Below are 55389 nucleotides of genomic sequence, written 5' to 3'. Positions count from 1 at the left end.
CTGAAAGCCGACGACGGACAGGTGTACACCCTGCCCGTCCGCATGTCCGCCAACCTGACCAACCAGATCATGATTCCCGCCGACCTGCTCGTCCGCACCACCCTGCGCGCCGGGGACAGCGTCCTGGCCAAACCCGTCTGACGGACAGGCCCGGCGTCAGCTCCGCCCCGCCCGCTGCTCCTGCACGAACGCCAGGAACGCCTCGCGTTCCAGGGTGTTGATCACGTGCGCCGGGGTCAGGCCGGCCTTCCGGGCGACCATCACGCCGTATTTCGCGTCTTTCAGGCCGCCCGGCACGTGGGCGTCGGTGTTGATGGCGAACTTCACGCGGTCACGCCACGTCAGGGCGACACGCCAGTCGAGGTCCAGGCGGTAGGCGTTCGCGTTGATCTCGACGACCGTGCCGCGCTCGGCGCAGGCGACCATGACGGCGTCCAGGTCGAGGGCGTAGCCGGGGCGGCGCAGCAGCAGGCGGCCCGTGGGGTGCCCCAGGATCGTGACCAGCGGGTGGCTGGCGGCGCGGATCAGGCGTTCGGTCTGCCGTTCGGGGCTCAGCGTGAAGAGGCTGTGGACGCTGGCGACCACGTAATCCAGCTGCGCCAGCACGTCGTCCGGGTAGTCCAGGGTGCCGTCGTCGAGGATGTCCACCTCGGCGCCCGCCACCAGGGGCACGCCCGCCCCCTGCAACTCGCGGATTTCCTTCAGTTGCGCCTGGAGGCGTTCGATGCTCAGGCCGTTCGCGTAGTGCGCGGCGCGCGAGTGGTCGCCGGTGCCCAGGAAGCCGTGGCCCAGGCGGACGGTTTCGGCGGCCATGTCGGCAATGGACGCCGCGCCGTCCGACCACGTGGAGTGCGTGTGCAGCATGCCGCGCAGGTCCGCGACCGTCACCAGTTCATCCGGGTGGGGGAGGGCCTCCCACACCCCGTCATGTTCGGGTTCGCGGTACTCGGCGGGCCGCAGGGGCAGACCCAGGGTCTTCATCACGTCCGCCTCGGTGGGCGTGTCCAGCACTTCACCCGCCCGGATCAGGCCGTGCCCGCTCAGGTCGAAGCCCCGCACCTTCGCCTCCTCGCGCAGCGACTCGCGGTACGCCGTGCCGCCGCCCATCATCAGGTCCAGCGCCCCCCGGACGCCCGGCGTGGGCGCGAACGCCACCTCGACCGGCACGCCGTCCACCCGGCCCGCGAACAGGGGTTTCTTCCCGACCGGTTCCAGGCCCTCCACCACCCCAGCCAGCCGCTCCTGCACGCCCTCGGGCGAGGCGGTCACGGTCACGCGCGCCACCCGCACCGTATCCAGGCCCCGGCGCACATCCCCCGCCACCTGCGGCTCCAGGCCCTCCAGCACCCGGCACAGGCCCTCGGAGACCTCGTGCGCCGTGCTCAGGTGCTGCCGCTCCTGCGCGCCCAGCGCGAACTCCACCGCCTCCAGAAACGACGCCGCACTCTTCGCCCCGAACCCCTTCAGACCCGCCACGCGCCCATCCCGGCACGCCTCACGCAGCCCCTCCAGCGAATCGATGCCCGCGTCCCACAACGCCCGGATCTTCTTCGGCCCCAGCCCCCGCACCCGGAACAGACTCAGCACACCCGCCGGAATCAGACTCGCGGCGTCCTCCAGCGGACCGAACACCCCCGTCCGCACGTACTCCAGCAGGTCCGCCGCAATGGCCTTCCCGACCTTCGGAATACCCGCAAACGCCCGCGCGGCGAGCACATCCACCTCATCCTGCACGCCCTCCAGGCTGCGCGCCGCACTCCGGAACGCCTGCGCTCGGAACGGATCATCCCCCACCCCCAGCAGATCCAGCAGATCCGCCGTGGTCTTCAGCGCGCCCACCAGGGACTTCTTCGTGACATCCATGCACCCAGAGTAAGGGGATGCGGGCTGAGGAAGCAGGAGTCGGCGGGTGCGCCGAACACCTGACCAGCCCGGCCGGTGGGTGACCCCTCAGTCCGCTTCGCGGCCAGCACCCCTTAAGGGGAGCCAGGAGTTCACGCTTTACCCGTGCCGGACGCGTCCCTGGTATGTCACGATCCGCCCACCGACGTCGTGAATCTGCTTGATGGCGTCGGTGAAGCGGTGGCCGACCTCGCCGGGCTTGTGGGCGTCGCTGCCCAGCACGAAGGGGATGCCGCGTTCGGCGGCCTGCCGGGTCAGGTCCGGGGCGGGGTACGCCTCGGCGACCGGTTTGCGCCACCCGGCCGTGTTGAAGTCCAGCGCGAGGCCGCGTTCGGCGATCACGTCCAGGGCATGCAGCGCGGCGTACCCGTCCGGGTCGCGGTGCCCGAATTTCTTGGGCAGGTCCAGGTGCCCGATGGAGTCGAACAGACCGGATTTCGCGGCCCCCTCGGCCAGCGCGTAGTAGTCGCGGTACAGGCCCGCAAGGTCGCGGCTGTCGTACTCGGCGATGAATTCCGGGTTATCGAAGCCCCACGCGCCGATGTAATGCACGCTGCCGATCACGTAGTCCCAGGGGTGCGCGCCCAGCACCTCCTCCACGAAGCGTTCCGTGCCGGGGTGAAAGTCCGCCTCCAGGCCCAGGCGCACGTCCAGCCGCCCCGCGAACTCGGCCTGCGCTTCCTGCACGTCCTGCACGTACTGCGCCAGCTGATCACGGCGCATGCGCCACGGCGCGTCGTACCACGCGGGCATCGGCATGTGATCCGTGAAGCAGATGCCCGCCAGTCCGGCGTCCAGCGCCGCCTGCGCGTACTCGCGCGGCAACCCCGTGGCGTGCCCGCACAGGGGCGTGTGCATATGAGAATCGAACAGCGGTCCAGTCATGCCCACAGGGTACGGCAGGGCGCGTGCGTTCTTCAGTACGGCCAGCCGTCCGGGAAGCGCGCGGCGGGGTGGATGGCCTGCGCGGCACTCAGCATGTCGGGCCACTGTTCGGATCGGTAGCGGCGGCTCAGGTGCAGCAGCGTCAGCGCGGGCAGGCCCGCCGCGTGGGCGAGGGCGGCGACCTGCGTGACGGTGGTGTGCTGATGCCGCGTGGCGAGCGCGTGGTCTTCGGGGGTGTACTGCGCCTCGGCGTACAGCGTCTGCACGCCGCGCAGGATGGGTGCGAGGCGGGCCTGCTGCGCGCCGTCCAGCAGGAAGTCCGTGAGGTACGCCAGACTCTCTCCGGTCTCCCGTTGCATTAGCGCGGCGCGCAGGGCAGCGGCGTCGTGCGGCTGACCGTTCACGTCCAGTTCGCCGGTCGCGCCACCTTTCAGCGCGGCCAGCCAGGGGCCGGGGCGCAGGCCCAACCCTGCCAGGGCGGCCGGGTTCACGCGCTCCCGGTCGGGTTCCCGCAGGATGAAGCCCAGGCTGCGGCCGTGGTGTTCCAGTGGGACGGCCTGCACGGCTACCTGTGGGGTGGTCAGGACCGTGCCGTCGTGTGCGCGGCGGCCCGCGTCGTGCGCTATGGCGAAGGCCTCGTGCGCCTCGAACCGGAAGGACTGCACGTGCGCGTCGTGAACGTCATGCACGAACCACTGGCCGCGCAGCTCGGGCGCGTGGTTCCACCAGTACCCCTGGAAGCGGTGCCCGAGGATGCGGGCCGTGCCGGGCGGCCCCCAGGCGTGCGTGGGCGCGGGCCGGTCGAAGGTCGCGCGGAAGAAATCGTCGAAGCCGCCCACGTGATCCATGTGCAGGTGCGACAGCAGCAGGTGGTCGGTGGCCTGCACCTCCGCGAAGGGTACGCCGTCCAGCACGTGCGCGCCGCAGTCCAGCAGCAGGCGCGTCTGCCCCTGCCCGCTGTCGGCCACGACCCACAGCGCGTTGTCTTCTGCTGGTCGGCCCAGCACCCGTGTCCTCAACATGCCGCGCAGCCTAGCGGGTGCCCGGTGCGGCGTGCCATGCGCCGGGTGGCCTACGCCGCTGTTGCGCGTTCAGGCCGGGCTGCGCTGCTCTGCCCGGTGCCACCAGCGGCCGCCGAACACGTGCAGGATCAGTCCGGCGAATACCAGGGCCGCGCCGATGGCCTTGCCGGGCGGGAACGCCTCCTGGTACACCAGGGCGCTGGCGATCAGGCCGAACACCGGGACCAGCAGGGACAGCGGGGCGACGCGGGCCGCGCCGTGCCGCTGGATCAGCGCGGCCCACACGCCAAAACCCAGGACCGTGTTGCCCAGGCCCATGAACAGGATGGCCGCCCAGAAGCCCGCGCCGGACTGCGTGAGGGTGCGCGTCACGGCGTCCCAGCCGTCCACGAGGCCCGCCAGGATCGTCAGGGGGATGGGCGGGATCAGGGCGCTCCAGACGACCAGACTGAACATGTTCGCGCCGCCGGACGCCCGCACGATCAGGTTACTGACGGCCCAGCCGAGCGCGGCGGCCAGCGTGAGGCCCAGGCTCAGCAGGGTCAGGTCGCCGCCGGACAGCGCGCCGATCACGCCCATGCCCGCGAAGGCCAGCGTGATACCCGCCACCTGCCACGGCTGCACCCGTTCGCCCAGGAAGCGCGCGGCCAGCAGCGCCGTGAAGAACGCCTGCATCTGCATCAGCAGCGAGCCCAGGCCCGCGCTCATGCCCAGCCCGATGGCGAGGTACAGCAGCCCGAACTGCACGACCCCCACCGCCAGTCCGTACCCCCACAGCAGCCGGGCGGGCATCTGCGGGCGCGGCACGAACAGCACGGCAGGCAGCGCCGCCAGCGCGAATCGCAACGCGGCCACCAGCAGCGGCGGGGCGCCCGCCACGCTCCACTTGATGACCACGAAATTCACGCCCCAGATGCCCGTGATCAGCAGCGCCAGCAGCAGCGCGCGGGCGTTCAGGGACGGCAGGGAGGTGGAAGAGGGGCTGGAGGCACTCACTGCGCGCGAGTGTACGCCCGCACCTGCCCGGCCCGGTGGGCGGGACTGGCGGGGCATCCCGGCTGGCGGGACACCCGGCAGGCACGGGGAACGAATCGAAATGCATGGAAAACCGCTCAGTTGAATAATCATGCGGTCCGCGTGCCGTCTGACCCGCCCATCACCTGCCAGCATGTATACTCCTCGCCTATGACGAAAGTCGCCAGCAAATCCAGCAAAACGAAGAAAACGACCGGGGCGCCGACCGGGAAAGCCAGCGCGAAAGGCAACGCCAGCCGCAAAGAGGCCGTGCGAAAAGATACGCTCCTGACCCCCGAAACGCTTCCCAGACCCGTCATGGCCGGGCGGGACTTCCTGAGCAACCTCGACATGACCGCCGCCGAACTGCGCGCCGTCATGGACACCGCCCACTCCATGAAACGCGGCGAGTGGCGCGGGGTGAAACCACTGGCGGGCCTCAGCATCGCGCTGGTGTTCGAGAAGGCCAGCCTGCGGACCCGCACCACCTTCGACGTCGGCATGTACCAGCTCGGCGGGCACGCCATCACCCTCAGCAACACCGAGATCGGCCTGGGCACCCGCGAACGCGTGTCCGACGTCGCCCGCAACCTGGAACGCTGGGTGGACGCCGTCATGGGCCGCGTGTACCTCCAGCAGACCCTCCAGGAACTCGCGCAGCACGCCAGCGTCCCCGTCATCAACGGCCTGAGCGACATGCTGCACCCCGCGCAACTCCTCGCGGACTACCAGACCATCGAGGAAGAATTCGGCACCGACCTGCGCGGCCGCCGCGTCGTGTACATCGGCGACGGCAACAACCTCGCCAACAGCCACATCCACATGGGCATCCTGACCGGCACCGACGTCACCATCGTCACCCCCGTCGGCTACGAACCGAACGCCGGAGTCCTCATGGACGCCGTTCGCGCCGGCGTGAACATCACCCTCACCAACGACCTCGCCGCCATCGCCGGAGCGGACGTGCTGTACACCGACGTGTGGATCAGCATGGGCCAGGAAGCCGAAGCCGACATCCGCCGCCGCGCCTTCCAGGGCTACCAGGTCACGCCCGAGATGCTGGACACCCTCGCGCCGGACGGCATCTTCCTGCACTGCCTGCCCGCCCACTACGGCGAGGAAACCGTCCCCGAAGCCACCGAGCACCCCAAGAGCCGCGTGTTCGATCAGGCCGAGAACCGCCTGCACGCGCAGAAAGCCCTGATGTACCACCTGATGGGCGACCTGAAACCCCGCTGGTAATGACCACCCTACACACGCCCCGCCTGACCCTGCGGCCCCTGACACCCGATGACCTGCCGCACGTTCTGGCGTACCGGAACGACCCGGAGGTCGCGCGGTACCAGGGCTGGGCGCTGCCCGCCACGCCGGACAGTGTGGCGGGGCTCGTGTTGGACGCGCCGCTGGGGGCGCCCGGCTGGGTGCAGCGCGCCGTCACGCTGAGGGGTGGTGAACTGGTGGGGGACGTGGGCCTGAACACGCAGGGGCCGCAGGCGGAGGTCGGCGTGACCCTCGCCCGCCACGCCCAGGGGCACGGGTACGCCCGCGAGGCCCTGCACGCCCTGATTACACACGCCTTCACCGATCTGGGCCTGCACCGCATTCACGCCAGCATCGACCCCCGCAACACCCCCGTCGCGGCGCTGCTGACCCGCCTGGGCTTCCGGCACGAGGGCACCAGCCTCCAGAGCTACCTGCACCGGGGCGAATGGACCGACGACGCCCTCTACGCGGTGCTGGCCGCCGAGTGGACCGCGTGACCGGGGTCACGGAGTGGCTGGACGTCGTGAACGAGCACGACGAGGTCATCGGCACCGTCACCCGCGAGGACGCCCACGCGCGCGGCCTGACCGTCCGCGTCATCAACGCCTTCCTGATCAACCCATCGGGCCAGCTGTGGATTCCACGCCGCACCGCGCACAAACGCCTGTTCCCCGGCTGCCTCGACATGAGCGTCGGCGGACACGTCGAACACGGCGAAACCTACGAGCAGGCCTTCCGCCGCGAGACGCAGGAGGAACTGAACCTGAACGTGGACGACCTCCCCTGGCGGCAGATCGCCAGCTTTGGCACGCGCGACGGCCTGAGTGCCTTCATGCACGTCTACGAACTGCGCCGCGACGACCCGCCCACCTTCAACCCGGACGATTTCAGCAGCGCGCAGTGGCTCACGCCCGCCGAACTTATCCGGCGCATCGAGCAGGGCGACCCCGCCAAGGGCGACCTGAAACGCCTCGTGCAGCTGTGCTATGGGGTGGGCCGTGCCTGACGCGCCGCAGCCCCCAGACCTACCAGCACGTTCCTGGCTATGACATTCGAACGCCTGCACGCGCAGGTCACTCAGTCCCTGATGGAGAATCAAGCATGACAGTCCCCAAGGTATTTATCGACGGTGAGGCCGGAACGACCGGTCTGCAGATCCGGCAACGGCTTCAGGGCCGGTCGGATATCGAGCTCCTGAGCATCGACCCGGCGCGGCGCAAGGATGCGGACGCGCGGGCGGAGCTGCTGAACGCGGCGGACGTGTCGATCCTGTGTCTGCATGACGACGCGGCGCGCGAGGCGGTCACGCTGACGACGAATCCGGCCGCGCGCCTGCTGGACGCGAGTACGGCGCACCGGGTGAACCCGGCGTGGGTGTTCGGTTTCCCGGAGTTGAAAGCGGGGCAGGCGGACGCGATCCGCGCGGCGCGCTTCGTGGCGAACCCCGGCTGTTACAGCACGGGGGCGATCTCGCTGCTGGCGCCACTGACGGGCGCGGGCCTGATCCCGGCGGACTTCCCGGTCAGCATCCAGGGGTACAGCGGCTACACGGGTGGGGGCCGGGCGCTGGTGGACGCGCACGAGAAGGGCGAGGATCACCCGATGAAGGGCGAGTTCCTGAGTTACGCGCTGGGACTGGGGCACAAGCACATTCCCGAGACGATGCGCTACGGGGGATTGAGCCGCACGCCGATCTTCACGCCGAACGTGGGCGCGTGGGCGCAGGGCATGACCGTGACCATCCCCCTGCACCTGCGCGAACTGGGCACCACGCCGGACGCGCTGCACGCGGCGCTGAGGGATCACTACGCCGGGCAGCGGTACGTGCGGGTGTTCGACATGCAAGGTAATCCGGAGGTGCTGGACCCGCAGACCCTGAACGGCACGAACGACCTGGAACTGTTCGTGTACCCGTCCGCGGACGCCGAGCGGGCGCTGCTGGTCGCGCGGCTGGACAACCTCGGGAAGGGCGCGGGCGGCGCGGCGGTGCAGAACCTGAACCTCATGCTCGGGCTATGATTCCGCTCCGGGAACCCAGGAGCCGACTGGAAGGAGCAGGAATGCAACGACGGAGACGGAGTGCAGTGACCGGAGCGGACCGCAGGGCACGCAGCGCAGTCGCCGGAGGGGGAAGTCATGACGGATGCAAGCAAACTGGACATCAACCGGGGCACCACCCTGTGCATGAGTGTCTCGGCCCGCCCGAGCAACTTCGGGACGCGCTTTCATAATCACCTGTACGTGGCGCTGGGCCTGGATTTCGTGTACAAGGCGTTCGGCGTGCAGGACATCGCGGGCGTCGTGGCGGGCGTCCGGGCGCTGGGCGTGCGGGGCTGCGCGGTCAGCATGCCGTTCAAGGAGGCGGTGATTCCGCTGCTGGACGAACTGGACGCCTCGGCAGCCGCGATCGGGTCCGTGAACACCATCGTGAACACGGAAGGGCACCTGAAGGCCTTCAACACCGATTACACCGCCATTCAACTGCTGATCGAACGGCACGCCCTGAACCCGGACGCGCGGGTGGTGCTGCGCGGTAGCGGCGGCATGGGCAAGGCCGTGGCGAGCGCCCTGCGCGACGCGGGTTTCACGCGCGGCGTGATCGTCGCCCGTAACGAGGGGGCCGGGCGGGAACTGGCGGAACGCTGCGGCTGGGACTGGCACCCCACGACGCCCGACGTGCAAGGCGGCGACCTGCTCGTGAACGTCACACCCCTGGGCATGGCGGGCGGCCCGGACGAGCACACGCTGGCCTTCACGCCCGAAGCCATCGCGCGGGCGGGCACGGTGTTCGACGTGGTCGCCCTGCCCAGCGAGACGCCCCTGATCGTGGAGGCGCGGCGGCAGGGGAGGCCCGTCGTGACCGGACTGGAGGTCGTGGCGTTGCAGGCGCTGGAGCAGTTCGTGCTGTACACCGGTGTGCGCCCCACGGACGAGCAGGTGCGCTCAGCGGTCGAATTCGCACGTACCTGATCCGGATTCCCACTGCCCCCTTGCAATGACCGGCCGGATAGGGTGAAGTCTGCTCAGGTCCGGCCGGTCGCGTGGTGCGCGGCGAGCAGGTCCGGGGGAGGGCAGCATGAAGCGACAGCAGCGGCGTTCGGTAGCGTGGGTGCGGGCAGCGGTGGTGGGCGCGGGCATCCTGGGACTGGTCGGGTGCGTGCCGACCTCGTCCGTGATCCCGAACGAGTTCACGGACTTCAGTGACGCGCAGCAGGCCGCGATCTGCGCCGCGTCGCCGCGCGTGGGGCCGATGGGCATCCTGGAGTACGGGACGGGCGAGGCGGCCGGGAGCGTCCCGCCGGACTACACCCTGAACTGCCCGGACCTGCGCGTGAACATGGAACGCTGGACCGTGACCGTCTGGGCACCCACCCTGAACGCCGCACTGGCCGCGTTCGTCCCCGAAGCCGAGTTCCTGACGTACTACGCGGACCTGCGCGTGCGTGTCACGGAGACCCAGGTGAGCGCCGACCCGATTGACTCGGTGCCGGAGCCGCTGCTGGACGAGGTGCGGCGCGTCACCGTCACCGTCACGCCGCTGGGCGGGGCGGCGCAACCGGTCCTGCGGGGCGGGGTGGTCACGCCCGTCACGCTGGAACCCGGCGCGACGTACCGCATCGACATCCGCACGGACCGCACGCCGAACCCCTGGCCGTCCGTGACACTCGACCCGGCGTCCGGGACGGTGCAGGCGCAACTGGCCCGCTGACCTCCGCCCCCCGGCTCATACGGATTCCGTTTGTTTCGCTGACAACCCGGAAGGGCGCCGGGTTGCCAACTCCACGTCCGGAACCCGCTTCGACTCCTACTCGCTCCGCTCGGACCCAGCGGCTTCATAAGCCATTCAATCGGAGTCCATCATACGGATTCCGTTTGTTTCGCTGACAACCCGGAACATCGCCGGCCTGTCAGCTTCACGTCCGGAACCCGCCCAGCTCCCACTCGCTTCGCTCGGACCCAGCGGCTTTGCAGCCCATTCAATCCGAGTCCGGTTCAGTCGGGGTCGCTGGTCTCGCGCAGGTGGGACTGCACCTGAATGTCCCCGTAGGTTTCGTCCTGCTGCACGCTGAAGGCGCCTTCCTTGACCCCTTCGAGCAGCGCGGCGAAGTAGGTGGTCTGCTCGCCCCAGTCCTGCGCGGGAATGCCCCGGAACGTGAAGTTCCGCAGGCGCGTGCCGAAGGCCCGCAGGGCGCCCAGCGCGTCGGCCAGGGTCAGGCGGTCGCGGGCCAGCAGGGGCACCTCGACCTGCCGCACGGCGTTCTGCGCGGCCTTCACGAGTTTCGCGAGGCTGCCCTGGGGGTTGCGGGGCCGTTCGCGGCGCGGCAGGTTCAGTGGCGCGGCCTGCGCGGGAATCAGGCCCTCGCGTTCGCGGCGGCGGGCCGCCAGGAAGCTCACCAGTGCGTCCAGTTCCGCCAGGGCCTCCACGCCTTCCAGCACGTCGTCCAGCGGCTCGTCCCAGTCGCCGTCCGGTTCGGGGTCGTCCGGTTCGGGTTGCGGCAGCAGCAGCCGGGCTTTCAGGGCGATCACGGCGGCCAGGGTGGGCAGCAGGTCCGGGTGCGCACCTTCCGGCGGGCCGCCGGTCACGGCCTGCGCCCACGCCAGCACGTCCCGCGTGAGGCGCAGCAGCGGCACCTCGCCCGGCCCGACCCGCCCGGCCCGCAGAGACGACGCGAGGTCCGTCAGGGTGCCCGTGAACGCCGGGAGCGACACGGTAAACCCCACCCCGCCCGGAAGCGGCGGGGCAGGGGAGGGCAGGGTGGGCGCGGCGGTCACGGGGTCGGTGGTCACAGGGGCGGCGGGCAAGGGGGCGGCACTCAGAGTTTCAGGAACCCGACCTTCTCGCGCACTTCCTCCATGATCGGCTGCGCGGTGGCGCGGGCTTCCTTCGCGCCCTGCGCGAGCGCGTCACGCACGAAGTCCGGGTCGGCCTTCAGCGCCTCGGCCCGCTCGTGAATGGGGCTCAGGTGCTCGGTCATGCCCGCCAGCAGCGTCTTCTTGCAGTCGATGCAGCCGATCCCGGCCGTGCGGCACCCGGCGTCCACGGTCTGCAACGTGTCCAGGTCGCTGAACAGCTTGTGGTAATCGAAGATCAGGCACACGTCCGGGTTGCCGGGATCGGTGCGGCGCACGCGGGCCGGGTCGGTCGGCGCCACCCGCAGTTTCTGCCAGATGGCGTCCAGCGGTTCCAGAATCCCAATGGTGCTGCCCGGCCCCTTGCTCTTGCCCATCTTGCCGTTGCCGTCCACGCCGGGAATCCGCAGCGCCTGCTTGTTGTACACGGCTTTCGGTTCCGGGAACGTCTCGCCGAACGCATGGTTGAACTTCCGGGCGATCTCGCGCGTCAGTTCGATGTGCTGCGTCTGATCCTCCCCGACCGGCACGGTGTCGGCCTTGTACAGCAGGATGTCGGCGGCCATCAGCGCCGGGTACATCAGCAGGCCCGCCGGGACGCTCTCCAGTTGCTCGGACTTGTCCTTGTACTGCGTCATGCGTTCCAGCTCACCGACCGGCGTCAGGGTCGTGAAGATCCACGCGAGTTCCTGATGCTCGGGCACGTGCGACTGCACGAAGAACGTCACCCGGCTGGGGTCCAGGCCCGCGGCGAAGTTCGCGACCGCCATCTCGAAGGTCCGCTGCGCCAGCAGGCGCGGCTCGAACGACGCGGGGTTCGTGATGGCATGCAGGTCCACCACGCAGTAGATGGAGTTCTTCCCGAACTCCTCGCCCAGCCGCACGTAGTTGCGCATGGCCCCGAAGTAATTGCCGATGTGAGGTTCACCGGTTGGCTGGATTCCTGAAAAGACGCGCGGCATAACCCCGTGATTCTAGCGGGCGCCGCCCCCAAAAAGCAGGCGGCATGAAAAAGCCCCGCGCGGGGCGAGGCTTTCTCCGGGCATAGTCTGGATTTACTGGTCGGCGGGGGGAGCCGCCGGGGTTTCGCCTTCCGTGGCGGGCGTCTTGCTGTCCGTGGCGGGCGCGGCGCTGTCTTCGCTGCCTTCGGTCGTGGGGGTGGCCTTGGGCGCGGCGGCCTCCACGCGTTTTTCCTGCGCGGCCAGCACTGCCTTGAGGTTGTCCTTGGGTTTCAGGGTCGCGACCTGCGCGGCCAGGAACTTCTGACCTTCCTCGTTCTGCTTCTGCGCCAGCACCTGCGATTCGATCTGCGCTTTCACGGCGCTCAGGGGTTCGGTCGCGGCGGGTTTCAGGTCCGTCACGTACGCCACCGAGTACCGCTCGCCGACCTTCACGGGGTCGGTCAGGCTGCCTTCCCCGGCGTCACGCAGGCTCCTGGCTTCGAACACGGCGGCGTTCAGGGCCTCGTCCAGTTTGCCGTCACCGGCCGTGACCTGCCCGCGCTCGCTGAGCGTCCCGGCGGCCTTCACGGCGGCCCGGCCGAAGTCGGTCTTGCCGTCGTAGCTGTTGCGGAACGCCAGGGCGGCCGCCTCGTCCTTGAAGCTGACCTCGGACACGGTGCCGCTGGCCGGCGTCTGGAACTGCGCCCTGTTCTGAATGTAGAACGCCTGCACCTCGGCGTCCGTGACCTTCACGTTCCGCGCGCCGTACGCGGCGATTCCGGCGGCGAGTTCCTGCTGCGTGCCGGTCAGGTTCAGTTTCAGGCGTTCGGCGATGGTGGGCGCGGCGTACCCCTGGATCAGCTGCTGCACCACCTGCGGTTTCAGGATGGAGTTCACGAGCTGCGAGGCCTGCTCGGGCTGCACCTGCTGCAGCAGCGACGCGAACTGCTGGTTGTTCACGACCTGCTCGATGGCCTTCGAGTACGGGATGTCCTGCCCGGCGACGGTCGCCACGGTGGGGTCCTCGACCTTCCAGTTCAGGTCCTTGAACTCGATCTTGGCGTCTTTTTCCAGGCCCGCCACCCAGGCTTCCACGGCGGCGTTCTTCTTCTGCTCGTTGACAGCCGTGGCGATGTCGGTCCTGGCGTCCGCGAAGGGCTTGGCGGCGGGCGCGAGGTACTTCTCGACCTTCACGACGTAGAACTTGCCGCCGCTCTCGATCACGTCGGTCAGGCCGCCGTCGGTCAGGGCGAACGCGGCCGCGCCCACCTCGGCGGGCAGCGCCACCTGCGCCACGGGGCGCGGCACGCCGTTCTCGATGGGGCCGAGCGCGCCGCTGCGGTCACCGAACTCGGTGCTGTTCGCCTTGGCCAGCGCAGCGAAGTCCGCGCCGCCCTGCGCCTGCTTCAGCAGCGCCTGCGCCCTGGCCTTGTCGGTCACGACGATCTGACGGCCCTGAATGCGGGCGTCCGTCTGGAACTTGCCGGGGTTCAGGTCGTAGTACGCCCTGAGTTCCGCGTCGGTCGCGGCGGGCACGGCCTTCTTGATCTCCTCGACGCGGCGCTCGACGGCGAGGCTCTGGCGCACCTGCTCGCGGTACGAGCTGTCCGTCAGGCCCGCGCCCTGCAGCGCGTCCGTCCAGGCCTTGTTGTCGGTCAGCTGGTTGGCCTCGCGGACCTCCTTGACCTTGGCGGCCACGTCGGCGCGGCTGACCTTGATGTCCTTCACGGCGTTCTGCACCAGCGTCTGCTGCACCTGCTGCGCGACCACGTACGTCTTGAAGTCGTCGCCCAGCACGCCGGTATCGGTGCTGGCCAGCACGGGGTTGGCGCGGCGGGCCGCTTCGAGTTCCTCGACCGTCACGGTCGTGCCGTTCACGGTCAGGGCGGGCGTGCCGGTCTGCCGGTTGAACAGCGATCCCAGGTTCGGCGTGAACTGGTACGCCATGCCGACCACCAGCAGCAGAGCCAGGACGCTCAGCAGGCCGTTCACGAGTTTCTTGTTTTTCACTTGATCTCCTTCATGCGAGGTGCTAGGGTACGCGAGCTATGCACTCGTAGCTCAGGTGGATAGAGCGTTGGCCTCCGAAGCCAAAGGCCACTGGTTCAAGTCCAGTCGAGTGCACCACGGAAAGTCACGGAACGCCACCCGCGAGGGTGGTGTTTCTGTTGAGTGGTCCGCCCGCACGTCGCAGGTCGTGACGGGGGTGTCTGGAGTCGCACGCGCCGGATTCTAGCACGCAAGATTAAGCGGGCGTGAAGCAGGAAACGGCGTCTGTAACACCCTTTTTCGCCGTCCGGGACACCCGCGCCCGGCCAGGGCGATTGCGGCGCGCCTCTCCACCCACGCCCGCCGCGCCCTGTACGCTGTCACGCATGAGTGCCCCGATCAACCTCCTGACCCTGCTCGAAACGCTGCCCGGCTCGTACGCCGGACCCGCCCGCCCCGACGAGGCCCCCTACGGCCTGGTCGGCGTGGGCGAGGGCACCCTGGCCGCCGCCATCGCCCAGACCCTGATCGCCAGCAGCCTCACGCGCGGCGGCACGCAGTTCGTGCTCGGCAGCCCCGACGCCAGCGCCCTCGCCACCGATTACGCCGACCTGGCGGTCGTGGCAGGCGCGAACGCCCGCCGCGTCGCCACCGGCGGCACCCCCGAGGAGATCGACGTGCTCGTGCCCGGCGGGCCGCTCGCCACGTACCACTTCGCGCAGTTCGTCGCGCACGCCAGCGGCCACAGCGACGAGGCCGCCGCCGCCGACGCCCTGCTGGCCGACCTCGCCGCACGCTGCGCCCCGCACGTCACCGAGAACAACCCCGCCCGCGACCTCGCCTGGAGCCTGTGGGGCCGCACGCCCCTGCTGCTCGCCGCGCCCGAGGCCGAGGCCCTCCCGCACGCGTGGCAGCACCTGCTGGCCCGCACCGGCAAGACCCTGAGCATCCCGGTCCTGGGCGACCCGCTGCCCTTCGTGACGGGCGCGTTCGAGGCGCAGCACGAGAAGGGCGACGCCAAGGTCGCCCTGATCCTCGGCGACGCCGACGACACCCTGATGCTGGCCCGCGAGATCCTCGAAAGCCGCATCGACGAGATCATTCACGTGCCGTACCCGGACGGCGCCGTCGGCTACCCCGCCGCGCTGGCCCTGTGGTACTTCGGCGCGTGGGTCGCCGCGTATCTCGCCGAACGCTACGACCAGCAGCCCGGCGACCTGCCCGTCCTGGGCCGCGCGCAGGGCGTCATGAGCGGCGAGGACCGCGAACAGGCCCGCCTCGCCGCGCCCCGCGACGACCTGCGCCGCACCAACGTCCTGAAAGACTGGGCCGACGATCAGGACGTGGACGACGTGGAACTCGACGAGGACGACCTGGACGACGAGTAATACGGACTCCGATTGAAGGGTTGCAAAACCCGTTCAATCCGAGCGGAGCGAGTAGGAGTCGAAGCGGGTTCCGGACGTGGAGTTAACAGATCGGTGGTGTTCCGATCTGTTAACGAAATAAACGGAATCCGTATAACCGGTTTGCGGGGCGCGGGAGGCGAGGCCGGGTGGTTCTCTCCCGCGCCCTGCTTCCCGCGCCTCCCTCAGCGCAGGGGCCAGTTCAATGGAGAGGAACGTGTCCGGGGAAGCCGATGAGCAGGTCGAGCAGGTCGCCGACCATGGCGCTGGCGGTGACCATGCCGCCCGCGCCGCCCCCGGCGAAGATCAGGGTGCCGCACTCCTCGCCCTCGTAGACCATGGCGTTGCGGCTGGCTCCGGCGGTGCACAGCGGGTGCGTTTCGGGCAGGGACTGCGGGGCGACGCGGGCCTGCCACTCGCCGCCGACGGATTCGAGTTCCGCGACGAGTTTGATGCGTTCGCCGCGCGCGCGGGCAGCCTGAATGTCCTCCTGCGTGATGTGCTCGATGCCCTGCACCTGCACGCGGTCGTACGGGAAGTTCCCGTCGGCGCAGAAGCGGGCCAGGACCGTGAGTTTGTGCGCGGTGTCGAACCCGCCGACGTCCAGGGTGGGCGGGTCCTCGGCGTACCCGAGTGCCTGCGCCTCGGCGAGGGCCTGCGCGTAGTCCTTGCCGCCTTCCATCTGCGTCAGGATGTACAGGCACGTACCGTTCAGCACGGCCTGAAGGCGCGTGAAGGTGCTGGCGCGCAGCACGGTGCTCATGGGGCCGATGACGGGCGTGCCGGCCATCACGGACGCCTCGTAGTACAGTTTGCCGTTCAGGGCGTAGTCGCGCAGTTCGTCCCAGCATTCGGCCAGCAGCGCCTTGTTCGCCGTGATGACGGGCCGCCCGGAGCGCAGGTAGGGGCGCAGCATGGTCATGGGGAGCTGCACGCCGCCCATCGCCTCGATCACGACCTCGCACTGTTGCAGGAAGGCGGGGTCGGTGGTCAGGGGCGTTCCGGCCGGAATGCGGCGTTCGCGGGCCGTGTCCCGCACCAGGACGCCCACGACCTCGATGCGTACGCCCAGGTCCGCGAAGATCGCCTCGCGGCGTTCGATCAGGTTCAGGACGTCCTGGCCCACGGTGCCACAGCCGAGCATGCCCACAGTCACGGTTCTCATGCGCCCGACTGTAGCGCCCGGCCCGCGCCGCACCGGGGGGCCGGGATAGGTGTGGGCCGCCCCGGCGCGGGTTGCCTGAACGTGAAGTCTTCCGTTCGAAATGCCCAAGGCGCGGCGCGCAGCGTTCCGGTCCCGTTCAGGGAGGGACGCTAGACTGCGTTCATGTTTCCCGTGACCACCCTCTCCTCTGACCTTCACGGTCCCCCCTGGGCAGGCCCGCGCGGGCACGCCTGCGGGGCGACCCGGACCCCCACCCCATGAGCCGCCTGACGGAACTGGCCGCCGAGTTCGGCATGGTCGAGCGCGCCCTGGGCGACCCGGCCGCGCTGGCCGACACCCGCGAGTACGCCCGCCTGACCCGCCGCCACCGCGAACTGCTGCCGCTGGTCACGCTGCTACGCGAACGTGACAGCGTGCAGGCCGACCTGGACGGCGCGCGCGAACTGCTGACCGACCCGGACATGCGCGAACTGGCCGCCAGCGAGATCCCCGCCCTCGAAACCCGCCTGACGGAGATCGAGGCGGAACTGGTCGTGCTGCTGCTGCCCACCGACCCCGACGACGACCGGGACGTGATCCTGGAACTGCGCGCCGGGGCGGGCGGAGCCGAGGCGGGCCTGTTCGTGATGGACCTGCTGCGCATGTACACCCGCTACGTGGAGGGCGTGGGCCTGCGCCTGAACGTCCTGGACGCCAACGAGAGCGACCTGGGCGGCGCCAGTCGCGTCGTGGCGGAAGTCACGGGCGGCCCCGGCTCGCACGGCGCGTTCCGGGCGCTGCGCTGGGAACGCGGCGTTCACCGCGTGCAGCGCGTGCCCGCCACCGAGAGTCAGGGCCGCATCCACACGAGTACCGTCACGGTCGCCGTGCTGCCCGAAGTCGAGCAGGACGAGGTGCAACTCGACCTGTCCGAGGTCCGCATCGACGTGTTCCGCTCGCAGGGCGCCGGCGGGCAGGGCGTGAACACCACCGACTCGGCCGTGCGCGCCGTGTACCGTCCCGGCACGCCCGACGAGATCATGGTCGTCTGCCAGGACGGCCGCTCGCAGATCAAGAACCGTGAGAAGGCCCTGCTGGTCCTCGCGTCCCGCCTTGCCGAGCGGGAACGCGCCGCCCGCGAGGAACGCGAACGCTCGCAGCGGGCCGCGCAGGTCGGCAGTGGCGACCGCAGCGAGAAGATCCGCACGTACAACTACCCGCAGAACCGCGTGACCGATCACCGCCTCGAAGGTGACGACAAGAACTACCCGCTCGACAGCGTGATCGCCGGGAACGTCGCGCCCGTCGTGGCGGCCCTGGCCCGCGCGCAGCGCGAACTGCAACTGCTCGACATGGCCGCCCGCGACGCCCAGGAGGCCCCGCATGGCGCGGCGTGACCTGCTGGTCGCCGCCGGAATCCTGCGCGACCGCTTCGGGCGGGTGCTGCTGGTCGGGAACGACTGGCAGGGGCACGGCCGCGTGCGCCACACCCTGCCCGGCGGGGTCGTGGAACCCGGCGAGACCCTCCCCGAAGCGCTGTACCGCGAGATCTTCGAGGAAACGGGTTTGAAACTCACGGGCATCAAGCACATGGCCTACACCGTGCACATCGAGGACGAACGCCGTGGCGAACGCGCCATCGCCGTGGCGTTCGAGGCCACCTGGGACGGCCTGCTGAACCCCGCCGACCCGGACGGCTTCATCGTCGAGGCGCGCTTCTGCACCCTGGAAGAGGCCCTGACCCTGATCGAATCCCCACCCATGCGCGAACCGCTCAGTGATTTCCTGAAAACCGGCGAACCAGGGCGCTTCTACGCCTTCAAAGGCTGGGACGGGCGGGGAGGACTGCGCATACCGGCGCTGAAACCCCGCCCGTAAGCGTTGCGGCCGGTTCAACGCACGATCAGCAGGCGCCCTGCTCCGCGTGGAAGGGCACCTGCTGATCGTGCGGGTTCGTGCGCGACAGGGGAGACCCGCTCTCCATCCGCCCCGGTCCCCGTCAGCGCCGGTTACACGTAGTCGACGGCCAGGATCTCGAACTCGGCGGTGCCTTTGGGCAGTTGCACCGTGACCTTCTCGCCTGCCTTGCGGCCCGCCAGGGCCTTCCCGATGGGGCTGGCGTCGCTGATCTTGCCCTTCAGGACGTCCACCTCGTAGGTGCCGACCAGTTCGAACTTGTGTTCCTTGCCCTTGGCGTCTTTCACGGTGATTTTCGCGCCCAGGCCGGCGCCGCCGCTGCTGTCTTCCTCGATGATCACCGAGCGTTCCAGCTGGCTTTCCAGTTCCGAGATGCGGGCCTCGTTCTCGGACTGCTGCATGCGGGCCTCGTCGTACGCGGCACTTTCGCGCAGGTCGCCGTCTGCGATGGCGCGCCCCATGTTCTCGGAGATCTCCTCGCGTTTGGTGGTTTTCAGGAAGTGAAGGGTTTCGAGCAGTTTGTCATACCCGCGCTGGGTCATGGTGATGCGTTCTTTCGTCATAGACGGTCAAGTATAGGCGCTGACAGGGTGAGCGTGCATTAAGGGCGCGCCCCCCGCCCCCGGGCGTACATGAAGAACGCGTACCGGCCGCGCCCACCTTTCTGGCGGGTACGCCGGGTACGCTGCGCGCATGACCCGCAAGAACGATTCCGACTACGCCCCGGAAGGGGAAGTGCGAGACGACGGCACCACCGGCGAACTGCTTCAGGACAAGATGACGGCCGAGGACCTGCTGCGCGGCGCCGCCACCGCCGACAGCACCAACCCCAACGACCAGCCCGGCTTCAACGACGGCACGCAGGGAGGCCGTGACTTCGAGGACCGTCAGGGCACCCCCAACAACGACGGCAACAGCGACATGGAAGGCCGCGCGAGCGGCGGAGAGGGCACGCACCGCAGCGGCGGCGTGGACGGCGGCCCCGCCCGCACCACCCCACTGCCCGGCACCGGGAAATAACCACCCAGTACAGGAACGCCCCGACCAGATCACCGGCCGGGGCGTTTCTGCGTGAGGTCAGCGGCTGTCGGTGCCGATGCCGAGGTTCTCGGCCACGGCCTGCTGCGCCTGCTTCTGCGAGTCCATGACCTCCACCTCGACCTGCTCGCCACTTTCGAGGTCCATCACGAAGTGGTCGCCGTCCAGGCGAACCTTCGAGAGAATCTGCTCGTCGCCCTGCGGGCGGGTCGTGGCGCGCAGTTCCACGAAACGGCGCAGCGGCGTGCGGATGACCTTGGGCGCCAGGATCTCCTCGACCTGAAAGATGCCGCCGGAGTTGTTCATGGTCACGCTGATCAGCACCGGCTTGTCGCGGCCCCTCTCGATGACGACCTGATCCACGGCCAGCGCACTGATCGAGTGGATGTCCACGCTGCCCAGGCTGAACGCCTTGCGGCCCCGCCCCTTGGTGATGTCCGTGCCGTCCGCGACGGCCACGATCCCGCCCTCGACCGTCAGCGGGGCGGGGTTTAGGTCGTGGCAGTTGATGGCGCCCAGAATGAACGACCGGACCTTGGTACGTTTGAACGGGTCCGGGTACAGCGGCCCCATGATGCGGTCCAGGATCGGCAGGGCCAGCGCCACGCCGTGCGCCTCGTGCCCGGCGCGGTGAATCTGGTTGCCGATGTCGTGCAGCATGGTGCCCAGGATCACGGTCAGGAATACGTCGTCCGGGTCGCCCACGCCGCTGTCCATCAGGTCGGGTTTCACGCCGCCTTCCAGCAGCAGTTCCGTGATCGCCATGCCCGCCGCGCCCGTGATGAACGCGTGCACGCGCCCGTGGTCGTTGTACCCCAGCTTGCGCATGGTGATGTAGTTCGCCATGTCCCAGTGGGCCAGGGCTTCCGGGTCGCCGCGCAGCGCCTCGTACGCCGCCAGCGCGCGCGGGTACGTGGCGAGGTCGGCGCGGATGGCGCCGTCGGCCTCCTCGATCAGCTTGGCGCGGGGCGTGGTGAACTCCACGACCCGCTGGCCGTTCGGGGTGGCGCTGCCCTCACGGCCCGGCGCGGGCTGGGCGCGGCCCTCGACGTCGCTGACGACGCCGCTCTGCACGCTCAGGCGGAACTTCTGGGGGGTGCCCTTCCCGTCGGAGGGGCCGCCCTGCTCACTCACCCTGGAACTCCGCCGGGCGTTTGTTCAGGAAGGCGTCCACGCCCTCACGGAAGTCCTTGGTGGCGACCGTCATGCCGAACAGGTCCGCCTCGATCTCCAGGCCGCCTTCGAGGGTGGTGTCCATGCCGCGCCGCACGGCTTCCTTGACCAGCGACACGGCAATCGGGGCGTTTTTCAGCATGGCCTCGGCGACCTCGCGCGCCCTGGTCAGGGCGTTGTCGGCCACGTAGTTCACGAGGCCCATGCCGAGCGCCTCGTCGGCCCTGACCTGACGGCCCGTGAGGATCATGTCCAGCGCGCGGCCCGTGCCGATCAGGCGCGGCAGGCGCTGCGTACCGCCGAAGCCCGGAATCAGGCCCAGGCTGGTTTCCGGCAGGCCCAGGCGGGCGGTCGTGGCGGCCACGCGCACGTCGCAGGCCAGCGCCAGTTCCAGTCCGCCGCCCAGCGCGTACCCGTTCACGGCCGCGATCACGGGAATGGGCAGGCTGCTGATCTGATGCATGACGTCCTGCCCGGCCAGCGCCAGTTCACGGCCGTCGTACACGCCTTCCAGGTCGCCGAACTCGCTGATGTCCGCACCCGCCACGAAGGCCTTCTCGCCCGCGCCCGTGATGATCAGGGCGCCCACCTCGGCGTCCTCGATGATCATGTTCACGGCCTGCGCGATCTCCGAGAGGGTGTCGGCGTTCAGGGCGTTCAGGGCCTTGGGGCGGTTGATGGTCAGCACGGCGATGGGGCCATGCTGGTCGATCTGCACGTTGTTGAATTCCAGTTCGTCGAGTTGAGTCATGGGGTTATCCTGCCACAGCCCACGCCGCCACGCAGAGCCGCCACGCAGAAGTGCGCCTCACGAACGGTGCGGCCGCGCCGCCTCCATGCAGAGGGCCACGGCGCAACTTCCAGCCGTGGCCCTCCGGTCTGCGTGCCGGCGTTACCTGGCGTCGTTCGCGGCGAGCGTCACGATGGCGTCCAGCGCCACGTGCACCATGCGGTCCACCCCGGCGGCCAGCACCTCGTCGGGCACCAATTGCGGGTCGCCGATGTCGTTGCTGCACGCGGTCAGGCACGCGGCCCGCAGGCCCCGCTGCGCGGCCACCAGGAAGATGGCGCTGGCTTCCATCTCGAAGCCCAGCACGCCCCGGCCCGCCCACAGGCGCGCGTGTTCGGGGGTGCTGGCGTAGAAGGCGTCCTCGGTCATGACCAGCCCGACGTGGTGCGGCGCGCCGTGCTCGCGGGCGGCCTTCACGCTGGCCTCCACGACCTCGAAACTGGCAGCCGGGGCGTACGGCGCGCCGCCCAGCATCTGGCGGGTGGTGCCGTCGTTGGGGACGGCCGCCGTGGCGATCACCAGATCACCCGGCGCGACGCTGGGGGTCGCGCCGCCCAGGGTGCCCACGCGGATCAGGGTGCGGGCGCCCAGCCGCGCGAGTTCCTCGGCGACGATGGCGGCGCTGGGGCAGCCCATGCCGGTCGTCTGCACGCTGACCGGCACGCCCTGGTAGGTGCCGGTGAAGCCCAGCAGTTGCCGGTGGCTGGTGTACTCGCGGGCACCGTCCAGGTAGGTGCTGGCGATGTGGCGGGCGCGGTTGGGGTCGCCGGGCAGCAGGACGTACGGGGCAACGTCGCCGGGCTGGGCGCGGACATGAATCTGGCTCATGTGGCGAGTATACGGGGGGCGTGCGGGCCGTTTTCCGGGGTCGGGGGGGCGCGGACCCATGAATGGGTTCTCATGAGGAGGCGACATGTACCTTTCGACAGACTTCTCACGTCAATGCAACGAAGTGCGATCTGAAGCGGTTCCATGACGCTCACGAGAAGTGACCCATATGTCATTTATCTCTCATGTCGGCAGATAAATGGCTTTCGGCGATCAGATGAGAGGCTGACCCAAAGGGTAACCGTAGAGAAGTTCACAAATCCCTCACTGCCAGTGCCTACGGTGAACACTAGGAAACCGGGAAGACAAGTTCCAGATCCCGCACCGAACACCCAAGGAGAACCAACATGCGCAAATCACTGATCATCGCGTCCACCCTGGCCCTGAGCCTCGGCGCTGCCAGCGCCCAGACCGCCACCACCACCGCCGCCCCCGCACAGGTCACCCTGAGTGACGTGCCCGCCGGCCACTGGGCCAAAGACGCCGTTGACGTGATCGTCAAGTGCGGCCTGATCCAGGGCTTCCCCGACGGCACCTTCCGCGGCAACGAGAACCTGACCCGCTACCAGGCCGCCCTGATCTTCTACCGCCTGCTCCAGAGCGGCGCCATGAGCGAATGCGGCATGAGCCAGGGCGACATGACCGTCGTCGCCAACGGCATGGCCGAAGTCAGCACCGAGCTGGCCGCCATCGCCAGCCGCGTGACCGACCTCGAGAAACTCAGCGCTGACCAGCAGGCCCGCATTGACGCCCTCGAAGCCAAGATCAACGGCATGGGCGACGGCACCGCCAGCGCCGACACCGCCGCCATGAACGCCCGCATCGACGCCCTCGAAGCGGCCATCCGTAACATCCCCGCCGGTCCCCAGGGCCCCGCCGGTCCCGCGGGCCCCGTCGGCCCCCAGGGCCCCGCAGGCCCCGCCGGCGCGGCTGGCACCAGCACCACCGGCACCGTGACCGAACCCGTCACGCCCGCCCCCACCACCGGCACCGTCGTGATCGGTGAACCCACCACCGACACCGGCATGATGAACAGCGGCCGTGGCCTGTACGCCGGCATCGCGCTGGGCGCCAAGTCCTCCGCAACCGGCGCCGAGTGCCTCAACGCCCTCGACAAGAATGCCAAGGTGAACTACTGCGTGAGCGGCGGCGCCGTCATCGGCTCCAGCAACGTGATCGGTCCGGTCGGCGTGCGCGTCGCTGCCGACTACCAGCCCGGCTACAACGGCATCAGCGGTGACGTCAACGCCACCTACGACGTCAACACCGGCAGCCGCCTGACCCCCTACTTCGGCGCGGGCCTTGGTCTGACCAGCAGCCAGAAGCGCACCAACACCACCCAGACCGAAACGGACGTCTACGCTAACGTTCTGGGTGGTGTGGATTACCGCATCACGGACAGCATCTCCGCCTTCGTGGAAGGCAACGGCAAGTACTACCTGAGCAATAACGGGTACGGCACGGGCCTGGCCACGAACGCCAAGGACGGCTTCAACTTCGGCGGGAAGGCCGGCGTCAAGTTCTACTTCTGATCCCCACCCCCTGACTCCCCCCGCGGGATCAGGACACGGCGGCCTCCCGGAAACGGGGGCCGCCGTTCATGTGCCCCCAGGGTGAGCGACCTGCCGGGCGTTCACCGCCGGACGTGCCCCTGGCGCGGGGGGTACACTGACGGTCATGCGCCTCGTTTCCTTCCTTCAGGTGCTGCTGCTGCTGGGCATCGCCGCGTACCTGGCGCTGTTCACGCTGGAGAACCCCGAACTGGTCCGCCTGCCCCTGCCCACCGGACGGGGCGAGGTGACCGTGTCGGTCGGCGTGAGCGTGAGCCTGTTCCTGCTGCTGGGCGCGCTGTTCATGGCGCTGCTGCTGTTGCCGGGCCTGACCGGCGAACGCCTGCGCCGCCAGCGGGAAACCCGGCTGCGCCGCGACACCGAGGACCGCCTGACCGCCACCCTGCAGGCCCGGCTGGCCGCCATGCAACCCGCGCCGCACCCCACGGCACCTGCCCCGCCGCCCACCCAGCCCGTCCCGGCCCCCCAGCCGGTCCCGGCCACCACTGCGGACAGCGGGGAGGCCGGATGAGCGCCCGGCCCGGCCTTCCGCGCCTGCAACCCGAGTGGCTGCTGGCCCCGCCCGCCAGCCGCGAGGCGTTGCTGGACACCATGCGCCGATGGCGGGTGTCGCCGCCGCTCGCACAGGTCCTGAGCGGGCGTGGCCTGAGCGCCGCGCTGCTCGACCCGCCCCTGACCCTCACGCCCAACCCGGCCCTGCGGGAAGCGGCCGGGCGGATCGTGCAGGCCATCCGCGAGCGTAAACGCATCCGCATTCACGGGGATTACGACGCGGACGGAGTGAGCGCCACCGCCACCCTGGTGCTGGGCCTGCGGGACCTGGACGCCGACGTGCACGGCTTCATCCCGCACCGGCTGAACGAGGGGTACGGCGTGCACCCGGACCGCGTGCCGGAACACGCCGCCGCCTGCGACCTGCTCGTCACGGTGGACTGCGGCGTGACCAACCACGCCGAGATCCGCGCGCTGCTGGACCACGGCACGCAGGTCATCGTGACCGACCACCACGCACCCGGTGACGAATTCCCGGACGCGCTGGTCGTGCACCCCAGCCTGACCACCGACTTCGACCACGACCTGCACAACCTGACCGGCGCCGGCGTGGCGTACCACCTGCTGTGGGCCGTGAACGACCTGCTCGGCCTGCCGGAACCCCGCGCCTACGCGGCCCTGGCGACCCTGGGCACCGTGGCCGACGTGGCCCCCCTGATCGGGGAGAACCGCGCCCTGGTCCGCGCCGGACTGGACGCCCTGGCCGACACGGAACTGCCGGGCCTGCGCGCCCTGCTGGACTCCGGACGGGTCCGCCGCCCGACCGCGCGGGACGTGGCGTTCATCCTCGCGCCCCGCATCAACGCCGCCGGACGCATGGGCGAGGCCGACGTGGCCCTGGACCTGCTCACGCAACGCAGCCCGCACGAGGCCGCCCGCCTCGCCGAGTACCTGGAAATCCGCAACCTGGAACGCCGCAAGTTGCAGGACGACATGTTCGCGCAGGCATTGAGCATCGCCGACCCCGCCGACCCGGCCCTGGTCGTCACGCACCCCGACTGGCACGCCGGGGTGATGGGCATCGTGGCCAGCAAACTGCTCGAGACGTACCACAAACCCGTGTACATCATCGCGCAGGGCAAGGGCTCGGTCCGCAGCACGCCCGGCATCAGCGCCGTGCAGGGCCTGCGGTTCAGCCACGACCTGCTCAAACGCTACGGCGGGCACCCCGGTGCGGCCGGGTTCTCCATCGACCCCGCCAACATCGGCGCGTTCCGGGACCGCATTCACGAGTACGCCCGGCAGTTCCCCACGCCGCACCCCCGCGTGCGCCTGGACGCCCCGCTGCCTGGCCTGGGCGCCTCGCTGGACCTGCTGGCCGAGGCCGCCACCTTCGAACCGTTCGGCGAGGGTCACCCGCTGCCGCTGTGGCACCTGCGCGACACCCTGACCGACACCCGCCTGGTCGGCAAGAAAGGCAACGGCCTGCAGTTCAAGGTGGCGGGCCTGCGCGGCATCAAGTTCGACGAGACCGACGACACCGGCGGCGAACGCGACCTCGCCGCGCAACTGGTGAGCAGCGAGTGGCGCGGCCAGACCCGCCTGGAATTCCACGGGCAGGCGCTGCGCGCCCCCGCCACCCTGCGCCTGGACGCGCCGCCCGCCCCGCAGCCCTACCCGCGCCTGAACCCGAAAGCCGCCATGGACCACCTGCGCGCCGGGGCAGCCGCGCACGCCACTGGCCCCGTCGCCGCGTACCTGCGTGACAACGTGCCGGGCCTCACCCTGACTGGCCCGGGCGACGCGCACCCCGGCGGTGAACTGATCCTGTACGCCCTGCCGCCCGAGGACGACCTGCGCCGCTGGGCCGGGCAGGGCCGCGTGTCGTTCGCGTTCGGCCCCCGGACCCTCGCGGACCTGGAAGGCAGCCTGACCCGCCACCACCTGGGCACCCCGCCCGCCAACCCCCTGCTGGACGAGGCCGGTGGCCTGGAAGCCGCCGCCGACGCCTACCGCCGCTGGCAGTGGGCGCACCACTGGCGCACCCTGGACGACGAGGGCTGGAGCGCCAGCGTGCACGCCATGCTGGGCCTGCCCGCCGTGCCGGAACGCGAAGCGGTCAGCGCCGACTGATACGGATTCCGATGGAATGGTGGGCAAAAACCGTTCCATCCGAGCGGTCGCGAGCAGGAGCAGAGCGGGTTCCGGACGTGGAGTTGGCAATCCGGTGAAGTTCCGGATTGTCAGCGAAACAAACGGAATCCGTATGAACGCCACAGGAAGGGGGGACGCGCCTGCATGACGGCGCGTCCCCCCTGGCGGCTGTGGTTACAGCCCGAATTCGCCGGGTTGCAGCTTCAGGGCGTGGATGATGTCACGCGCCATCTTCTGCTCGCTCTCGTCGAAGTTGCCGTCGGCGGTGGCGATCAGCAGGGCCACCTGGGCGACCGTGCGGGCCTCCACGGCGTCCTTGGCGACCTTCCCGACCGCCTGAAGCAGGTTGATCTTCCCGAAGTCCGGGGCGCGGGTCATGGTGTCGCAGTGCGCGTCGTACTTGGCGGCAAGCACGCTGACATCGAAAGCCTTGAGTTTGTCGGAACTCATGATGAACGCGGCCGTCTTGCGCCGCTCCTCGGGGTCGATGCGGCCGTCGGCGGCGCTGATCAGGGCGCTGGCGGCCATGGCGGCGTCCGCGAACTTGGCGTTGTTGAACTGCCCCCAGCCTTTCTGGGCGGCGTCGAGGCCCTGCTGGGCGCGGTCTTTCAGGTTCTTCAGGAATCCCATGGTGTGCTCCTTTCCCGGCGCGTGCCGGGCGGTCCTGCTGAACGGCATCCTAGGGCGCGGGCCGCTGAGATGCGTGCGAGGGTGCGTGTCCTGTCCCACTGATCCTGTCCCACTGACCCCAGTGGTCAGTCCGTGCCGGTCACGCGGCGGGCCAGTGCCCACCCGCTGAGCAGCGCACTCTCCACGCGCGGGCCGTGCGGGTCGGGCGTGAACCAGTCGCCGCACCAGCCCAGGTTCAGGTCGGCGTCCCAGTGGCAGGGGCCGGGGGCGGTGACGGCCGGGATGGAGTACCGCCAGCGGTGCGCGAAGGCCTGCGCTGCGTCCAGCGGCCCGAGGATGTCCTGCGCGGCGGCCAGCAGGTCCGGCAGCACCTGTTCGGGCGTGCGTTCCAGGTTCGCGCGGGTCCATGCGGGCGTGGCGTGCAGCGTCAGCGCGGGGGGCGCGCCGTCCGGGCGTTTGGTGTGCTCACGCGCGATCCATTCCAGGACCGGATGGTCGGGCCGCAGGGCGCGCCAGTCGGCGGGCACGTCCTGGTGCAGGATCACGCCGGCCGCCCAGCAGGGGTCGTACGTGACCGGTCCGGCCTGCCGCGCCGCCTCCCCGGAATCATGGCCGTGCAGGACGGCCGGGACGGCGTCGGGGCTGCCGGGGTCCAGGGTGGCCAGCAGCGCCAGGAGTTGCGGGGCCGGGACGTTCAGGATCAGCCTCGCGGCGTCCCAGGCCTGCCCCTCACGCGAGTGCACGCGCCAGCCGCCGCCCTGGGTGGCGTTCAGGCGTTCCAGGCTGGTGACGGTCACGCCCGTTTTCACGTCCAGGCCGCGTGCCAGGGTGCGGCCCAGCGCGCTCATGCCGGCCGGGGGGGCGTAGCGGGGATGACCGTCGTCCGGCAGGGTGACCTGTCCGGCCTGCCAGCGGGCCACGCCGCGCGTCCACACGGCGTTCCAGCCGTCCCGCACGCCGCCCTCGGCCAGGGTGCGGGCGCGGTCGCTGCGGGCCGTGAAGAAGCGCGCCCCGTGATCCAGGCGCACCTCCGGCCCGTCCGGGAGGGTCACGCGGCGGGTGGCGGCCCGGCCGGACACGCCGCGCGCCTTGTCCAGCAGCGCCACGCGCAGGCCCGCGCGGGCGGCGTCCTGCGCGAACGCCAGCCCGCCCAGGCCCGCGCCGACCACCAGCACGTCTGCCTGCGTCATACGGACTCCGATTGAAGGAGCTGCAAAGCCCCTTCAATCCGAGCGGATGCGAGTAGGAGAAAAACGGGTTCCGGGCGTGGAGTTGGCCATCCGGTGAAGTTCCGGATGGTCGGCGAAACAGACGGAATCCGTATCACAGCAGCGCGCGGTGATCCGCGAGCAGGCAGCGGTCCTGCACCACGTCGATCCCGCACTTGCTCAGTTCGGCGGCCACGGCGTCGTCCCGGATGCCCAGTTGCATCCACACGACCTTCGGGGGCGGCGCCATCGCCAGGATGTCCGGCACGTGCAGCCTCACCTTGTCGCTGCGGCGGAAGATGTCCACGATGTCCACCGGCACCCCGATCTCGGCGAGGGTGGACACCGCGCGGTGCCCGAAGTAACTCTCGCCGCGCGCGGCCAGCGCCGGGTTCACGGGAATGATGGTGTACCCCTGGCGGTGCATGTACTCCGGAACGTAGTACGCGGGTTTCACGCTGTCATGGTGAAAGCCGACCACCGCGATCACCTTGTGGGTGCTCAGGACGTTCACGATCTGCGCCGTCTGCGTCAGGAGGGTCATGCGCCGCCTCCCTGTTCATGCGTTCCCAGGTCACGGCCCCCAAGGTCACGGTACGCGGCCTGCGCGGCCTCCAGCGTGGCGTTCAGTTCCGCGTCGCCGTGTGCGCCGCTCACGAAGATGCTCTCGAACTGGCTGGGCGCCCAGTACACGCCGCGCGCCAGCATCCCCTGGAACCAGCGGGCGAAGGCGGCCGTGTCGCTGCGGGCCGCGTCGGTGTACGTGCGCACGCTCCCGTCCGGGACGTCCTGATGGAACGCCGTGAGCATGCTGCCCACCCGGTTCACGCTGACCGGCACGCCCGCCACCTGCGCCGCCGCCTTCAGGCCCGAGGCCAGCTGCGCCGTGTAGGCGTCCAGCCGCGCGTACAGGCCCGGGTCGTTCTCCAGGGCCGTCAGGGTCGCCAGGCCCGCCGCCATCGCCAGCGGGTTCCCGCTGAGCGTGCCCGCCTGATACACCGGCCCCTGCGGCGACACGAAGTCCATCACGTCGGCCCGGCCGCCATACGCGCCGACCGGCAGGCCCCCGCCGATGATCTTGCCCCAGCAGATCAGGTCCGGTTGCAGGCCCAGCAGCCCGGTCGCGCCGTTCAGGGACAGGCGGAACCCGGTCATGACCTCATCGGCGATCAGCAGTGCGCCGTGATCCTTGACGCGGTGCAGCGCCGCCAGGAATTCCGGCGTGGGCACCAGCACCCCGGCGTTCCCCACGACCGGCTCGAAGATCACGGCCGCCAGCTCGTGCCCCCGCTCGGCCATCAGGGCCTCGAGCGCCTGCGGGTCGTTGTACTCGCTGACCAGCGTCAGGCGCGCGTACTCCTCGGGCACGCCCGCGCTGCTGGGGGCCGCCGCGCCCAGGTGCCCCTCGTTCGTCATCAGGCCGCTCCCGGCCTCGACCAGCAGGCCGTCCGCGTGCCCGTGGTAGTTCCCCCGGAATTTCAGGATGAACTTGCGGCCCGTCACGCCGCGCGCCAGCCGCAGCGCACTCATGGTCGCCTCGGTGCCGCTGCTGACGAAACGCACGCGGTCCACGCCGGTCAGGCGCGTGACCTGCTCGGCCAGCAGCACCTCGCGTTCGCCGGGCGCGCCGAAACTCGTGCCGAACTGCAGGGCGTCCGCGACCGCCTCGCGCACGGCGGGCAGGTTGTGCCCCAGGATCATCGGCCCCCACGACCCGATGTAATCCAGGTAACGGGTGCCGTCCGCGTCCGTCAGGTACGCGCCCTGCGCGCTGGCAATGAAACGCGGCGTGCCGCCCACGCTGCGGAAGGCCCGCACCGGGCTGTTCACTCCGCCGGGCGTGACGGCGCGCGCCCGCGCGAACAGCGCCTCGGACTGCGCGGTCGGCGCGGGCAGGACGGCAGAATCAAGCTCAGTCTTCATGACGCTCACCTTATCGGAGGCCCATGAGGCAAGTGCGGCAGCGGGCACACACAACGCCCCGTCACGCCATTCCGGACCATGAACTTCAACAAATCATGAAGACCGGCGGCGGCAGGGAGAAGGAGGCCAGGGAGCGCAACAGCAGGCGGCAGGAAGCGAACGCGCCCCCCGCCGCCTGCCACTGGCCGGACTACAGGCCCAGCAGGCCCAGCGCGGCCGTGTCCGTCAGTTCCTTCTGGAAGGGGTTCACCAGCGCCTTCTCCTGCGCCGTGCCGGTCTGCACGTCGCGGTTCAGGTCCGGCAGTTGCCCGCTCTGAAGCGACTGCGCCGCCTGAGCGAAATCGATGTTCGGCACGCCCAGCGCGCGGTTCACGCCCGAACGCACCTGCGCGTAGCGTTCCGGGGTCATCCCCTCGGCCGTCAGCGCCGCCGCCTGCGCCTGCCGGGCCGCGCCCACGCTGCTGCCCGCCTCGCGCAGGACCGTCATCACCTGCAACAGGTTCGGGTTCTGGCCATTCTGAATGTCGGTCCAGACCTGCTGCACGCCCGTGAACGAACTGCCCATCGCGGCGCTCACCTTCCGGCGCACCCGCACGAACTGCTGCACCTCCGCGCGCGTCAGGGGCGCGGCCTGCGCGGCGGTTCCGGTGTCCGTGCCGTCCGGCGACCCGGTCTGCGGGGTCGTCTGCTGGCCCTGCTGCTGACCTTGCTGCTGGCTCTGCGAGGTCGCGCCGGGCGTCTGCCAGTTCGCCAGGAACGACCGCGCCGGTTGAATCACCACGAACCACGCCAGCGCGCCCAGCAGCGCCAGCACCAGCAGCCCCCCGCCGCAGCCCAGGCAGCCGCACCCCGGCCCGCGCCGCGCCCTCACGCGCGCCCCCGCACGTTCCCGCGTTCCCTGACTGCCCGCTCACCTGCGCCGCTCTGTCTCATGCGTTCAGGTACGCACCTGTCCCCCGGATGGTTCCAGCCCGCCACCCCGCACGCGGGCAACCCCGCGCGGGCAGGCGCTATCATCACGGACGAACTCATACAACCCAGCCCACCTCGCCCCCCGCTCCCCCCCGGAGGTTTCTCATGATGCGTTCCCTGAACGCCAGTCTGCTCGCGGCCCTTGCCCTCGCCGCGTGCTCCCGCACGCCCGTCCCCGCCGAAACCCGCGCGCAGGACACCCGCACCTTTACGGCCATCACGCCCACCCTGACCGCCACGCCCGGCGCGGACCTGTACCAGGGCACCATGGACGGCATTCGCGGCAAGGCCGCCTACGCCATTGAGGTGCCCGCCAACTGGAACAAGCAGCTCATCATGTACACCCACGGGTACGCCGGAGACGGCCCGGACCTGCGCGTGCAGACCCCCGCCCTGCGCGCCTACTGGCTGAGCCTCGGGTACGCCTGGGCCGCCAGCTCCTACTCCTCGAACTACTACGACGTGCAGGCCGGCGTGGAAGACACCAACGCCCTGGCCAACAGCTTCAGCACCCTGACCGGCGGCAAGTACGCGCAACCCAGCAAGAACATCATCATGGGCTTCAGCATGGGCGGCCACGTCGCCGCCGCCGCCGTCGAGAAGGAAACCGCGCAGACCGCGAAAAACAGAACCAAGTACGTCGCCGCGATGCCCGCCTGCGGCGTCATGGACGAGGAGTACGAATTCCAGTGGCTGGGCGACTACACCCTGGTCGCCGCGCAACTCGCGGGCCTGGGACCCAAGGCCTTCCCGCAGGGTACCGACACGTACAAGGCCCTGCTGCCCGACATCCTGAACGCCAACTTCAGCTCGTACAGCGGCGCACTCTGGCAGGAGAACGCCACGCAGGGCGCCAAACTCCGCGAGATCGCCCGCAACCTCACGGGCGGCGACCGGCCCGTCTTCAACCTCGGCTTCCGCGTGGCGGCCCTCCAGGGCGCCGTGTTCAGCACCGGCGGCTCGGACGGCACCGTGACCGGCATCCTGCCCCGCAACATCTACGGGAACGCCACCACCACCTACCGCTGGACGACCGGCGCCACCCCCACCCCCGCCGAGATGGCCTTCAACGCCAGCATCCTGCGCGTCACACCCGCCAAGGACCCCAACCCCGCCCTGCCGGACCGCGTCCGCTACCTGCCGCGCGTGAACGGCGAGGTCAGCGTGCCCGTCCTGACCCTGCACACCACCGGCGACTTCTACGTGCCCTTCCGGCACCAGCAGTTGTACCGCGCCGCCATGACCGCCGCCGGGAACGGTGACCGTCTCGTGCAGCGCGCCGTCCGCGCCCCCGGACACTGCGACTTCACGGCCGCAGAACTCGTCGAGGGCTTTAACGACCTTGTGAAATGGGAAGCGACCGGCGTGAAACCCGCCGGGGACGACGTCACCACCCCCGCCGTTGCCGACCCCAACTACGGCTGCACATTCACCCGCGGCACCCGCCCCGGCGTGGACGCCTGCCCCGCCAACTGATACGGACTCCGATTGAATGGGCTGCAAGGACCATTCAATCCGAGCGGATGCGAGGAGGAGCTGGGCGGGTTCCGGACGTGGAGTTAACAGATCGGTGGTGTTCCGATCTGTTAACGAAATAAACGGAATCCGTATGAGGGAAGTGGGGGTGTAGGCCGTAGAGAGCAGGAAGGGAGGGGGCATTCCGGTTCGGGGTGCCCCCCCTCCTGCGTTTTATACGGACTCTGGCAGGGAGGGCAGCAGCGTCAGCAGCGCGCGGCCCCCCAGCAGCGACGCGGTCACGGTGCCGCCCGGCGCCTCGTTGCTGACCGTCCATCCGCTCCCCAGCGGAATATCCGCGTTGTCCAGCGGCCAGCGCACCCCGCCCAGGCTCAGGCCCCGCAGGTCCGAGATGGCCAGCACGCTCAGGGTCGCGCCCGGCGGCACCTCCAGAGAGAGGGGAGAGGCAGGTGTGAGGGGCCAGCCCCACTCGTCCCCGCTGGTCAGGGTCACGCGCAACGCCTCGCGTTCCGTCAGGCGCAGGGCCAGCAGCGCCAGCGCCAGCGTGTGATCGAAGCGGCCCCCGAACGCGCCCAGCAGCACCAGTTCCGTCGCGCCCCGCGCGCGCGCCACCCGGATCGCCAGTTCCGCGTCCGTCTCATCCTTCGCTGCCGGGTGCACCTCACGCGGCGCGTCCACGAACACGCCCGCTGACGAGTCGAAATCACCCACCCACACGTCCACCCGCACGCCAACGCCCCACATGCCCAGCAGCGCCGCGTGCCGCGCCCCACCATCCGCCGCGACCACGATATCCGGACGGGGCAGCGCCGCCAGCAACGGTGAATCCACCAGCCGCCCCCCCACCAGCACCCACGCGATCACGCCCGGTCCTCCGGCAGGCGCCGCACACCCGATTCATCCACGCTCAGGCGCAGCGTGCTCCCGTCCAGCGCGGCCGCCTCCCGCGCACTCAGCGTCAGGGTCAGCGGCCCCCACCCGTGCGTGACCGTCACCTGCACGCCCCCCTCCACCGAATGGCGCGCCGTCACCGGCCACGCCTCGCCCACACCGGGCCGCAGCGCCCCCTCCGGCACGAAGCGCACCCAGCCCGGCCCGTCCGGCAGCAGGTTCGACTCTCCCAGAAACGCCGCCACCCACGCCGACGCAGGCCACGCGAACACCTCCTCCGCCCCCCCCACCTGCACCAGTTCCCCCGCCCGCATGACCGCCACCCGCCCCGCCAGGGACCGCGCCTCCCGCTGATCATGCGTGACCAGCAGCACCCCCGCCCCTACCCGCGCGAACAACGCCCGCAACCCCTCACGCAACTCCGCGCGCAGCCGCTCGTCCAGGTTCGACATCGGCTCATCCAGCAGCAGCAGCGGCGAACCCGTCGCCAGCGCCCGCGCCAGCGCCACCCGCTGCGCCTGCCCCCCCGACAGCTGCGCGACCCGCCGCGCCTCCAACCCCGGCAGGTCCACCAGCGCCAGCGCCTCCCGCGCCCGCGCCTCCGCCACCCCACGCCCCGCCCCCCGCACGCGCGGCCCGTACGCCACGTTCCCCAGCACACTCAGATGCGGGAACAACGCGTAATCCTGAAACACCAGCCCCACGTGCCGCGCCTCCGGCGGCAGGGCCGTCACGTCCCGGCCCGCCACCGCAACCGACCCCGCATCCGGCCGCTCCAGGCCTGCCACGACCCGCAGCACCGTGCTCTTGCCGCAGCCGCTCGGACCCAGCAGCGCCACCGTCTCACCCGCTGCCACGTCCAGAGACACACCCCGCACCGCCTGCACCCCACCGAACGATTTCTGAATGTCGCGCAGGGACAGGGCAGGGGAAGGATCAGGCATGACTGTCAGCTTTTCGGCGGCTCTCGAACTGCCACAGGGCGTTGTCGAGGCGGGCGGGCGTGGTCCCCATCTGAGTGGCGACCTCGCGTATGGCCTCCGTGATGCGGACCCGGTCGGCGTCGTGCCCCAGGCGGGGCTGCCAGTCACCGATGCGGGCGAACAGGCGAGTCAACAGGGAATCCACCTTGACGTGGTCCTCGCGGCCCATGAGCCACAGCAGGTAGTGCGCCAGCGTCGGCCCGATGCCCTTGACGTCCTGCACCAGTTTCACGAGGACCAGATGCTCGGCTGCGCAGCTCTTCAGCTTCTGGAAATCGGCCGTCGTCTGAATGCGGTGCCGGATGAAGAACGCCGCCACCTCGCGCGCCACCTCAACCTTCAGGCGACCTGAGAGTTGCTGCCGGTTGCGCAGAATGTCCTCGGCGTACCCCTGGACGCCCAGCGAGTCCACGTCGTTCACAAACGTCTGGAAGGTCAGTTCCGGCACGTCCGGCAGGCGGTCATCGAGCCGTTTCAGCAGGGGAAGCACCACGACCTCGAAGCGGGCCTGCGCGCTGAACACGCAGTTCACCACGGAATGCACCCCGCTGGGATGCAGGCTGAACTCCGGATCGACCACGATGCCCTGCTTCTGGACGAACGCGGACAGCTGCGCGGGCAGAGGATCGGTCATGCCGGATTCTCTCACGTGACCTCGCCCTCGCCGCCGTCCAGCAGCGTGAAGGCCAGGGTGGACAGCAGCAGCAGCGCGGTCGCCAGCGCGCAGGCTTCACCCAGGTTGCGTTCGCCGGGGCGGCCCAGCCGTTCGTACAGGCCGGTACTCAGGGTCGCCCATTCGGGACGGGAGAGGACCAGGGTCGCGCCGAACTCGCCCAGCACGGTCGCCAGGGCCAGCGCCCCGCCGCCCCGCAGGGCCGGGAACGCCAGCGGGAATGTGACCGAACGGAACGCCGCGCCGCGCGAGGCGCCCAGGGACCGCGCCGCCTCGTGCAGGCGGGGCGGAATGGCCCGCAGGGCCGGGAGGACCGAGCGCACCACCAGTGGCAGCGCCAGCAGCGTGTACGCCGCGATCAGCATGGGCAGCGTGGCGGCCAGCGCCGGGAACGCCAGCAGGTACCCGACCGCCAGACTGACCGGCGAGACCATCAGCGGCAGCAGCGAGATCAGGTCCAGCACCCGCGAACGCGCCCGCCACGCGCCCAGCGCGTACAGGCCGCCCAGCACGCCCGCGCCCAGCAGCGCCAGCAGCCCGAAGCGCACGGTGTTCCACGCCAGCAGCGGCGTGTCCGGGTCGGCCAGGATCGCCTGCCAGTAAGCAAGGGTCGGGCCGCCGGACCCCAGCAGACCCCGCACCACGACCGCCAGCAGCGGCGCGAAGCACACCACGACCACCAGCGCCCCCAGGCCCAGCAGCGCCGCCCGCGCCCCACCCCGTGCTCCCGGCAGTCCGCCCGCCGCCACGCCCACCCCGCCCGCCGATAAGCGCACGTACGCGGCCGTCGCCACCAGCGTCAACAGCAGTTGCCCCACGATCAGCGCACTCGCCTCCGAAAGGCGCAGTTGCAGGGCCGTCAGCGTGTAGATCTCCACCTCCAGCGTCCCGTACCGCTCGCCACCCAGCGCCAGCGGTAGGCCGAAACTCAACGCCGAGTACAGGAACACCAGCACCGCCCCCGCCAGCACGCCCGGCAACGCCAGCGGCAACGCCACCCCCAGCGCCGCCCGCCACGCCGAGGCACCCAGCGACCGCGCCGCGCCCACCGCGTTCACCGGCACCCGCGAGAACCCCGCATACCCCAGCCGCACCATCACCGGCAGGTTAAAAAACAGGTTTCCCAGCAGCAGCAGCGCCGGCGTGTCACTCAGGTCCACGCCCGTCAGCTGCGTCACCCACCCCTGCGGCCCCAGCAGCGCACTGATTCCCAGCACCGCCACCAGCGTCGGCGTCACGAACGGCAGCAGCAACAGCCGCAGGAACAACGCCTTCCCCCGCACCTCGAACCGCGACAGCAGGAACGCCAGCGGCACCCCCACCAGCAGCGCCGCCAGCGTCGTCACGCCCGCCTGCGCCAGCGTCCACCACAACCGACCCTGAAAGTACGGGTCCGCCCACACCGACAGGTTCACGCCGCCCTCCGACAGCGTCCGGGCCAGCGGCAGCACGAGGAACACGGCCACGAAGATCAGGCCGGGAACGGCCAGGAGCCAGCCTTGCAGGCGTGAAGGGGTCATGGGTGGGCGCCTGCGGCGGGTTGCCCCACCCCCCAGCCCCCATCCCCAGGGGGGACGGGGGAGCCTGCGTTGGCACTGGGCAGGTATTTCTCTGATTCGGCCGGTAGCAATTGGCGGTGATGGTTCCTGCTCAGACGCCATCCTCCGGTCACGCCGCGCGCGCCCCGCGCGCTGCGCGCCCATGAGCGAGTGCGCCTAGGCCAGCGAATCAAGATGAGCGAGGGGCCGCCCCCGAGTGATGAGGGCCAGTGGCGACGGGCTCGGTTGCTGTCTCGGTTGGTTGGCAGGGTGTCTGGGTGCATGTGGGCAGGTTCTACTTGTTCAGCTTCGGCAGAAGCATGTTTTCAGGCTCCCCTTGAGGGGAGCTGTCAGCGAAGCTGACTGAGGGGTCCTGCGAAGCAGAGGGGGTTATTTTTCCTGCCTCCCGCGTCCTCATCGTGCCCGGAGGACCTGTGTGATCCAGGCGTCCACGAGGCGTTGGGGGTTGGCGGCGACTTCGGTCTTGATGGGGGTGGGCTGGGGTTCCTGCGCGAAGGTGAACACGGGGTTCAGGGGTGTGCCTTTCACGGCGGGGTAGATCCACATGCGGGTGGGGATGTCGGTCTGGACGGGTGCGCTCAGCATGAAGTCCACGAATTTGCGGGCCAGGGTGGTCTGTTTGCTGCCTTTGAGGATGCCGACGCCTTCAAGTTGGGTGTAGGTGCTGCCGGGCAGGAAGAGGTTGGCGGTGGGGGCCTGCGTGGGGAGTTTGGTGGGGTTGAAGCCGTCGGCGTAGAAGACTTCGGCGGCGGGGCTGCTGGCGTAACTGAGGACGATGGGGTAGCGGCCGCCGTTGCGGGTGAAGTCCTTGTAGTAGGCGTCGCTCCAGCCGCGTGTGACTTTCATGCCTCCGGCGCGGGCGGCGCGCCACCAGTTCCAGGCGCCTGCTTCGCCGTAGTGGTTGACGGTGGCGAGCAGGAACGCGAGGCCGGGGCTGCTGGTGGCGGGGCTCTGCACGACGGTCAGTCGCGCGTAGGTGGGGGTTTTCAGGTCGTCGAGGCTTTTTGGCAGGGCGACCTTGTTCTTCTCGAACCATGCGCGGTCGTAGTTCAGGGCGACGAAGCCGTAGTCGACGGTGTTCAGCAGGCCGTCCTCGCTCAGGCGGTACGCGGCGGGCACTCGGCTTAGTGCGGGGCTTTTGTAGGGCTGGAGGAGGTCGGCCTGTCGGGCGCGGGGCAGCAGGCTGTTGTCCAGGCCGTACACCACGTCGGCAATCGGGGCGCGGCGGGTGAGGATCAGGCGGTTCAGGAGTTCCCCGGCGTCGCCGCCCTTGATGAAGCGCACCTTCGCCCGGTTCTGCGTCTCGAACGCGGCGATCAGCTTCCTGTCCACGTCGAAGGAGTCGTGCGTGATGACGGTCAGGGTGGCCTGGGCGCTGGCGGCGCTGGCAAGGGCAAGTGCGGCAAGTACGGTCAGTTTGGTCTGCATAAGAAAGTCCCCTCGCGTCACGAGGGGAAGCGGTGGGCAGTCGCCACACGTGGGGTGTGGGCTGCCGGTCACGCTCCCTCCGCCGGTATGACCCGGATCAGGTTCTTTGGGGTCAAGTCTCAGCCCGCCATTCCTGGCAGGCACCCCCGGTGACGCATCCGGCAGGATAGCGCAGGCCGCGTGGGGGGTGTCCTGCGTCACCTGTTGCGGTTGCGGGGCGCGGCGCGTGCCACGCTGGGTCATGCGGAATCTGCTGGTGTGGGTGGTCGTGCAGGATGAGCGGGGCCGGGTGCTGCTGGGCCGCCGGGACGGGTCGGCGTACGGGCACGGGTTGTGGGGCCTGCCGGGCGGTCAGGTGGAGCCGGGCGAGGGTCTGCCCGAGGCGGCGGCGCGTGAGGTCTGGGAGGAGGTGGGGCTGACCCTGGACCCGACCGGCCTGCGGGTGCTGGGCGTGCGGAGGTACGAGGTGGACGGCGCGCAGGGCACGGACTTCCTGTTCCGTGCGCCGGACTGGGTGGGCGTGCCGCAGCCGCTGCACAAGACCTCCGAGGTCGCGTGGTTCGCGCCGGGTGACCTGCCGGACGACGCGTTGCCGTGGCTGGCGCCGCTGCTGGACGCGCACCTGAACCGGGGTGTGTTCGTGACCGAGCAGCTGTCCGACGTGCGGCAGGCGCGGGGGATCGCGTGACGTTTCATCTGGTGGCCTGGGCGGTGCTGCTGGACGGTCAGGGGCGGGTGCTGCTGGGGCGGCGCAGCGGCGCGTCGTACGCGGACGGCCTGTGGGGGCTGCCGGGCGGGCATGTGGAGGCGGGAGAGACCCTGGCGGGCGCGGCGGCGCGTGAGGCGGCCGAGGAGGTGGGCGTGAGCCTGGACCCGGCGGCGCTGGCCTGCCTGGGCGTGGCCCGCTACGACCTGGACGGTTCACAGGGGCTGGACGTGTTCTTCGAGGCGCGCACCTGGGTGGGAACGCCGCGCCCGCTGGAGAAGACCTCGGAGGTGGGGTGGTTCGACCCCGGGGACCTGCCGGACGACGCGCTGCCCTGGCTGGGGCGTGCGCTGGCGTTGCATCTGCTGGGCGGTGTGCGGCTGGCCGAGCAGGTGGACGGCATGGCGCAGGTGCAGGCGCTGCGGGTGGCGAGTCCGGCCCGGTAGGGGCGTCCGGGCGGGATGGACACTCGCGCTTCTGTGACGAAGGGCGCGATTGTGCGTCCTTCCATCTGGAATACTTCCAGATGAAATGAGTGCTGCGACCTCCCCCTACCCCGACCCCGGCACCGGCCCGGGCGACCCCGGCGACGCCCTGTACCTGCTGGTGCGCACCACCCTGCGCTTCTCACGGCGCTTCAAGCACGCGCTGGACGAACCGCTGGAACGCGCCCTGGGCCTGAACACCAAGGAACTGCTGGTGCTGGCCAGCATCATGGACGGCTATGACACGCCCGGCGCGGTCGCTGCCCGCCAGAACCTGCCCGCCCCCACCGTGACCCGCATCGTGACCAAACTGGTCGGCGCGGGCCTCGTGCAGCGCGTCACGGACCCCGCCGACCTGCGCCTGCAACGCCTGCAACTCACCCCGCAGGGCGAGGCGACCCGCGCCCGCACCCGCGCCACCGGCCAGGACATCGTGCAGGCCCACTTCGGACACCTGCCCCCGGAAAAAGTCCAGGCCGCACTGAACGCCCTGAACGCCCTGGACGAAGCGCTGAACGCCTCACCCGCCCCCACCGGAGAACGCGCATGACCACACCCCCCACCCCCGCCACCCCGGCCACGCACAGCGGCCTGAACGAACGCGAGAAGATCCTGGCGTTCGTCGGCATCCTGACCGTCCTGTTCCTCTCCAGCCTGAACCTGACCGTCGTCGGCAGCGCCATGCCGCGCGTCATCAGCGACCTGGGCGGCTTCCACCTGTACGCCTGGGCGTTCACGGCGTACTCGCTGGCGACCACCATCACCATTCCCATCGTGGGCACCATCAGCGACCGCTACGGCCGCCGCCCCCTGATCCTGCTCGGCATCGCCGTGTTCGCGCTGGGCAGCGTCGGCCTGGGCTTCGTGCAGAACATGGAAGGCCTGATCATTCTGCGCGCCGTGCAGGGCATCGGCGGCGGCACCCTGATGGCCATGAGCTTCACCGCCATCGCCGACCTGTTCACGCCCATCGAACGCGGCCGCTACCAGGGCTACACCGGCGCCGTCTGGGGCGTCAGTTCCGTCGTGGGGCCGCTCGTCGGGGGCTTCCTGACCGACCACCTGGGCTGGCGCAGCGTGTTCTTCGTGAACCTGCCCTTCGCGCTGCTCGCCGCGTACTTCATCTGGCGCTTCTTCCGCCTGCCTGCCCCCAGCACGCACAGCCCCGCCGCGCACGCCCGCTTCGACACCCCCGGCGCGTTCCTGCTGGGCGCGTCCGTCACCACCCTCACGCTGGCGCTGTCATGGGGCGGCGGCACGTACGCCTGGACCAGCCCGGTCATCCTGAGTCTGCTGATCGGCACGCTCGTGCTGTTCACCGGGTACGCCCTGCACAGCGCCCGCCAGGAACGCCCCATCCTGAACCTGCGCCTCCTGAAAGACCGTGGAATTGCCGTCGCGTCCTTCGCGGGCTTCATGACCAGCGCCGGGATGTACGCCGCGATCCTGTACCTCCCGCTGTACATGCAGGGCGTGCGCGGCTCCAGCGCCAGCGGCAGCGGCCTCGCCCTGGCCCCGCTGATGTTCGGCATGATCCTCACCAGCACCCTGAGCGGGCAGATCGTCAGCCGCACCGGCCGCTACAAGAACCTGATCCTGCTCGGCGGCCTGATCGCCACCGGCGCGCTGCTGCTCGCCACCACCCTGAGCACCACCACCGCCATGCCGCTCGCCGTGGGCATCATGGTCCTGCTCGGCCTGGGCCTCGGCCCCGTGAACAGCCAGCTGACCCTGGCCGTGCAGAACGCCGCGCCGCGCGAGCAACTGGGCAGCGCCACCGGCGGCAACCAGTTCTTCCGGCAGATCGGCGGCACGCTGGCCGTCAGCCTGTTCGGCGCGCTCGTGAACGCCCACCTGAACGCCAACCTCGCCGCGCAGCTGCCCGCCCAGGCCCGCGACCTGCCCGCCCCCGTGCAGGAAGCCATCACCAACCCCAACCTCCTGACCAGCCCGCAGGCCACCGCGCAACTCGGCGCGGGCCTGGGCAAACTGGGCGACGGCAACCTGCTCCAGCCCATCCTGGACGCCCTGCGCGGCGTGATGGCCGGCGCCATCGATCAGGTGTTCCTGGTGTCCGCCGTGCTGGTCGGCCTCGCCTTCCTGGCCACCCTGATCCTCCCGGAACGTCCCCTGACCAGCCGCGCCGGACTGGCCCCCAGGGCCGAGGACCTGAAAACCAGCGCCACCGACTGAAACGGACTCGGATTGAATGGCTTATAAAGCCGCTGGGTCCGAGCGGACTCGTAGAGCTGCGCAGCAGAGCGAGTAGGAGTCGAAGCGGGTTCCGTTTGAAACACATTGGTGGCGTGTGGGCTGCGGGAACATCCTCCCCGCAGCCCACACGCCTTGCGGCAGTGGCCCCTTACGGCAGCGGCCAGGTGATCGTGCCGCTCTGGTCGGTGCGCCACGCGCGGGTGTTCGCGGCGGCCAGCCTGCCCAGCACGTCCGGGTGAGGGTGGCCGTAGGTGTTGCGGCCCACGCTGATCACGGCGTCGGCCGGGCGCGCCTGCGCCAGCAGGGCCTCGCCCGTGCTGTAGCGGCTGCCGTGATGCGCGACTTTCAGCAGGTTCAGCCGCCCCAGGTTCAGCGCCGCCTCGGCGTGGGCGGGCAGGTCACCCAGGAACGCGGCGTGCCAGTCGCCCACATCCAGGCGCACGGCCACGCTGTTGTTGTTGTCCTCGGTACTCCACGCGTTGCCGGGGGGCCACAGGACCGTCAGGGCTGCGCGGCCCGCCTGCACGTGGTCACCGCGCCGCACCTCGCGTACCGGCACGCCGCGCACCTGCGCCTCGTTCAGCACGGCCGTCAGGACCGGATCGTCCGTCTTGCGCTGCCCGATCCACACCTCCCCGACCGGCATGCCGCGCAGCACGCCGCTCACGCCCTCGATGTGGTCGGTGTCGGCGTGCGTGGCGATCACCACGTCCAGTTTCCGCACGCCCAGCGCCCGCAGCGCCGGGACGACCGTGCGCCCGCCCACGTCGTAGTCACTGCCGACCGAGCCGCCCGCGTCGATCAGGACCGTCAGACCCGGCAGCTGCAGCAGCGTGCAGTCGCCCTGACCCACATCCAGGAACACGATGTCCTGCGCGGGCCGAACCCAGCCGGGTAGCGCCGTCAGCAGCGTGCCCGCCAGCACCGTCCCCATGACCGCGCGGCCCGGCACGCGCCCCAGCAGCCACAACCAGCCCGCCCCGGCCGCCGTGACGAACGCCACGAACCCCGCCGGGCCGATCACGCCCCAGGTCAGGACCGGCGCCTGCCCGAACGTCTGCGCGACCAGCAGCAGCGCCGACGCCAGCGGCCCGTTGATCAGGTTCAGCGGCGCGGCCAGCGGCCCCAGCAGCCCCGCCAGGAAGCCCAGCGGCACCAGCGCCGCCATGATCACGCCCGCCACGAGGTTGGCGGGCAGGCCCACCAGCGGCACCTGCCCGAACGTGCCCGCAATGACTGGCAGGGTGCCCAGTTCCGCCAGCACGGTCGCCGCGACCGCCAGCCGCAGCGCGTACGGCCAGCGCGCCGGGAGCCGCCCGGCCAGCCGCGCCGAGCCGGTCAGGGCCAGCACCGCCAGGAACGACAGGACGAAGCCCAGGTCCAGCAGCCACAGCGGGAACAGCAGCAGGCACAGCAGCGCCGCCAGCGCGATCAGGCCCAGCGGGTCGGGACGCCCGCGCCCCACCGCCAGCGCGACCAGTGCCACGCCGCCCATGATCACCGCCCGCGTGATACTGGGCGAGGGCTGCACCAGCAGCAGCAGGTACGGCAGCAGCAGCGCCGCCGGCAGTCCGTAACGCCACGCGGGCGGCGCCCCGGCGCGGATCAGCAGCCACAGCAGCACGCCCGTGATCAGCGCGACGTTCTGCCCGGACAGCGCCATCAGGTGCGCCAGTCCCGCGCGGTTAAAGGCGTCCCGCACCGCGTACCCCTCGGCGAACTCCTCGCGGCTGATGTCGCCCCGGTCGCCCAGTTCGATCGCCTGCATCAGCGCCGCGCGCCGGTCGTCCAGTCCGGCGCTCAGGCCGCGCCGGAACCAGCCGCGCAGCCCCCGCCCCGGCGTGTGCGTCTGCACGCGCGCCGCGACCAGCACCGCGCCCGGCGTGGGCAGCAGCAGCCCTCCCTGCGCGCGCAGCCACGCCGCCTGATCGAACCCGCCGGGCGTGCGCCGTCCCTCCGGCGCGACCAGCCGACCCGACACGGTCAGTTGCCCCGCGCCCTGCGTGGGTTTCGGCGCGACCGCCACCCGCGCGCGCGGCTCGGCCAGCGTCAGGAACTGCCCGTCCCACTCGCCCCGCAGGGTCACCTGCGCGCCCAGCCACGGCGTCATGGGGTCCGGGCGGGCCAGCACGGTGCGCGCCGACAGGAACCCCGCCCCCACGCCCGCCACGGCCAGCCCCAGCAGCAGGCCCCGCCGGGGGTCGCGCCACGCCAGCGCCCCCAGCAGCGCGGCCAACCCCGCCAGGGACAGCGCGCCGTTCCCGCCGAAGCCCAGCGTGACTCCCAGCGCCAGCAGGATGCCGGCAATCACGCCCAGCACCGCCGGAACCGACCACGCCGTGCGGGCCGCCGCTCCGACCGGCACGGCAGCGGTCGCTGGACCCGGCGCCGTGCGGGGCGGCGTTGATCCCACCCCCGGCGCGTGCCGTCCGCTCATACGGACTCCGATTGAATGGGCTGCAAAGACCATTCAATCCGAGCGGATGCGAGTGGGAGAGAAACGGGTTCCGGACGTGGAGCTGGCAATCCGGTGAAGTTCCGGATTGTCAGCGAAACAAACGGAATCCGTTTCAGAACGACACCAGCGGCGTCAGGGTCTTCAGGGTGGACGGCCCGACGCCCTTCACGCGGTCCAGGTCGGCCAGCGAGCGGTACGGACGGCCCGCGATCAGCTTCGCCGCCAGTGACGGCCCCACCTTCGGCAGCGCCTCCAGTTGCTCGGGCGTGGCCGTGTTCAGGTTCACCCGCCCCGAGATGAGCGGCTGCACGCTGGCCGTCGCCGGGTAACTGGGCGGCTCCCGGGTGGCCCCGGCGGTGGGGGGCGCGGCAGGTGGCGGGAGGTTCACGCGCGTCACGGCCGGCACCTGCGGGCGCGGCAGCAGCGCCGGGCCCAGGCTCAGGGCCGCGCACAGCAGCGTGCCGGCGGTCAGCAGGGCCGTCCAGCCCCGGTCAGTGCTGATCATGCGGTCAGCTTACCGGGGCTGCCCGCCGCTGTCGCGCGCAGGTGTGTGCCGGACAGGGCCGCTGCCACCCCGGACCACCTCTTGGACGGTGCTGGCCTTCCGTGATACACTCCCGGAGTTTGCCCTCCGTAGGGGGGCGCTATCGTGTGAGGCAGGGCCGGCCCCCAGGGCGCAGGGCCACCACGCGAGCAAGGAGAGCATCATGAAGCGTACCTACCAACCCAACGTCCGCAAGCGCGCCAAGACCCACGGCTTCCGCGCCCGCATGAAGACCAAGTCCGGCCGTAACATCCTCGCGCGTCGCCGTGCGAAGGGCCGCCAGCAGCTCACCGTCTCCGACGAGTAAGCCCCTGCCTTCAGGAGCGACCCCTATCGCCCGTGCAGTTCAGTCCAGCGCCACGCAGGAACGGCCCCGCCGTCCGGTGGCGCTGGATTCGTTGCGTGGCGACCGGGAATTCCGTAAGGTCCGCAGTCACGGCGTGCCCGTCCGCGACCCGCTGTTCACGCTGCGCGTCACCGAGTACCGCCCCCGGCACGGCGAGACGTGGCGGCCCCGCGCGATCATCGGTCTGGTGGTCAGCAAGAAGACCCTGAAACGCGCCGTGGACCGCAACCGCGCCCGCCGCCGCATGCGCGAGGCGCTGCGCACCCTGCCCGGCGGTCTGCCCCCCTGCCGCGCGATCCTGCTGCCCAACCCGGCCGTGCTGACCGTGCCGTTCGAGCAGTTGCAGGCCGCCCTGGTCCGCGCGCTCTCCCGCGCGCCGGGACGCGTGAAACGCGGCGGGCCGGGCGGCAACCAGACCAGAGCCAACCAGGGGCAGGGCAAGCAGGATCAGAACAGGCAGGATCAGGGCCGGCAGAGTCAGGCCAGCCCGGAGCCGGGCACCCCGGCGCAGGATCAGACCGGCGGGAACGTCCGCCTGGCACGGAACGTACCTGCTTCCGTGCCCGCCCCTGCCCCCACCGCAACCGACGCGCCCCCGGACGGCCCGGCGTGAACGACCCCGCCCAGCGCCCCACCGGGGGACTCGCGGCCCGTGGTCTGCTGCGCGCCGTCCGGTACTATCAGTCGGCGCTGTCCCCACGCAAACCCGCGCCCACCTGCCGCTTCACGCCCACCTGCTCGGAGTACGCCGCGCAGGCCATCGAACGGCACGGCGCCGTGCGGGGCGCGTGGCTGGCCTCCTGGCGCGTGCTGCGCTGCAACCCACTGGTGCCGGGCGGGTTCGACCCGGTCCCCGAGCACTTCCCCAAAAGGCGACCCAACACCCCATGAAAACAAGACACCTGCTTCCCCTCGTGGCCGTCGGCGGCGCCCTGCTGCTCAGCAGTTGCGGCCAGACCGGCCCCCTCCCCACCTTCGGCAAGGCCATCACGCCCGAATGGATCACCGCCGACTTCGACGGCCGCCCCGGTGACGAGTTCATCGCGACCAGCAACCTGCAGGACGTGGTGTTCAACGCGCGCGGCGAGATCATCGGCTGGTACGTCAAGAGCTACGCCGGCACGCCGTACATCAAGCAGCGCGCCGACGGCACCTTCGACTTCAGCGCCCTGAAAGACCAGAAAGGCATCGTGAACATGGTCGGGGACCGCAAGGCGCTGGCCGTGCAGGCCGACAGCGCACTCGACCCGGCCGCCGACGCCCAGATCACCGCGCCCACCGGCCTCACCACCGACATGGACGCCAACCGCCAGGACGCCGTGTTCCGCTACACGCAGGGCGGCGTGACCGTCACCAAGACCGTCACCCTGCACCCCCGCAACTTCAAGATCGACCTGAAGACCGAGGTCACGGGCGGCCCCGAACGCGTGAACGTCCTGTTCCCCGGCCTCGGCAAGGCCGACAACCCCCGCGTGCAGGGCCTCGCGCAGGGTGCGCCGCAACCGGCCGCCGTGCAGGGCGCCGGCCCCCTGGTCGTCGAGAACATCCGCTACGCCGCGCTGCAGGAAAACCCCAGTCAGATCGCGCACGCCCTGATCATCCAGCCGCAGACGACCGCCAGCACCAACGCGGCCGCGCCCGGCAACGAACCCGCCGCGCCCGTGAACGCCACCCTGACCGGCGGCGCGCAGGGCCTGATCAGCGCGTCGGTGCCCGCCAGCAGCAACCTGGAAATCTACGGCGGCAAGAACGAACTGATCCACCTGTACCAGAGCGGCTACACCACCCTGCCCGGCCTGTTCCAGCCGAACTTCTTCGGTCAGATCAGCCTGTACATCGTGAAACTCATGGAAGCCCTGTACAAGGTCATCGGGAACTGGGGACTGGTCCTGATGGTCCTGACCGTGCTGCTGCGCGCCGTCATGTGGCCCCTGATGCAGGCCCAGGGCCGTACCACCGCCCGCATGCAGGTCATGCAGCCCAAGATCAAGGAAATCCAGGACAAGTACAAAGACCGCAAGGACGCCGACTCGCAGCGCGCCATGCAGACCGAGATGGCGCAACTGTACCGGGATTACAACTTCAACCCGGCCGGATGCTTCTCCACGTTCATTCCGTTCCCGGTGCTGATCGCCCTGTGGTCCACCATCCGCAACTTCGAGTTCGACAGCGGCTTCCTGTGGCTCCCGGACCTCGCCATTCCCGACCCGCTGTACCTGCTGGCCGTCGTGTACCTGATCGTGAACATCGCGCAGTTGTACGTCATGACCCGCAAGAACCCGGACATGTTCCGCCAGCAGGCGTTCATCTACCTGATCTTCCTGTACTTCGCGCTGACCTTCCCGGCCGGGGTGACCATCTACATCATCCTGTCCACCCTGATCGGCATCGGGCAGCAGATCCTGATCAACAAGCAGGTCGAGAAGGAAACCGCCACCGTCGGCCAGAAAGTCGAGAAGGCCCCCACCCGCCCCGCAGGCAAGAGCAAACCCAGCAAGACCATCGACGCGCCCAAGAAATAAGCGCGCGCCACACAAGGCAGGCCCCGACGATTGAACGTCGGGGCCTGCCTTGTGTGGGGTTACAGCGCCGTGAGACCCTGCCTCGCCTCCGCGTAGCCGGGGCGCAGGCGCAGCGCCTCGCGGTACGCGGCCTGAGCTTCGGCGGTGCGGCCCAGGCCGGTCAGGGCGCGGGCGCGCCAGTAGTGCGCTTCCTCGTGCGTGGGCACCGAGCGCAGCACCGCGCCCGTCAGGGTCAGCACCCGCGCGTACTGCCCGGTGCGGGTGTATGCCTCCAGCGGCCCGAACGAGTACCACAGCGCGCGCCACGGCAGGCCGCCCTGCACCCACGCGGGCCGGGTCGGGTCCAGGGTGCGGTCGGGCGCGGCGGCGAACGCCCGGTCGAAGGTGCGCGCGGCGGCGCGGGCGTCCCCGGCCTCCAGTTGCGCCTGCCCGAGGGTCAGGAAGCCCACGGCGTCGTTGCGCCGTTCCGCCTCGCGTTCGGCGCCCCGCAGCGCCCTCGCCTGCTCCTGCGCGCGGTCGGCCCGCCAGCCCAGCACGCCCGCCAGGGCCGCCCGTTTCGACGGTGGCGTGACGATCAGGAAGGTGCGCCCGAACGACCGCCACAGCTCGTCGAACTTCGCGTAGTCCATCCGCAGCGGCCCCAGGTACGAGTCCAGCGCGCTGAACTGCCCGGCCCGGTCGTCGTACCCGGTCAGCAGGCGGTAGTGCCCCATGCCGCCCGAGTCCGGCGTGACGAACCACGTTTCCACGATCACCGGGATGCCCGACGCGAGCAGTGAACGCAGCAGCGTCCGGTCCCCGCCGCGTGCGAGGTGCACGTCCATGCCCTGCGCCCGCGCGAACGCCGCGAGTTCCTCCGGTGAGACGTTCACGTCCCCCTTGGACGGCTTGAGGGTCGGGGCGATGTCGTACTGGTTCAGCGCGGAGCCCCAGCGGTTCAGGGCCATGCCGATCGTGACGGGACCGCAGTTATTGAGTCGCTGGTACTCGTGCCGGATGCCCGTCACGCTGGCCCGCGCAGGCAGCACCCGCGCAGGCGCGGCTGGAGGAGGCGCGGGCGTGACGTCCGGCGTGGGCGGCGGCACCTGAACCGGAGTGGGCGTGACGGGTTCGGGTTCAGGCGACGGTTCCACGGGTTCTGGTGCGGGCTCCGGGATGGGCTCCGGCTCGCCCGGTGCGGGAGTGACGGGCGCAGGTTCCGCAGCGGGCGGCAGCGCAGGCGCCGTGACCTGCCCAGGGGCGGCCGCCCACGCCTCCGCACCCGACTGGAAGCGCGCAACACCGAACGCGGCCGCCCCCACGAGCAGGGCCGCCGTCACCAGCAGGGCAGGGGAACGCATTCCCTCCATCGTCCCTGCCCTTCATGATCTGCCACTGAGGCGAGAAGGTTGCGCAGATCATGCGGATGGCAAGAGTGCGCCGCGACACCCGCAAGAAGCCCGCCCCTGCTGAAGCCCAAAAAGTAGAACGTTCTGACATGCACCAGGACACAGAGCCACGCAACCGTCGTGGCAGCCGAGCCCGTCGCCATTGGCCCTGACCGCTCGGGGGCGGCCCCTCGCTCATCTTGATTCGTTGGCGTAGGCGCACCCGCTCATAAGCGCGCAGCGCGCGGGGCGCAAGCGGCGACACCGGAGGCGTGCAGCCCCATCAGTGGCCGAACCCGCCAGTCACCCGCCCAGAAAGTCAGCGAAATACCTGCCCAGTGCAACGTAAGCTCCCCCGTCCCCCCTGGGGATGGGGGCTGGGGGGTGGGGCAGCCCGCCGCAGGCGCCCCCCTTCCAGATTCAGTAGTTCATAACCTGCCGGATCGCCTTCGCCACCCGCACGGGGTTGGGTCGGTACACGTCCTCGACGGCGGTGAATGGTGGGTACGGCGCGTCGTAGCCGGTGACGCGCACGATGGGCGCGCGGAGGTGCTCGATGGCTTCTTCGGCGATGATGGCGGCGATCTCGCTGTGGAATCCGGCGGTGCGGGGCGCTTCGGTGACCACTACCACGCGGCCCGTTTTCGTCACGCTGCTCAGGATGGTGTCGGTGTCCATGGGGACGAGGGTGCGCAGGTCGATGACTTCGACGCCGATCCCGGCAGCGTGGGCGGCGGCGGCGGCTTTCTGGGCGACTTCGACCATGCCGCCGTAGCAGATGACGGTGACGTCGTCGCCGTGGGTGACGAGGCGGGCCTTGCCGAGCGGGATGCGCACGTCGCCGAGGGGCACGTCTTCTTTGGTGGAGCGGTACAGTTTGATCGGTTCGAAGAAGAAGACGGGGTCGGGGTCGTTGATGGCGCTGAGCAGCAGGCTTTTGGCGTCGGCGGGGGTGCTGGGGATGACGACTTTGACGCCGGGGGTGTGGGCGAGGATCGCTTCGGGGCTGTCGGCGTGTTGTTCGGGGGTGTGGACGCCGCCGCCGTAGGGGGCGCGGATGACCATGGGGAGGTGGTAGCGGCTGCGGGTGCGGTGGCGGTAGCGGCCCAGGTGGGAGAGGATCTGGTCGAGGGCGGGGTAGAGGAAGCCTGCGAACTGGATTTCCGCGACGGGTTTCAGGCCTGCGAGGCCCATGCCGATGCCCATGCCGACGATGGCGGCCTCGGCGAGGGGGGTGTCGAACACGCGCCCTTCGCCGTGTTTGGCCTGGAGGCCGTCGGTGGCGCGGAACACGCCGCCCATGACGCCGACGTCCTCGCCGAAGATGTGGACGGTGTCGTCGGCGGCCAGGGCGATGTCGAGGGCGTCGTTGATGGCGGCGACCATGGTCATGTTCTTGTGGGTTGTGGGTTGTGGGACGTGGGTTGTAGGGGCGGTCATGCCTGCTCCTTCTTGTCCTGCGCGTGCTCGGCGAGGATTTCCGCGCGCTGCTTTTTCAGCTGGGGGGTGGGTTCCGCGAAGACGTGGTCGAGGATCTCGGCGGGGGTGGGTTCGGGGTAGCTGTCGGCTTCGGCCAGGGCGGCCTCGAACTCGGCGGCGATCTCGGCGAGCAGGTCGGCCTCGCTGTCTTCGGTCATCAGGCCCGCGTTCAGGAGGTGGGTGCGCAGGCGCGTGACGGGGTCCTTGGCGTCCCAGCCGGCGGTGTCGGCCTCGCTGCGGTAGCGGCTGGGGTCGTCGGCGACGGTGTGCGGCTTGACGCGGTACGTGACCGTCTCGATCAGGGTGGGGCCGCCGCCGTCCCGGGCGCGGTTCACGGCTTCACGGGTGACGTGGTAGGTCGCCAGCGCGTCGTTGCCGTCCACGCGCACGCCGGGGATGCCGTACCCGTCGGCGCGGCGGCTCAGGTCCGTGGCGCGCGTCTGCGCGCGGGTGGGGACGCTGATCGCCCAGCCGTTGTTCTGGAGGATGAACACGCACGGGGCGTTCAGGGCCCCGGCGAAGTTCAGCGCCTCGTGGAAGTCACCCTCGCTGCTGCCGCCGTCCCCGATGAACGCCATGGCGACGTTGCGGGTGCCCTGTCGCCGCTCGGCGAGGGCCGCGCCGACCGCCTGCGGGTACTGCGTGGCGATCGGGATGTAGAACGGCAGCACCTTCAGGTCGGCGGGCATGTGCCACCCGTGCGGGCTCGTGCGCCAGTACGCGAGGGTGCGCGCGATGGGCAGGCCCAGCGTCAGGGCCGCGCCGGTGTCGCGGTACGTGGGGAACAGCCAGTCGTTCTTCGTCAGCGCGGCGGCGGTGCCGACCTGACTGGCCTCCATGCCGCCGAAGGGCGGGAAGACGCCCAGGCGGCCCTGGCGGTACAGCACCCAGCCGCGTTCGTCGAAGTGTCGGGCGCGGCGCATCTGCCGGTACAGTTCCAGGCGCGTTTCGGGGTCGGGCAGCAGGTCCTCGCGGACGACCGAGCCGTCCGGGGCGAGGCACTGCACCATGTTGGTGTCCTGCTGCGCGGCGTCGTACGCAGCCTGCGCCGCCGCGTAGCCGGGGGCGGTGTCCTGCGACTCTGCTGGGGCGTGGGGCTGACGGGCAGCCGGTTTGGCATCTGGGGTCATGAAGTCTCCTGTCTGGGGGCGGCGGTCGGGCACGGAATCTGAGGCGGCGGGTGCGGGCCGCGTCAGGGCGCGCGGCGCTGGTTCAGCAGCCGGTCACTGCGACGGGGCAGGCCGGAGGAGGGACAGGGCAGAACGTCGGGCATGGCAGGGCAGGGGAGGAAGCGGGCGCTTCCCGGCATGTTGAAGTGCCTCCCAGCGTATCAGCCGGGAGGCACCTTTCCAAACGGGCGTTCGTTCTGTTCTCGTGCGTGTGCGGCTGGGCCGGACACCTGTCCCCCAACTGAGCTGGACGCGGCGGGAGGAGAGCCGCTCTGGACTGCTCCTCCCGCCGCGCAGGGCCGTGGGTCTACCGTTCCGGCGTGCCCGGCGGCGTTCGACTCGGCGCCGTTTGATTCAGCGGCGTTCGACGGTGATCTCGGTGCGGTTGCCTTTACGCTTGACCTTCAGTTCGGCCTTGCCGCCACCGGCGCGGCGGAATTCGCTCTTGATCTCGTTGTTCTTCACGCTGGTCTGCACGAGCACGTAGCCCTCGCTGCGCAGTTTCGCGGCGTACGCGTCATGCTGGGCGCGCAGGTCCGAGCGGGTGTCGATGGTGACCCGCCACTCGCGCTGCGATCCCCAGGGGTTCGTCACGACCGGCGCGGGGGCCGGGGTGGGCGTCACGGGCCGGGGCACGCTGACCGCGCGGCCCGCCACGTTGTAGAAGGCGGTGGCGGTCACCCAGTTGTTCTGCGGCAGCGGCGTCACGACGATGCTCAGCGCCTGCGCCAGCCCCTGCTGACCCGTGACCTGCACGCTGGCGAAGCTGTTCTGACCGGACTTGAACGTGGCGATCTGATCGAGGTTCAGGGGCGTGCGGCTGGCCAGGGCCAGGACCTTGTTCACGCCGTACGGCGCGGCAATGTCGAAGCTGAAGGGGTCACCGGCGGCCGGGAAGACCTTCACGGCGTTCGCTTTCAGGAAGTTCGCGCCGCCCTGGTAGCGGTTGGGCAGGATCAGGTCCACCTGTCCCTGGGGGTCCACGTTGAACAGGTACACGTAGGCGTCCTGGTTGACGCTGGTGTACAGGCGGATCTTCTCGCCCGGTGCGTAGGCGGGGGTGCGGGTGCCGCTGCTGTCGCGGTCGGTCCAGACTTTCACGTTCAGGGTGGGCTGCACGGGGTTCACGATGATGCTCTGCGCGCTGATGGTCGGCGCGGCGTGCGCGGCGCTCAGGGCGGTCACGGAGGCCAGGACGGCGGTCAGGTTCACGAGGCTGAGGTTCACGAGGCTTTTCATGCCCCGAGTGTGCGTCCGGCGCGTGATGCCTGCCTGACCTGCCCGGTCACCATTCCCAATCCTCAGCTCAGCAGGCATTCATGTCTGGATCGGCGGTCAGCCGGGCTGAACTGCTGCGCGGCGTCCTGCACGGCGCCTGTGCAGAACAGCGCACGGGAGCGGTTCCATGAACATTAATTTTGTTCATGCAATCATTGAGATTACTTCATGTGCCCGCTAGACTGCCCGGCGTGTTCCCCCGCAACCCACACCAAGACCGCCGCAGCAGCTGGCCGCGCCTGACGCTGGCCGCCCTGATCAGCGCCGTGCTGGTCGGCGCGCAGGCCACACCCGCCCCGCTGCAGTTCAAACCGCGCCCCCCCGCGTTCGAGTACGTGCGCGCCGCGCAACCCACCCCCCGCGCCCGCCCCGGTGAGCGCGTCGCCCTGACCATCAACGCCGGGCAGACCGACCTGAAACTCACGCTGGCGCAACTGCGCGCCATGCCCGCCGTGCGCTACACCACCCCGCACCCGCAACTGAAAAAGACCATCACGTACGAGGGCGTTACGCTGCGCGACCTCGCCGCGCGCGGCGGCTTCGCCGGGAAGGACCTGCGCCTGTACGCCACCAACGGCTTTGCCAGCACCATCCGCGCCGACGATTACATGAACTGGCCGGTCATGCTGGCCTACCAGGCGGACGGCGCGCCCATCCCCGCCCTTCAGAAGGGACCGCTGACCGTCGTGCTGCCCGCCACCCCGGAACGCTTCCATACCGCCGAGTACTCCAGCGCGTGGGTGTGGTTCGTGGAACGCCTCGCCCCCGTGAAATGACCACCCGCACGCCCACCCCCCCCGACCCGCCACCGGTCGCCAGTCACCCCGCCAGTCAGGGGCCGCCCGGCGGGCCACGTGACCGCCGCGCCCTCTGGTCGCCGCGCCTGCTGACCCTGCTGCGCGAGGTCGCGCTGACCGCCCTGCCCGCCCTGCTGACGGCCGCGCTGCTGCTGCTGGGCACCCGCCCCGCCTACGACGCCCTGAAAAACACCGGGACCGGCTGGACTCCCTACGCGTACCAGGCACTGGCGCAGGACGTACTGCAGTACCAGGTGATCCGCCTGCAACCCGGCGTCAGCGCCGAGGAGATCGAGAGCTGGGCCGGGATCGCGCTGTCCAGTGCAGGCAACCGGGCGCAGTTCGGCCTGCTCGACGACGTGGAACGCATCGGCGAGCGGCGACTGTCGGTCGTGGAACGCAACCTCCTGCAGAACACCGACGCCTCGGTCGCCCGCGCCGCGCGCGAGGTGGTGGGCCTGAACGCCCAGGCCACCGAGTACGCCAAGAGCCTGGGCATCCGCTACCAGCAGGAACTGCAGCGGCTGCGCTTCGTCATGATCGGCAGCGCCCTGCTGCTCGGCACGCTCAGCGCCCTGCTGATCCTGCGCGTCCTGCTGATGTGGCGCGACGAGACCCGGCGCGCCCGCCGCCGCGAACAGCGGCAACTCGAAGCCCTGAACCTCGCCAGTCACGAGATGCGCCGCCCCCTCCAGACCCTGATGCTGGCCAGCGACCTGCTGCGCCACGCCGACGCCCCCGACCAGCGCCAGCGCCTGCTGGCCATGATCGAGGACAGCGCCACGCAGATCTCCAGCCGCGCCGACCTGACCCGCCTGAACGACCTGTACCTGGACGTGACCCTGAACGTGCAGCGCACCGACCTGAGCGCCCTGCTGCGGCGCTTCTCGTCCGGGCGGGTGCATGTCATCACGCCGCCCGGCCCGGTCATGTGGCCCGCCGACCCCAACCGCGCCCGCCAGATGATCGAGAACCTGACCGAGAACGCCCTGAAGTACACGCCGGGACTGGTCGAGGTGACCCTGACCACCACCCCGCACGGCCCGCAGGTGCAGGTCCGCGACTTCGGCCCCGGCCTGAGCGCCGAACTGCAGGCCCGCGTGTTCCTCCCGTACGAGCGCGGCCCCGACAGTCTGGTCGGCGGGCAGGGACTGGGCCTGCCGCTGGTGCGCCGGTACGCCCGCGCGCACGGCGGCGACGTGAGCATCAGTCACGCCCCGGACGGCGGCCTGATCATGACCATCACCTTCGGCGAACCCGAGGCGCACCTGTCAGCCCCCGCCCGGTCCGCCGCGCCGCGCCCCCGCCTGACCGGCGACTGATGAACCGGAGTTCCGCACAGCGCCCGCGCCCCGCCGCGCCCTACCCTGCACCCGTGACCACCCCCGCACGCCCACCACGCCCGCGCCGCCCCTGGGTCGCCCCGCTGCTGCTCCTGGCCCTGAGCGCACCTGCCAGCGCCCAGTCGCAGGGCGGCACCTTCCGCATCGGGTACAGCGGGGACTCGCAGCGGCGCGCGCCCTACACGGTCACGTTCACGGCCACCCACCCCGCCGGGTACACGGCGCAGTGGGCGTTCGGGGACGGCGGATCGGCGCGCGGCCCGCAGGTCACGCACACCTACTACCGCCCCGGCACGTACGCCCTGAGCGCCGCCCTGCTGGACGCCAGTGGCCGCGAGGTCGCGCGGGCCTCCGCGCAGATCCAGGTGCTCAGCGGCGGCCCGGAACGCACCGAACTGACCCTGCTGCTGACCCCCGGCAGCGTGCGCGTCAGCACCGCCGAAAGCGTGCTGTACACGCCCGGCACGCCCCGCGTGTTCCTCGACGGCCGCGAGATCGGCAGCGGCCCGGTGCCCGTCACGCCCGGCACGCACACGGCCGTCACGCAGGCCAGCAGCA

The 55389-nt window shown here is 70.4% G+C and carries 54 protein-coding genes, 1 tRNA gene and 1 riboswitch (2 of these 56 cut by a window edge); of the genes, 27 read left to right on the top strand and 28 right to left on the bottom strand.

The genetic code is table 11. The features are described 5' to 3' along the window. Positions 1 to 141 carry the 3' portion of a DUF4388 domain-containing protein gene (locus tag IEY70_RS11005; protein WP_189065056.1) on the top strand. It extends 621 nt beyond the left edge of the window, so the window shows 141 of its 762 coding nt (coding positions 622-762); its start codon lies off the left edge, out of view; it ends in the stop codon at positions 139 to 141. Positions 142 to 156: 15 nt separating this feature from the next. Here the strand turns inward: IEY70_RS11005 and IEY70_RS11000 are convergent, their stop codons facing one another. The 4 genes from IEY70_RS11000 to IEY70_RS10985 form a co-directional block, all read right to left on the bottom strand. Beyond that, positions 157 to 1863, bottom strand: a complete 1707-nt coding sequence (locus tag IEY70_RS11000; RefSeq protein WP_189065055.1) for a helix-hairpin-helix domain-containing protein — start codon at positions 1861 to 1863, stop codon at positions 157 to 159. A 138-nt stretch (positions 1864 to 2001) separates the two neighbouring features. Beyond that, complete coding sequence (locus IEY70_RS10995; protein ID WP_189065054.1) at positions 2002 to 2787, bottom strand: histidinol-phosphatase; 786 nt, start codon at positions 2785 to 2787, stop codon at positions 2002 to 2004. A gap of 32 nt (positions 2788 to 2819) precedes the next feature. Continuing rightward, the gene (locus IEY70_RS10990) at positions 2820 to 3809 is read right to left on the bottom strand and encodes an MBL fold metallo-hydrolase (protein WP_189065053.1); all 990 of its coding nucleotides are present in this window, start codon (positions 3807 to 3809) and stop codon (positions 2820 to 2822) included. Positions 3810 to 3878: 69 nt separating this feature from the next. Further along, complete coding sequence (locus IEY70_RS10985) at positions 3879 to 4766, bottom strand: EamA family transporter (protein WP_444542427.1); 888 nt, start codon at positions 4764 to 4766, stop codon at positions 3879 to 3881. Between the two features lie 375 nt (positions 4767 to 5141). Here IEY70_RS10985 and argF point away from each other — a divergent pair, with 375 nt between their 5' ends. From argF to IEY70_RS10955, 6 genes are all read left to right on the top strand, one after another. Further along, on the top strand, positions 5142 to 6065 hold the full coding sequence (gene argF / locus IEY70_RS10980; protein WP_189065073.1) for an ornithine carbamoyltransferase: 924 nt from the start codon (positions 5142 to 5144) through the stop codon (positions 6063 to 6065). Next, entirely contained in the window at positions 6065 to 6583 is a 519-nt protein-coding gene (locus tag IEY70_RS10975; protein ID WP_189065051.1) for a GNAT family N-acetyltransferase, read from the top strand. The genes argF and IEY70_RS10975 overlap by 1 nt, the downstream gene beginning before the upstream one ends. After that, positions 6580 to 7092, top strand: a complete 513-nt coding sequence (locus tag IEY70_RS10970) for an NUDIX hydrolase (RefSeq protein ID WP_229777845.1) — start codon at positions 6580 to 6582, stop codon at positions 7090 to 7092. The genes IEY70_RS10975 and IEY70_RS10970 overlap by 4 nt, the downstream gene beginning before the upstream one ends. A 95-nt stretch (positions 7093 to 7187) precedes the next feature. Beyond that, positions 7188 to 8105: an N-acetyl-gamma-glutamyl-phosphate reductase gene (argC, locus tag IEY70_RS10965; RefSeq protein ID WP_189065049.1), complete on the top strand. Its 918-nt coding sequence runs from the start codon at positions 7188 to 7190 to the stop codon at positions 8103 to 8105. 117 nt (positions 8106 to 8222) lie between these two features. Further along, positions 8223 to 9056: a shikimate 5-dehydrogenase gene (locus tag IEY70_RS10960; RefSeq protein ID WP_189065048.1), complete on the top strand. Its 834-nt coding sequence runs from the start codon at positions 8223 to 8225 to the stop codon at positions 9054 to 9056. Between the two features lie 106 nt (positions 9057 to 9162). Beyond that, positions 9163 to 9795, top strand: a complete 633-nt coding sequence (locus IEY70_RS10955; RefSeq protein ID WP_189065047.1) for a hypothetical protein — start codon at positions 9163 to 9165, stop codon at positions 9793 to 9795. 284 nt (positions 9796 to 10079) lie between these two features. On the opposite strand, the gene IEY70_RS10950 is transcribed toward IEY70_RS10955, so the two are convergent. From IEY70_RS10950 to IEY70_RS10940, 3 genes are all read right to left on the bottom strand, one after another. Then, the gene (locus IEY70_RS10950; RefSeq protein WP_189065072.1) at positions 10080 to 10841 is read right to left on the bottom strand and encodes a segregation and condensation protein A; all 762 of its coding nucleotides are present in this window, start codon (positions 10839 to 10841) and stop codon (positions 10080 to 10082) included. A 59-nt stretch (positions 10842 to 10900) separates the two neighbouring features. Continuing rightward, positions 10901 to 11899 carry a tryptophan--tRNA ligase gene (trpS, locus tag IEY70_RS10945; RefSeq protein ID WP_189065046.1) on the bottom strand — a complete coding sequence of 333 codons (999 nt, stop codon included), beginning with the start codon at positions 11897 to 11899 and terminating at the stop codon, positions 10901 to 10903. Between the two features lie 93 nt (positions 11900 to 11992). Beyond that, positions 11993 to 13888 (bottom strand): peptidylprolyl isomerase, encoded by a 1896-nt coding sequence (locus tag IEY70_RS10940; RefSeq protein ID WP_189065045.1) that lies wholly within the window; start codon positions 13886 to 13888, stop codon positions 11993 to 11995. Positions 13889 to 13928: 40 nt separating this feature from the next. On the opposite strand from IEY70_RS10940, the gene IEY70_RS10935 reads away from it, so the two are divergent. Next, positions 13929 to 14005, top strand: a tRNA-Arg gene (locus IEY70_RS10935). Between the two features lie 248 nt (positions 14006 to 14253). Then, a complete protein-coding gene (locus IEY70_RS10930) occupies positions 14254 to 15255 on the top strand; it encodes an SIS domain-containing protein (protein ID WP_189065044.1) in 1002 nt (333 codons plus the stop codon). A gap of 220 nt (positions 15256 to 15475) precedes the next feature. On the opposite strand, the gene IEY70_RS10925 is transcribed toward IEY70_RS10930, so the two are convergent. Then, positions 15476 to 16438 (bottom strand): homoserine dehydrogenase, encoded by a 963-nt coding sequence (locus IEY70_RS10925; protein ID WP_189065043.1) that lies wholly within the window; start codon positions 16436 to 16438, stop codon positions 15476 to 15478. Positions 16439 to 16695: 257 nt separating this feature from the next. Between IEY70_RS10925 and prfA the strand changes: the two genes are divergently transcribed. Together prfA and IEY70_RS10915 are read left to right on the top strand one after the other, a co-directional pair. Further along, positions 16696 to 17814, top strand: coding sequence for a peptide chain release factor 1 (gene prfA, locus IEY70_RS10920; RefSeq protein ID WP_189065042.1), 1119 nt, complete (start codon positions 16696 to 16698; stop codon positions 17812 to 17814). Then, entirely contained in the window at positions 17801 to 18295 is a 495-nt protein-coding gene (locus IEY70_RS10915) for an NUDIX hydrolase (protein WP_189065041.1), read from the top strand. Before prfA ends, IEY70_RS10915 begins: the two co-directional genes overlap by 14 nt. A 131-nt stretch (positions 18296 to 18426) precedes the next feature. Here the strand turns inward: IEY70_RS10915 and greA are convergent, their stop codons facing one another. Next, a complete protein-coding gene (gene greA, locus IEY70_RS10910) occupies positions 18427 to 18897 on the bottom strand; it encodes a transcription elongation factor GreA (protein ID WP_189065040.1) in 471 nt (156 codons plus the stop codon). Between the two features lie 130 nt (positions 18898 to 19027). On the opposite strand from greA, the gene IEY70_RS10905 reads away from it, so the two are divergent. After that, positions 19028 to 19354, top strand: a complete 327-nt coding sequence (locus tag IEY70_RS10905; RefSeq protein ID WP_189065039.1) for a hypothetical protein — start codon at positions 19028 to 19030, stop codon at positions 19352 to 19354. Positions 19355 to 19411: 57 nt separating this feature from the next. Here the strand turns inward: IEY70_RS10905 and IEY70_RS10900 are convergent, their stop codons facing one another. The 3 genes from IEY70_RS10900 to IEY70_RS10890 all read right to left on the bottom strand — a co-directional run bounded on the left by IEY70_RS10900 (position 19412) and on the right by IEY70_RS10890 (position 22163). Then, entirely contained in the window at positions 19412 to 20506 is a 1095-nt protein-coding gene (locus tag IEY70_RS10900; RefSeq protein ID WP_189065038.1) for a phosphohydrolase, read from the bottom strand. Next, complete coding sequence (locus IEY70_RS10895; protein WP_189065037.1) at positions 20499 to 21296, bottom strand: enoyl-CoA hydratase/isomerase family protein; 798 nt, start codon at positions 21294 to 21296, stop codon at positions 20499 to 20501. Before IEY70_RS10895 ends, IEY70_RS10900 begins: the two co-directional genes overlap by 8 nt. 141 nt (positions 21297 to 21437) lie before the next feature. After that, entirely contained in the window at positions 21438 to 22163 is a 726-nt protein-coding gene (locus IEY70_RS10890; RefSeq protein ID WP_189065036.1) for a phosphorylase family protein, read from the bottom strand. Between the two features lie 347 nt (positions 22164 to 22510). Here IEY70_RS10890 and IEY70_RS10885 point away from each other — a divergent pair, with 347 nt between their 5' ends. The 3 genes from IEY70_RS10885 to IEY70_RS10875 all read left to right on the top strand — a co-directional run bounded on the left by IEY70_RS10885 (position 22511) and on the right by IEY70_RS10875 (position 26359). Beyond that, positions 22511 to 23695: an S-layer homology domain-containing protein gene (locus IEY70_RS10885; protein WP_189065035.1), complete on the top strand. Its 1185-nt coding sequence runs from the start codon at positions 22511 to 22513 to the stop codon at positions 23693 to 23695. 145 nt (positions 23696 to 23840) lie between these two features. Beyond that, positions 23841 to 24245, top strand: coding sequence for a hypothetical protein (locus IEY70_RS10880; RefSeq protein ID WP_189065034.1), 405 nt, complete (start codon positions 23841 to 23843; stop codon positions 24243 to 24245). Next, a complete protein-coding gene (locus IEY70_RS10875; protein ID WP_229777844.1) occupies positions 24242 to 26359 on the top strand; it encodes a single-stranded-DNA-specific exonuclease RecJ in 2118 nt (705 codons plus the stop codon). The genes IEY70_RS10880 and IEY70_RS10875 overlap by 4 nt, the downstream gene beginning before the upstream one ends. Positions 26360 to 26554: 195 nt before the next feature. Here the strand turns inward: IEY70_RS10875 and IEY70_RS10870 are convergent, their stop codons facing one another. The 5 genes from IEY70_RS10870 to IEY70_RS10850 form a co-directional block, all read right to left on the bottom strand. After that, entirely contained in the window at positions 26555 to 27010 is a 456-nt protein-coding gene (locus IEY70_RS10870) for a tellurite resistance TerB family protein (RefSeq protein ID WP_189065033.1), read from the bottom strand. Between the two features lie 125 nt (positions 27011 to 27135). Further along, positions 27136 to 28200 carry an NAD(P)/FAD-dependent oxidoreductase gene (locus tag IEY70_RS10865; RefSeq protein WP_189065032.1) on the bottom strand — a complete coding sequence of 355 codons (1065 nt, stop codon included), beginning with the start codon at positions 28198 to 28200 and terminating at the stop codon, positions 27136 to 27138. A gap of 133 nt (positions 28201 to 28333) precedes the next feature. Next, positions 28334 to 28762, bottom strand: a complete 429-nt coding sequence (locus IEY70_RS10860) for a CoA-binding protein (RefSeq protein ID WP_189065031.1) — start codon at positions 28760 to 28762, stop codon at positions 28334 to 28336. Continuing rightward, positions 28759 to 30141 carry a glutamate-1-semialdehyde 2,1-aminomutase gene (hemL, locus tag IEY70_RS10855; protein ID WP_189065030.1) on the bottom strand — a complete coding sequence of 461 codons (1383 nt, stop codon included), beginning with the start codon at positions 30139 to 30141 and terminating at the stop codon, positions 28759 to 28761. The genes IEY70_RS10860 and hemL overlap by 4 nt, the downstream gene beginning before the upstream one ends. A 190-nt stretch (positions 30142 to 30331) precedes the next feature. Beyond that, a complete protein-coding gene (locus tag IEY70_RS10850; protein ID WP_229777843.1) occupies positions 30332 to 31012 on the bottom strand; it encodes a hypothetical protein in 681 nt (226 codons plus the stop codon). Positions 31013 to 31218: 206 nt separating this feature from the next. Between IEY70_RS10850 and IEY70_RS10845 the strand changes: the two genes are divergently transcribed. Then, positions 31219 to 32589 carry an alpha/beta hydrolase gene (locus IEY70_RS10845; RefSeq protein WP_229777842.1) on the top strand — a complete coding sequence of 457 codons (1371 nt, stop codon included), beginning with the start codon at positions 31219 to 31221 and terminating at the stop codon, positions 32587 to 32589. Positions 32590 to 32802: 213 nt separating this feature from the next. Here IEY70_RS10845 and IEY70_RS10840 read toward each other — a convergent pair whose 3' ends face one another. The 5 genes from IEY70_RS10840 to IEY70_RS10820 form a co-directional block, all read right to left on the bottom strand. Beyond that, positions 32803 to 33453, bottom strand: a complete 651-nt coding sequence (locus tag IEY70_RS10840; RefSeq protein ID WP_189065029.1) for a thiamine diphosphokinase — start codon at positions 33451 to 33453, stop codon at positions 32803 to 32805. Further along, on the bottom strand, positions 33450 to 34424 hold the full coding sequence (locus tag IEY70_RS10835; protein ID WP_189065028.1) for an ABC transporter ATP-binding protein: 975 nt from the start codon (positions 34422 to 34424) through the stop codon (positions 33450 to 33452). The genes IEY70_RS10840 and IEY70_RS10835 overlap by 4 nt, the downstream gene beginning before the upstream one ends. Then, positions 34417 to 35097, bottom strand: coding sequence for a DUF8548 family protein (locus IEY70_RS10830; protein WP_189065027.1), 681 nt, complete (start codon positions 35095 to 35097; stop codon positions 34417 to 34419). Before IEY70_RS10830 ends, IEY70_RS10835 begins: the two co-directional genes overlap by 8 nt. A gap of 11 nt (positions 35098 to 35108) precedes the next feature. Beyond that, the gene (locus IEY70_RS10825) at positions 35109 to 36656 is read right to left on the bottom strand and encodes an ABC transporter permease (protein WP_189065026.1); all 1548 of its coding nucleotides are present in this window, start codon (positions 36654 to 36656) and stop codon (positions 35109 to 35111) included. A 432-nt stretch (positions 36657 to 37088) separates the two neighbouring features. Further along, a complete protein-coding gene (locus IEY70_RS10820) occupies positions 37089 to 38123 on the bottom strand; it encodes a thiamine ABC transporter substrate-binding protein (protein WP_189065025.1) in 1035 nt (344 codons plus the stop codon). A gap of 56 nt (positions 38124 to 38179) precedes the next feature. Continuing rightward, a riboswitch (TPP riboswitch) is annotated at positions 38180 to 38281 on the bottom strand. An 83-nt stretch (positions 38282 to 38364) separates the two neighbouring features. Here IEY70_RS10820 and IEY70_RS10815 point away from each other — a divergent pair. From IEY70_RS10815 to IEY70_RS10800, 4 genes are all read left to right on the top strand, one after another. After that, the gene (locus IEY70_RS10815) at positions 38365 to 38811 is read left to right on the top strand and encodes an NUDIX domain-containing protein (protein ID WP_189065024.1); all 447 of its coding nucleotides are present in this window, start codon (positions 38365 to 38367) and stop codon (positions 38809 to 38811) included. Beyond that, positions 38808 to 39275: an NUDIX domain-containing protein gene (locus tag IEY70_RS10810; RefSeq protein ID WP_189065023.1), complete on the top strand. Its 468-nt coding sequence runs from the start codon at positions 38808 to 38810 to the stop codon at positions 39273 to 39275. Before IEY70_RS10815 ends, IEY70_RS10810 begins: the two co-directional genes overlap by 4 nt. An 85-nt stretch (positions 39276 to 39360) precedes the next feature. Then, on the top strand, positions 39361 to 39864 hold the full coding sequence (locus tag IEY70_RS10805; RefSeq protein ID WP_189065022.1) for a MarR family winged helix-turn-helix transcriptional regulator: 504 nt from the start codon (positions 39361 to 39363) through the stop codon (positions 39862 to 39864). Next, positions 39861 to 41507 (top strand): MDR family MFS transporter, encoded by a 1647-nt coding sequence (locus tag IEY70_RS10800; RefSeq protein WP_189065021.1) that lies wholly within the window; start codon positions 39861 to 39863, stop codon positions 41505 to 41507. Before IEY70_RS10805 ends, IEY70_RS10800 begins: the two co-directional genes overlap by 4 nt. A 169-nt stretch (positions 41508 to 41676) precedes the next feature. On the opposite strand, the gene IEY70_RS10795 is transcribed toward IEY70_RS10800, so the two are convergent. After that, a complete protein-coding gene (locus IEY70_RS10795; protein WP_189065020.1) occupies positions 41677 to 43965 on the bottom strand; it encodes a DNA internalization-related competence protein ComEC/Rec2 in 2289 nt (762 codons plus the stop codon). 133 nt (positions 43966 to 44098) lie between these two features. After that, positions 44099 to 44491: a ComEA family DNA-binding protein gene (locus IEY70_RS10790; protein ID WP_189065019.1), complete on the bottom strand. Its 393-nt coding sequence runs from the start codon at positions 44489 to 44491 to the stop codon at positions 44099 to 44101. 202 nt (positions 44492 to 44693) lie between these two features. On the opposite strand from IEY70_RS10790, the gene rpmH reads away from it, so the two are divergent. The 4 genes from rpmH (at position 44694) to IEY70_RS10770 (ending at position 47398) form a co-directional block, all read left to right on the top strand. Next, complete coding sequence (gene rpmH, locus IEY70_RS10785) at positions 44694 to 44837, top strand: 50S ribosomal protein L34 (protein ID WP_055362370.1); 144 nt, start codon at positions 44694 to 44696, stop codon at positions 44835 to 44837. Positions 44838 to 44928: 91 nt separating this feature from the next. Next, positions 44929 to 45489, top strand: coding sequence for a ribonuclease P protein component (gene rnpA / locus IEY70_RS21420; RefSeq protein ID WP_189065018.1), 561 nt, complete (start codon positions 44929 to 44931; stop codon positions 45487 to 45489). Then, entirely contained in the window at positions 45486 to 45767 is a 282-nt protein-coding gene (gene yidD, locus IEY70_RS10775; protein ID WP_229777841.1) for a membrane protein insertion efficiency factor YidD, read from the top strand. The genes rnpA and yidD overlap by 4 nt, the downstream gene beginning before the upstream one ends. Further along, a complete protein-coding gene (locus tag IEY70_RS10770; protein WP_189065017.1) occupies positions 45764 to 47398 on the top strand; it encodes a YidC/Oxa1 family membrane protein insertase in 1635 nt (544 codons plus the stop codon). Before yidD ends, IEY70_RS10770 begins: the two co-directional genes overlap by 4 nt. 59 nt (positions 47399 to 47457) lie before the next feature. Here the strand turns inward: IEY70_RS10770 and IEY70_RS10765 are convergent, their stop codons facing one another. The 4 genes from IEY70_RS10765 to IEY70_RS10750 form a co-directional block, all read right to left on the bottom strand. Next, positions 47458 to 48738, bottom strand: a complete 1281-nt coding sequence (locus IEY70_RS10765; RefSeq protein ID WP_268243910.1) for a C39 family peptidase — start codon at positions 48736 to 48738, stop codon at positions 47458 to 47460. A 447-nt stretch (positions 48739 to 49185) separates the two neighbouring features. Continuing rightward, positions 49186 to 50205, bottom strand: a complete 1020-nt coding sequence (locus tag IEY70_RS10760; protein WP_189065015.1) for an alpha-ketoacid dehydrogenase subunit beta — start codon at positions 50203 to 50205, stop codon at positions 49186 to 49188. Next, positions 50202 to 51254, bottom strand: a complete 1053-nt coding sequence (gene pdhA / locus IEY70_RS10755; protein WP_229777852.1) for a pyruvate dehydrogenase (acetyl-transferring) E1 component subunit alpha — start codon at positions 51252 to 51254, stop codon at positions 50202 to 50204. Before pdhA ends, IEY70_RS10760 begins: the two co-directional genes overlap by 4 nt. A gap of 513 nt (positions 51255 to 51767) precedes the next feature. Further along, positions 51768 to 52652, bottom strand: coding sequence for a DUF4384 domain-containing protein (locus tag IEY70_RS10750; RefSeq protein ID WP_189065013.1), 885 nt, complete (start codon positions 52650 to 52652; stop codon positions 51768 to 51770). A 230-nt stretch (positions 52653 to 52882) separates the two neighbouring features. On the opposite strand from IEY70_RS10750, the gene IEY70_RS10745 reads away from it, so the two are divergent. The 3 genes in view from IEY70_RS10745 to IEY70_RS10735 are tightly spaced (at most 53 nt apart) and all read left to right on the top strand, a layout consistent with a single transcriptional unit that may run on beyond the window. Beyond that, entirely contained in the window at positions 52883 to 53467 is a 585-nt protein-coding gene (locus tag IEY70_RS10745; protein ID WP_229777840.1) for a putative pterin-binding protein, read from the top strand. Then, positions 53464 to 54810: a sensor histidine kinase gene (locus IEY70_RS10740; protein WP_189065011.1), complete on the top strand. Its 1347-nt coding sequence runs from the start codon at positions 53464 to 53466 to the stop codon at positions 54808 to 54810. The genes IEY70_RS10745 and IEY70_RS10740 overlap by 4 nt, the downstream gene beginning before the upstream one ends. Before the next feature lie 53 nt (positions 54811 to 54863). Continuing rightward, a protein-coding gene (locus IEY70_RS10735) for a CAP domain-containing protein (RefSeq protein WP_229777839.1) crosses the window boundary here: on the top strand, positions 54864 to 55389 show its 5' portion. The gene runs 488 nt beyond the window's last position; 526 of the gene's 1014 nt are visible here — the first part of the coding sequence; the start codon lies at positions 54864 to 54866; its stop codon lies off the right edge, out of view.

It is taken from the genome of Deinococcus seoulensis, from assembly GCF_014648115.1.
GTDB classification, from domain to species: domain Bacteria; phylum Deinococcota; class Deinococci; order Deinococcales; family Deinococcaceae; genus Deinococcus; species Deinococcus seoulensis.
The sequence above is the reverse complement of the archived record's forward strand: the minus strand, read 5'-3'. Positions and strand labels throughout refer to the sequence as shown.

Coding starts and splice junctions, on each gene's coding strand:
- IEY70_RS11000 (WP_189065055.1), bottom strand. CDS start 1,863: ATGGATGTCACGAAGAAGTCCCTGGTGGGCGCGCTGAAGACCACGGCG.
- IEY70_RS10995 (WP_189065054.1), bottom strand. CDS start 2,787: ATGACTGGACCGCTGTTCGATTCTCATATGCACACGCCCCTGTGCGGG.
- IEY70_RS10990 (WP_189065053.1), bottom strand. CDS start 3,809: ATGTTGAGGACACGGGTGCTGGGCCGACCAGCAGAAGACAACGCGCTG.
- argF (WP_189065073.1), top strand. CDS start 5,142: ATGGCCGGGCGGGACTTCCTGAGCAACCTCGACATGACCGCCGCCGAA.
- IEY70_RS10975 (WP_189065051.1), top strand. CDS start 6,065: ATGACCACCCTACACACGCCCCGCCTGACCCTGCGGCCCCTGACACCC.
- argC (WP_189065049.1), top strand. CDS start 7,188: ATGACAGTCCCCAAGGTATTTATCGACGGTGAGGCCGGAACGACCGGT.
- IEY70_RS10960 (WP_189065048.1), top strand. CDS start 8,223: ATGACGGATGCAAGCAAACTGGACATCAACCGGGGCACCACCCTGTGC.
- IEY70_RS10955 (WP_189065047.1), top strand. CDS start 9,163: ATGAAGCGACAGCAGCGGCGTTCGGTAGCGTGGGTGCGGGCAGCGGTG.
- trpS (WP_189065046.1), bottom strand. CDS start 11,899: ATGCCGCGCGTCTTTTCAGGAATCCAGCCAACCGGTGAACCTCACATC.
- IEY70_RS10930 (WP_189065044.1), top strand. CDS start 14,254: ATGAGTGCCCCGATCAACCTCCTGACCCTGCTCGAAACGCTGCCCGGC.
- IEY70_RS10925 (WP_189065043.1), bottom strand. CDS start 16,438: ATGAGAACCGTGACTGTGGGCATGCTCGGCTGTGGCACCGTGGGCCAG.
- prfA (WP_189065042.1), top strand. CDS start 16,696: ATGAGCCGCCTGACGGAACTGGCCGCCGAGTTCGGCATGGTCGAGCGC.
- IEY70_RS10915 (WP_189065041.1), top strand. CDS start 17,801: ATGGCGCGGCGTGACCTGCTGGTCGCCGCCGGAATCCTGCGCGACCGC.
- greA (WP_189065040.1), bottom strand. CDS start 18,897: ATGACGAAAGAACGCATCACCATGACCCAGCGCGGGTATGACAAACTG.
- IEY70_RS10905 (WP_189065039.1), top strand. CDS start 19,028: ATGACCCGCAAGAACGATTCCGACTACGCCCCGGAAGGGGAAGTGCGA.
- IEY70_RS10895 (WP_189065037.1), bottom strand. CDS start 21,296: ATGACTCAACTCGACGAACTGGAATTCAACAACGTGCAGATCGACCAG.
- IEY70_RS10890 (WP_189065036.1), bottom strand. CDS start 22,163: ATGAGCCAGATTCATGTCCGCGCCCAGCCCGGCGACGTTGCCCCGTAC.
- IEY70_RS10885 (WP_189065035.1), top strand. CDS start 22,511: ATGCGCAAATCACTGATCATCGCGTCCACCCTGGCCCTGAGCCTCGGC.
- IEY70_RS10880 (WP_189065034.1), top strand. CDS start 23,841: ATGCGCCTCGTTTCCTTCCTTCAGGTGCTGCTGCTGCTGGGCATCGCC.
- IEY70_RS10875 (WP_229777844.1), top strand. CDS start 24,242: ATGAGCGCCCGGCCCGGCCTTCCGCGCCTGCAACCCGAGTGGCTGCTG.
- IEY70_RS10870 (WP_189065033.1), bottom strand. CDS start 27,010: ATGGGATTCCTGAAGAACCTGAAAGACCGCGCCCAGCAGGGCCTCGAC.
- IEY70_RS10865 (WP_189065032.1), bottom strand. CDS start 28,200: ATGACGCAGGCAGACGTGCTGGTGGTCGGCGCGGGCCTGGGCGGGCTG.
- IEY70_RS10860 (WP_189065031.1), bottom strand. CDS start 28,762: ATGACCCTCCTGACGCAGACGGCGCAGATCGTGAACGTCCTGAGCACC.
- hemL (WP_189065030.1), bottom strand. CDS start 30,141: ATGAAGACTGAGCTTGATTCTGCCGTCCTGCCCGCGCCGACCGCGCAG.
- IEY70_RS10845 (WP_229777842.1), top strand. CDS start 31,219: ATGATGCGTTCCCTGAACGCCAGTCTGCTCGCGGCCCTTGCCCTCGCC.
- IEY70_RS10835 (WP_189065028.1), bottom strand. CDS start 34,424: ATGCCTGATCCTTCCCCTGCCCTGTCCCTGCGCGACATTCAGAAATCG.
- IEY70_RS10830 (WP_189065027.1), bottom strand. CDS start 35,097: ATGACCGATCCTCTGCCCGCGCAGCTGTCCGCGTTCGTCCAGAAGCAG.
- IEY70_RS10825 (WP_189065026.1), bottom strand. CDS start 36,656: ATGACCCCTTCACGCCTGCAAGGCTGGCTCCTGGCCGTTCCCGGCCTG.
- IEY70_RS10820 (WP_189065025.1), bottom strand. CDS start 38,123: ATGCAGACCAAACTGACCGTACTTGCCGCACTTGCCCTTGCCAGCGCC.
- IEY70_RS10815 (WP_189065024.1), top strand. CDS start 38,365: ATGCGGAATCTGCTGGTGTGGGTGGTCGTGCAGGATGAGCGGGGCCGG.
- IEY70_RS10805 (WP_189065022.1), top strand. CDS start 39,361: ATGAGTGCTGCGACCTCCCCCTACCCCGACCCCGGCACCGGCCCGGGC.
- IEY70_RS10800 (WP_189065021.1), top strand. CDS start 39,861: ATGACCACACCCCCCACCCCCGCCACCCCGGCCACGCACAGCGGCCTG.
- IEY70_RS10795 (WP_189065020.1), bottom strand. CDS start 43,965: ATGAGCGGACGGCACGCGCCGGGGGTGGGATCAACGCCGCCCCGCACG.
- IEY70_RS10790 (WP_189065019.1), bottom strand. CDS start 44,491: ATGATCAGCACTGACCGGGGCTGGACGGCCCTGCTGACCGCCGGCACG.
- rpmH (WP_055362370.1), top strand. CDS start 44,694: ATGAAGCGTACCTACCAACCCAACGTCCGCAAGCGCGCCAAGACCCAC.
- IEY70_RS10770 (WP_189065017.1), top strand. CDS start 45,764: ATGAAAACAAGACACCTGCTTCCCCTCGTGGCCGTCGGCGGCGCCCTG.
- IEY70_RS10765 (WP_268243910.1), bottom strand. CDS start 48,738: ATGCGTTCCCCTGCCCTGCTGGTGACGGCGGCCCTGCTCGTGGGGGCG.
- IEY70_RS10760 (WP_189065015.1), bottom strand. CDS start 50,205: ATGACCGCCCCTACAACCCACGTCCCACAACCCACAACCCACAAGAAC.
- pdhA (WP_229777852.1), bottom strand. CDS start 51,254: ATGGTGCAGTGCCTCGCCCCGGACGGCTCGGTCGTCCGCGAGGACCTG.
- IEY70_RS10750 (WP_189065013.1), bottom strand. CDS start 52,652: ATGAAAAGCCTCGTGAACCTCAGCCTCGTGAACCTGACCGCCGTCCTG.
- IEY70_RS10740 (WP_189065011.1), top strand. CDS start 53,464: ATGACCACCCGCACGCCCACCCCCCCCGACCCGCCACCGGTCGCCAGT.